This is a genomic window from Acinetobacter sp. CIP 102637 (assembly GCF_000368425.1).
In the GTDB taxonomy this organism is placed as follows: domain Bacteria; phylum Pseudomonadota; class Gammaproteobacteria; order Pseudomonadales; family Moraxellaceae; genus Acinetobacter; species Acinetobacter parvus.
The window spans coordinates 1,308,954-1,366,624 of record NZ_KB849435.1 but is presented as its reverse complement, the minus strand read 5'-3'; the positions used below and the strand labels follow the sequence as shown (position 1 = coordinate 1,366,624).

Sequence of the window (57,671 nt, the reverse complement as noted above, 5' to 3'; positions counted from 1 at the left end):
TATCGCCTTATCTAAAAAATATAAAAAGTCTATTCCTCAAATGAGGAATATTTTTTTAACAAAAAATAACATACTATCTAGCAGTTAGAATATTTGTTTTTTGAAATGGATTCATTCGGGGGAATGGTTAAATGAATATCAAGCTTTGGACAACGGGTCTGGCAATTGCGGTGATGGGAACAGGTTCAGTATTCGCAAAGGATATCTTTACTGCTGAAGTGCAGGTGGATGGTGTGACCCAGATGATTGGCTATAACAAGATCCTGAATGTTGCCGATCAGTATGAATCTGAAAATATGCGTAAAATCTTTCCAAACTATTCAGATACATCCGCCGTCAGTGCAAAACTGGATTTGCGCAATGTGCCTGTCAACCTCAGTTATGCCCAGAACTCATCTACCCTGGTATTTAAGATTCCGTCATTAGGCATTGAGCGTACCTATACAGGTGCGACCCGTGAGGAAAGTAAGGAAAAATTTGTTGATGCGCTGGAAGGCTTGGATAAAGACCTGTTAAAAGCCTTAACCAAAGAGTGGGTGAAAAACTCACCAATTGATCCTGTAGCTGGTAACCCAACCAGTTTGCTTTCAAGCATGGCTGTTTCAATGACAGACAGCTTATCTGATGTGGCAACCAATCAGGCATTTGGCTTAAAAGGGCAGTCCTCTTCCAGTTTTTCAATGATGCCACGTTTTGGTCGCTATACCCAATAGGGCTATGGTCTCAATGTTTATAACCTGCCATTGGCTTATTCACACTGGTTTGACTCCAAGAAAATGGGTCTGGTGATTGATGCACCAATTACCCTGGTGGATACAGAAGATGCACTTTCTGGCAGTTTGAATCTTGGTGTGGGGCTTAACTTTCAGGTCACTTCAAGTGATTCGATGACCTGGTATCTCATGCCACAGGTTCGTGTCGGTGCAACAGGGTCACAGGATTTTGGTACAGCAGCATTGATCTATGGTGGAGGACTAAGCAGCAACGCCCAATTCCCACTCAATGAGCGTTCTAATATCTCGATTATCAACATGATTTCTTACTATAAGACGGATGCGCTGCAAGTGGGTGATTTTGACAGTGGTTATGACCTGCAAAACACCATTTTCCGTAATGGGGTCGAGTATAGCCATGTCCTGCATAAAACAGTTGCAGGCAGTCCATTGATTGCCAAGTTACAGTATGCAAGAACAGATTTCTATGGCGATCAACTGTATTCTGACTTACAGCATGATCTTTCTGGCTCAATTGGCTTTAAAAACCTTAAACCAAAAGCATGGATTGATGAATACCGTGTTGGATTTACCTACACCTACGCGGACAATAACCTCAAAGGCTTTATGGTAAATGCGGGTTATACATTCTAATACGTCTGATCTAAAAATTACTCCCCAAATGAGGGATGGTTCTTAGACTGGTTTATCTATTAAGATAACAATAATAATAATCTGGTGATGGATTTTACATTTTAATGGAATCACATGACTGGGTAGCTTACCTTTACACTCCGCCATTCTCTATATAGGGAATGGCTTTTTTTTATCGTATTTTGTAGAGATGCATTTTAAATACTTGAAATAACAAATTAAATACAATATGGTGATACAGGAATGAAACCTGATACATAAATGTAATGGATTTACTTGAAAATTACTATAATGAATTATGTGAACTGATTTATCAGATTCCCCTAAATAAAGATGGATGGTTTAACTTTTCCAAAGAATTACTTAAAATCTTGAATGTGTCTTATGTGCATATTCAGGCTATCGACTTTTCCTATAATGTATTGTCTTTTAGCAATGGTGTTGGTTCCCTGCCATTAGAGGCGTATACCTTGGCTGAACTGGATTATCTGCGTTATCCAACTGAGGCAGACCCACGCTGGGGGAAATTTCTGGACCCTGAACGAAAGGGCTGGTATCAATGCCATAAGCATGTACCTGAAGAATTTGTGGAAAAATCTGATTTATATCAAAAGATTCTCTTACCTTGTGGTCTACGGTATGTGGCAACCCATGAGCTGATTTTGGATGAAAAACTGTGTGTGTTCTGGAGTGTGAGTACCTCACAGCAACGGCAACCGCTGAACCCGCAGGAGTTGGCATTTCTGGATCGCTTATTGCCACATTTAAAACGTATTGTCATGGCACAGCGGCATTTATATGAATTTTCCCTGGATAATATCGTTGGCTATAACCTGATTGATAAATTGGCGCAGCCGATTATGCTGCTGAATTTATCTGGGCAGGTTGTCCATAACAATCCAGTGATGCAACGTTTTTTGGCGGAAAATGAATGTGTACAGGTCACCAATCAGCGACTGACTTTACCAGAAAAAGATCAGATTCAGTTTTTAGAAAAGCTTTATCAAATTGAGGAGGTATTTCGATATAAACAAGCACAGTTGGAACAGTATAAAGACATAAAGTTTTTAATTAAAGAAACAGGGCATAGCTTATCCTGCACAATCAATTTACTGGTTTCTGAAAAGGAAATGTCATTTTTTGGTATTCGCCCTTTGGTGATGCTGAGTTTTGATGATGTGCAAATAACATCCATTAAAAATCAAGACATTCAGAAAAAATATCACTTAAATCATGACTATCTAAAACAAACCTATAACCTGACCAAAAGGGAACTGGAGCTTTGTGACCTGTTTGTGAATGGCATGAATCTGGAACAGGTTGCAGAAAAAATGGGGCTGACCAGAAGCTCAATACGTACCTATCTTAGAAATATCTTTGCAAAAACACCTTGCAGCTCTCAGGTGGAGTTGATGCAGTTACTGATGAGTATCCGTAGTTAATATTAAGCCAACGTGGTTTTATAGCGGTAAAGCTTAAATTTTGTTTAAAACATCCTTAAATGAGGATATGTGCAAATTGTGTGACTCAGTTAGCATGAACCTGTGTACGATTTAACTCGGGGGATACACGGATGTTGGCTGAACAAGAAAACAAAGTGATTGGCATGATCTACGAGGCTGCCTTAAACCCAGCCTTATGGCAGGATGTACTGACTGAAATTGTTGATTTTACTGGAAGTACCACCGCGATTTTTACCGCAACCGACCAATTAAGCCCGAATTATGATTTTGTCTTTACCCATAATATACCACCTGAAGGCATGTTGGCTTATCAGGATGAGCAGGTCAAAGTTATTGATATGCGGATTCATGCACCTTATTGGATGGAAAAAGCTTTAGGTGAGACGGTTCTGCAAACTTTTGCTTTTTATGCAGATATGCCCAAAGACACAGATCAATTTATCTTTTATGAAAAATGTGCCAAACCCACTAACATTACGCATGTGGCGGCAGTTTTGTTGGAACGGAGTGCCTATAGTTGGGCGGTATTTGCTGTACACCGTTCACCACAATTAGATGAATATAGCGAACAGGAAGAAAAAATATTAAAGCGTTTAGGGGTACATTTACGCCGTGCATTACAGATCTACCGTCAGATCACACTATTGCAGGAAGATAAGAGGAATATTTATCAAGTATTGGATCGTTTTAAAATAGGCGTGATCTTAATAAATCAGGATTACCGCTTATGCTATGCTAATGCAATTGTAAAGAAAGTATTTGAAAAGTCATCTATATTGGAACTGGATAAAAATAATAGTTTAAAGACCTTAAAAATTTTTCAGGAAAAATTAAATCAGCTTATACGTAGTGCCTTATTTGAAGACAATGATTTAAATAATGAAACAGGCGGGGTATTGGCACTTTATGATGATAATGACAGTTCATTAATGCTCAGCATTTTACCTTTTTCAGAAACGAAAACCCATTGCCATCAAAAACAGGCAATTATTTTTGTGACCCAAACCAATCAACCGCAACATCTGGCAAGAGATTATCTATTACAAAAATATAAACTGGCAAAACGTGAAATCGAGGTTTGCGACTTATTTATTAATGGCATGAATTTAGAACAGATTGCCGAAAAAATGAATATTACTTATGGATCTGTTCGTATTTATCTTAAAAATATTTTTGCTAAAACAGCATGTAATTCCCAGGCTGAACTGATGCAGTTGTTGATGGGCGTAACGCTTGAGTTTGAGCATATTTAATAGTTTCTCTATTTTAATCTCCGCAAAAAACTATTGTATTTAACTTTAGCTAAATTATTTACCCGAATATTTGAAACAGAGGAAATTCTTCATTTCATAGTGTTCTATTTGATTAACTCATTGGCTTTAGTGTGCTGCAATTTTTTATAAGGTGATATTCCCAATTGGGAATACCTGCAATCAGGATGGTTTAGTTAGCATGAATGCTAACATTTACGATAAAGGAAGATAGCCATGAAGCATTCACTTATGTATACAGCTTTGCTGAGTGCCACGTTGGTGATGGCAGGTTGTGGTAGTGATAATGATGATAGCCAGCCAGAAAATAATAACCCACCTGTAAATAATCCAGATTCAGGTTTAAGCGAAGCACAAAAGCAAAAGATTATAGCGGTGGCTGAACAAACAGGCACCATTAGCCTAAAAGAAAGCTTGCTGTCTGGTGTAGTTGATACTCTACTTTATGGGACTGATGAAGCGGATCAAGATGTAAATTGTACTTCAGGCAGTTATAGCAAAGCTGGTGATGTAATTACCTTTAACAACTGCAATGGATTATTTAAAGCCACCACAGGTCTTAACCAAGATCAGAATTTAACCGCAAGTGGTCAGGTCACCATTACAGAGGCTGGTTATGAATATCAAAATCTGGTTCTGGTGGCTGCTGATGGTGGATCTAAAACCGTAAACGGCCTATTGGAACTTTCTGATAGCGCAACTGTCAGTACAGTGTCTACTGACAGTCTAAAAGTAAAAACAATTGAGAAGAATGGAACTGCTTCTGCGGAGGTGAACTATACACTGACAGATTATAAATTGACCTATCGCTTAAACAGCGCGACCGAAGTTGCCTTAAATGCACAGGGTACACTTGCAGCCATCAATAGTTCCGTAGGCGACTATAGTGTCAAGTTTGAAACCACATCACCGCTTTTAATGCAACGTGATCCAGAAGAAGATGAAGTCATTGGCTATCCGTATGCAGGTGTGCTGAAAGTAACGAATACCAGCTATGGGTCAATCACGACATTGACTGCAAATACAGATAAGAGAACGGTTCGTTATGTAGTCAGTGTTGCAGAAAAAGAACTAGCAAGCGGAACAAAGAACTGGTCGGAAGTTCTAGGTTACAACTAAGGAAAATTATCCCATCAGGTCAGACTTGGTGGGATTTTTAGCTTAGATTTTCCTTGAACAGGAATATCGTAAAATTTTTAATGGATATACAAAAGTATATTTTAAAAGGAGATGGAAAATGAAACGTCAAGTTTTATCGGGTTTAAGTGCGTTGGTGATTGCTGGAACATTGATACCTGCTATAACAAATGCAGAAACAAGAGCAGAGTTAACTATTGATCCTGATGGTAGTATTATGAGAAGGGCGACACAAAGTGCAAATACAGAAGCTAAAACTTTAGCTCTAAAAAATAAAGAGGCTGTATTACGGCAGGAAGATGATAGTTGGACTGATTATGATCTGTGGAGTCATATTCCTAAAGATCAAAATGCAATTAATGCCCTAAGAAAAAATCCAATGCAGCAATATATGTGTGAGCGTTTAGAAAAGAAAGCCCAAGAGAAGTTTGCTAAAGGTAAATATTTTAGTTTATTAGATTCTGCTCAAGTTCAAGAAAAATATTTTGATAGAAATAGTGCAAGAGTAGGAAGTTGTAACTGTGAGTTTGTTATGGCTGATGTGACACATCAACATCCTAAGGTATATTGTAAAGTTCCTGTTTATTATAAGAGTTTAATTTATAAAGGTAAGTAATATGTAGATTATTAAATAAGCTATGCTTTTATTTAAAGTATGGCTTATTTGAAAAAATTATATTCAAGGATGAGTGAAATGAAAAAAATAATGGTTTTAACCTCTGCTTTATTTTTAACAGGATGCACTACTTTATCATTAATGGGTCAATCAGGGGATGTTTTCTGTGATAAAAAATATTTATTCAAATCTGAATTTACCCCAAAAAAGCCTGATGATTTTAAATCTCGAAAATTTTCTCATTATAAACTTGCAGATGATGGATACATTTATGTTTTAGCAGCGGCTTTAGCTTTACAATCAAAAGATGATCCTAAAAAAGAACCTCATTTTTTTCCCACTCCAAAATATTTAGAACAAGTAGGTGATAAACCTTCTTTTAAAGGCAAAGGTGGTTTTGAAGCAAGAACATATATTTACACTTCTGAAACAGGAAAAAAAGAAATTATTATTGCGTTTGCAGGTTCCCAAAGTGGGATGCAAATTTTTCCAGATTGGGTCTTGACGAATGGTTTTAGAGTTGACACTCAATACAATGAGGCGAAAGAATATATGTTAAGAATGAGAAAAGAACTTCATGAACAAGGAAAGTCTTATCCAATAGTAGTTACAGGTTTTTCATTGGGCGGCGGTTTAGCTTCTCATGTAGCACTTCACCCAGATACAAATAATCTAGTTAAAAAAGTATGGATATTCAATCCAAGCCCTATTATATATCCAGAATTTTTTTATGCTGAAAAAACTCCAAAAGAGTTAGATAACCGTTTTCACTTGGCAGCAACTAGAAAGGAATTTGTTCAACGTATGCCTTTTGCCAAAAATTTATAAAGCATTCCTTTGTACACGACAAAAAAAGATAACTCATTGAAATAATGGCATAATACTTGTTTTCTGACGACGAATATGATGACACATTTCAATGAGTTACATCTCATCTTAAACAAATATCTAAAGTGGAACAAGTCACATGTAAAATGTTTTACACTGATTATGATTGCATTAATTGTAAAACAGACATGTAATCTTTCTTCTGCATCTAAAGCCTTACCCATCAAGTGCTTACCACAATCATTTTATCGACGTATACAACGCTTCTTTGCAGATCAGTATTTTGATTATCGTCAAATTTCTCAGTTAATTTTCAATATATTTTCATTCGACAAAGTGCAACTGACTTTAGATAGAACCAATTGGAAATGGGGAAAACGAGATATCAATATCTTGATGTTAGCCATCGTCTATCGTGGAATAGCGATACCTATTGTTTGGACATTGCTCAATAAACGTGGAAATTCAGATACAAAAGAGCGTATTGCTTTGATTCAACGCTTTATCTCTATTTTTGGTAAAGACCGTATTGTGAATGTGTTCGCAGACAGAGAATTTATCGGTGAGAAATGGTTTACATGGTTAATTGAAAATGACATTAACTTCTGTATACGTGTTAAAAAAACTTTATTGTGACCAATCACTTAGCCAGGAATCATAAAATTAGTGATTTATTTCGTCATCTTCAAGTTGGTCAAACTGAATGTCGTAAACGACGTATTTGGGTTGGTCGAGTAAAACTGTATATTAGTGCGCTACGATTAGAAGATGGAGAACTTTTACTTGTTGTTTCTCCTATGTTTAATGCTTCTGCTATTCGTGATTATGCATTACGCTGGGAAATCGAAACCTTATTTAGTTGTCTCAAAGGACGTGGATTCAATCTTGAAAATACTCGTTTAACAGACCCTGGACGAGTCAAGAAATTGATAGCAGTGCTAGCTATCGGTTTCTGTTGGTGCTATTTAACAGGTGAATGGCAACATGATCGAAAAAAAGCGATAAAAATAAAGAAGCATGGACGACTTTCAGTAAGTTTATTTCGCTACGGTTTGGACTATGTTCAAATGGCTATTCTACGTTTGATTGGTTTTGGAAAAAAAGAAGAATTTAAGAAAGTGCTAGCAATTTTAAGAAAGAAAAAGCCTGATAGGACAAGGATCCTATGAAATTTGTCGTGTACAGAGAAAGCATTCATACCAGTGGCACAAAGATCTAATAAATTTGATCAAGTTGATGGAAATCTAATTTATAGCCACTTCAGATGGGTACTTGGTCGTAATGTAATACTCTATGCTGACCACTATGAAGAAGTAAATAATGGTATTGCAGATGGTAGACCAAGACAAATTATAAATAATAGTGAATTTGCATCCTGCAAGCTACAAAATGAACCGTGGTATAAACGATTAGTTGAAGCTATAAAATATTAATCTAATTTTATTAAGTGGAAAATAAAATCTTTATATATTATTTCTAATATTTGATATTTATAAAATTTTTATTGACAGCCTTGTTGTTTGTGATGAGCCATTTAGCTTATGCTGCATCTGATATTCAAAAAGGCGATATTTTGGCATTTGATCCGAATGTAGCATGTGGTATGTTAGAGACTAAATTGAAAAAGATGGAACAGACGCTTGCCGAAAAAAAGGACATCATAAAAGATTCTGAGAAAAGTTTAACAAGTGCTGCAACCCCTTCTATCAAGTATGGAAATATTCTTTTAGAATATCATAGAACGCTAGATCAATTTAATTCTATGAAAAAAGATTATGATAGACTGGTAGTAGCACAAGAAAAATATTGGGTGGTGTATCAAAAAGTATGCTAAAAAAAGCAGGTTGAATTTTGATAAAATAGAGAAATGCAAATAACTCTAGAAATCAAATGTCCAACCTGCCTCAGTGACAGTATAAAGAAAAATGGCATCAAAGTAGATGGGAAACAAAATTACCAATGCAAAGACTGCAAACGTCAGTTTATTGGTGACCATGCTCTGAGCTATCTAGGATGTAATTCTGGCATTACTCGTAAAATATTACAGTTAATGGTCAGAGGCAGCGGTATACGAGATATCGCTGAAGTTGAGCGCATTAGTATCGGTAAAGTCTTACGGACTTTAACTGAATCGGCCTATCAAATTCAGCCTAAACAAAGTCATTATGAATCTCTCGAAGTAGATGAATTCTGGACTTTTGTTGGAAATAAAAATAATAAACAATGGCTTATTTACGCCTACCATCGAGAAACAGGTGAGATTGTTGCTTATGTTTGGGGTAAGAGAGATTTAGCTACAGTCCAAAGGTTGAAGACAAAGCTTAAACAATTAGGTATTCACTACACCCGAATTGCAAGTGATCATTGGGACAGTTTCATCACTGCTTTTAAAAACTGCAAGCAAAGTATTGGTAAGTTTTTTACTGTAGGAATTGAAGGTAATAATTGCAAAATAAGGCATCGAATAAGGCGTGGTTTTAGAAGAAGTTGTAATTTCTCCAAAAAGCTTGAAAACCATTTTAAAGCCTTCGACTTAACCTTCTTTTACATCAATAATGGCTTCATTTAATGTCAGCATACTTTTTAAAACACCACCAAATATTGTATATCTGACCAAGACAAGCAAAGTATAAATTAGATATGAAAAATGTATTTAAAAGAGTCTTACTTATTATTACCTTATTTTGTATAAATAGCTGGCTTCATGCCAATCCAGTATTGGATAAAAAGCCAAAACTCTATGCAATCGTGATTGGTATTGGTGACTATCCTAATGCTCATTTTTCTTTACAGTATGCAAAAAATGATGCAACTGCCATCTATCAAAGACTAAAAGCACAAGTTGGATATACCTATACAGGGGGAAGTATTCAACTTTTGAATCAACCTTCACAAACCACACAGGTCGCTATTCAGCAGGCTTTTGAGAATATAAAATCCCAGATTAAACCAGAAGATATATTTATCTTATATATTGCAGGTGAAGCTTATCTTTTAGATGAAAAATATTATTTACTTAGCTCAAAAGCACAAGATTTTTCAGAAAAACAATTACACGATACAGGCTTAAGTACGACACAACTAAAAAACTTGATCGCAAATATTCCTGCTATAAACAAACTTATTTTAATTGATACGCCTATGAGTGATTCAGTTATAAAAATAACTGACTTATTTGCTACCAATAATATTAAAGCGTGTAAATCAGGCATGATATTAACCGCAGGGCATTATGCAATTGAAGACGGATTTAGGGGACATAGCCTATTCACTTATGCAGTGCTTGATGCCTTATCTGGAATAGCTGATACCAATAAAAATGGTTTTATTGAAAGTAATGAACTTGCACAATATGTTCGGGCAATCGTACCAGCCGTTGCAAAACATGAATTTGATCATCATCAAATGCCCTATATAGATCAATGTGGTGGCAATCTACAGTTAAAGAAGATTTAAGAAGCGTGATTGCTAATATAGTCCCTTGACTGGATCTGTATAGCAGATTATATTGCTTGTATTACGTATTGTAATACAAGGTGGAAGAAGAACATGATTACAGTCCGTTTACCACAGGAACTCGAACAAAAACTCATCCTGTTTGCACAGCATAAGCACAAATCCAAGTCCGAAGTCATAAAGGAAGCACTAGAAAAACTGCTGGCTCAGGAACAAGCCCAGCAAGACTCCTATAGCTTGGGAGAAGCTTATTTTGGTCGCCATCAAAGTGGTGATGGAACATTATCAACCACATACAAAGCAAAATTAAAGAGTAAGTTACATGCTAAATATGATTCTCATTGATGCAGGACCTTTAATTGCGTTATTTGATCGCAGTGATCGTTATCATGTGCAGATCAAGGATTTTTTACAACAAGGTCGATATAAGTTAATTACGACAACGGCTGTAATGACCGAAGTCCTGCATATGATTGATTTTAATGTAGAGGTGCAACTTGATTTTTTACAATGGGTTGCTCTGCAAGGTGTATTACTACAAGAAATCTCACAACAGGATATTAGTCGAATTATAGAACTGACCCGTAAATACAGTGACCGACCAATGGACTTTGCCGATGCAACATTAGTGATTGCAGCAGAAAAAACAGGCATTCGAAAAATTATCAGTATTGATACCGATTTTGATATTTATCGACTACCAAATAAGGTACAGATTGAAAATGTATTTCGTATCTAAACTATTAAAAATATGTATTTATTTGATGTTATTGGTATTTAGTTCTCCAATTTACGCCAAAAACCCAACATTTCAGGATTATCCTGCACAAACTTATACACGCAAAAATCAGCAACTGAAACTTAATCCACAAACTCGAAAATATAAAACTTTATTCAAACAAATGTCACAGCAACCTCCTAACTTTGCAGGGCATTATGTTATGGAAACAGTAGGCTGTGGTGGAGGATGTAGCTTTGCTTTAGCCTATAATGTCAAAACAGGGCAGAGCTTTGTATTGCCTGATACTTTTGCTGATTGTTATATTAAAGAGAAAGGCTTTAAACAAAACGATATTTTTTACCAAAAAGATAGCCGTTTAGTCATGGCAGTCGGTAGTCGTCATGGTGATCAGGCACAATGTGAAACGGTATATTATCTTGTTGAAAATAATCACTTTAAAGAAATTTCCAGACAATAGAGATAACAACATCATATGTTTATACAAAAAGGAAAAATTCGATTTTCTCAAAAAGAAGTTTGGAATTTAGATACCCATTTAGCCAAAATTATTTTTATAGGCTTGGTGCAGTTTAAACAATCAAAACGACATGGTACACCATCCGCATTTTTAACAGAAAGTACCATAGAACATCCATTTGGAACGGCAACAGAAGAAACCAGACAAGCATGGGAAGAGACTTTAGATCAAATGATCTATGCTTTTTCACCACAACAGGAATATGATGAAATTGAACCAAGTATTTATGATTTAAAAATAATTGAGGATGTGGAGCGGCAAAGCAACTCTGATGACAGTATTCCAATCAAGATGCTCACTATTCCGAAAGCGGGTATTACTGAAAGAGATATAGAAACTTACAAACAACGTAAACAACAATGGGAACAGGCGGATATTCTGAAAAGAGAGCAGGGACGAATATTATTTGCAAAATATTTTCATTGTCTTTGGGATTAAAACAAGCAAAAAAATGGCTACCCTAAAGTAGCCATTTTATTTACTAACACATTTTAAGCCTGTTGAATTCCAGCAACAACCCAATCCTGTTGTGAACCAGCAGGTTTAACAAAATGCCAGATCTCAGTAAATGGTTGTGGCAGGCTGTTTAAGTCTTCACTTACAGTTCCTGTAAAACGCACGCTGACAACATATTGACCATTTTCAGTTACAGTGTCTGCCACCATTGCATTCAGGTTACTAAATTCAGCAACATCCTGATCCTGATTTGCCATGATGTCCTGATACATTGAATTAAAAAGCTCAGGTGTTAAATAACGACGAATTTCTTCAACATTACTTGCACTATTGACAGATTGAATGTGGTTGAAACGCTGACGTGCAACACGCAGGAATGTAGCAGGTTCAGTACCATCAGGAAGCTGATTGCCATTACTCATTGAAGCGCCACCAAAAGGTGCTTGAGTTGCTGCACCACCAGCGACGGATTGACCAAAAATATTGGTATTGTGGCCTGTTTGGTGGGCATTGGCCTGAGGTGGCGTTTGGCGGCCAAAATTATTCTGACCACCATTGTTTGGTGCATAAGGATTATTCGCCGCTAATTTTTTTTTTGCGCCCAATTTACGGAACACAAAGAAAGCGATAGCAGCTGCAAGAAGAACCCAAAGCCAGCTAGGAATGCCACCTTTTTCTTCTTGTTGAGCTTGTTCAGCAGTTTGTTGTTCTGTTGCAGTTGGATTCTTATCATCAGCAAGCGCATTTGCAGCAACAGCACCTACAGCAGCACCTGCCACACCAGCAGCAACCATTGAACCTACACCAGGACCTGATTTTTGCGGAGCAGTTGTTTGTTGTTGAGTCGGAGTCGCTTGACGAGGTTGTTGGTACGACTGGCTAGTTGAGCTAGAACGGCTCATACCATGACTTTTACCGCCACCTGCACGTTTTGCCTCCGCAATCGGTGCTGCAACCAAAGTCGCCATTAATAAAGCTGCCATCAAGCCACGCTGGTGTACTTGCATCGAAAATTCCTATCTAAATCCAATTTGTAAATGTATTTATGCAGGTATTTATGCGTAATTTCAACCAGAAAAGTATGTTTTTTTATGTCAAAGCCTGTTTTAACCTAGCCTAATTCATCGCTCAGCTGCATGGCCTCAGTCAAGGCCTCATGTAAACGTGCTACAGCAATGATCTGAACACCGTCAACTGATTTCTGTGGTGCATTGGCCCTTGGTAAAATCACATATTTAAAACCATGCTTGGCGGCTTCCTTTAAACGTTCCTGACCATTTGGAACAGGACGGATTTCGCCAGACAAACCCACTTCACCAAAAACGGCCAATTGTTGTGGCAAGGCCTTACCACGTAGGCTGGAGGCACAGGCTAGTAACACGGCAAGGTCTGAACCTGTTTCGGTAATTTTTAAACCACCGACCACATTGACATAGACATCCTGACCAGACGTTTGCACACCGCCATGACGATGCATTACGGCAAGTAGCATATTTAAACGGTTTTGCTCAAGACCCAGTGCCACACGTCTTGGCTGTCCATGTGCATCATCCACCAGTGCCTGTACTTCAACCAGCAGGGGACGAGTACCTTCGCGGCTAATCATCACAATTGAACCAGGAATGGCTTCATCATAACGACTCAGGAAGATGGCGGATGGATTGGCGACTTCACGCAGGCCTTTATCGGTCATGCCAAACACACCCAGCTCATTGACTGCACCAAAACGGTTCTTTACTGCCCGAATCATGCGGTAACGCGAGTCAGATTGTCCCTCAAAGTACAAGACACAATCGACCATATGTTCCAGAACACGTGGCCCCGCAAGTGAACCCTCTTTGGTGACATGGCCTACAATAAACAATGCTGTACCACTATTTTTAGCAAAACGGGTCAGTAGGGCGGCAGATTCACGAATTTGTGACACGCCACCAGGCGCCGACTGTAGGGTTTCGGTATAGAGTGTCTGAATTGAATCCAGAATTGCCACGACAGGCTTTTCCTGTGCCAAAACCTCACAAATACGTTCCACACAGGTTTCTGCCATTACCCTAAGCTGATCTGTGGGAAGATCAAGGCGTTGTGCGCGTAGTGCGACTTGAGAAAGGGATTCTTCGCCTGTGACATATAAGGCATTGCTTTTCTTGCTTGCCATGTGTGTTGCGGTCTGGAGCAGAATGGTCGATTTACCAATACCAGGATCCCCGCCAATCAGCACCACAGAACCTGTGACCAGCCCACCGCCGAGCACACGGTCAAATTCACTAATTCCTGTCGGAAGACGGGTTTCACGTGAGACTGAAATCTGATTCAATGTGGTGATATTGGCAACCTGTCCTGCATACCCCCCCATTTTGGGGCGGGCACGATGGGAAATTGTTGATTCTAAACGTACCTCGGTCAAGCTGTTCCATTCACCACATTCTGAACATTGTCCTGCCCACTTGGGGTGATCAGCGCCACACTGTTCACAACGATAAACTGTTTTAACTTTGCTCATATTTAAGATACGTGATGGATCAATCAAAATTATTGAAAATGTAGCAATAGCGTATCCGAAATACAAATTTTATCTACAGACAGTCGCCAAAGTTGAGTTTGGCACGTAAACTGCTAGGCACAAGGAATGCCAGTTTAAATATAAAGGAGAGGAAAATTGATTGAAAAAGCAACTAAAAAACCTGAAATTTTAAAAATCTGAAGAAAATCTGCAAAAACTTTTTCTATTGTTAAAGTTTTTAAGCTAATTTTGTGACATAAAAACTGAGAGTTGAATATAACAATGTCAAATGAGTTTCTTGAGCCATCCAGTGAAAATGGAGGGCTGCACCGTAGTTTGTCCAACCGACACTTACAGTTGATTGCAATTGGTGGAGCAATTGGAACAGGATTGTTTATGGGATCGGGCAAAACCATTAGTTTGGCTGGTCCATCCATTCTGTTCATTTATGGCCTAATTGGTGTGATGGTGTTTTTCGTCATGCGAGCATTGGGCGAACTGTTGTTATCCAACCTGAATTATAAATCTTTTATTGACTTATCCACTGATTTAATTGGTCCCTGGGCGGGTTATTTTGTGGGCTGGACCTATTGGTTGTGTTGGGTCACCATTGGTATCGCCGATCTGTCTGCCATTATCTACTATCTGGAATTTTTCAATGGGGGGGAATCCTTTACACCAATGGGTGGATTGCTGATCAGTACGGTTGCAATTCTATTTGTACTTGGACTGAATCTGGTCACTGTGAAGCTGTTTGGTGAAATGGAATTCTGGTTTGCAATGGTCAAGATCACGGCGATTATTGTGTTGATCGCCGTTGGTTTATGGATGATCTTTACGGGATTCACTAATGCTGCGGGTACAACGGCAAGTGTTAGTAACTTGTGGACACATGGTGGTATGTTCCCTAAAGGGTTAGATGGCTTCCTCGCAGGCTTCCAAATTGCAATTTTCGCCTTTGTGGGTGTGGAGCTGGTCGGTACAACCGCTGCTGAAACACAAGATCCAAAACGTAACTTGCCGAAAGCGATTAACTCAATTCCAATTCGTATCATTATTTTCTATGTATTGGCATTGTTTGTGGTGATGTGTGTAACACCTTGGGATCAAATCAACCCTAAAGTCAGCCCATTCGTAAACATCTTCTCACAAGCAGGTATTGCCTCTGCTGCAATTATCATGAATCTGGTGGTGCTGTCTTCGGTCATGTCATCGATGAATAGCGGGGTGTTTTCGACCAGTCGAATGCTTTTTGGTTTGTCTGGCGAAAAACAAGCACCAAAATTCTTTGCTAAGCTATCCAAAGTTGCTGTGCCTGCCAATGCCTTATTGTTTTCTGCATTATGTATTTTCTTAGGTGCTGTGGTGCAGTTTGTCTATAAGGTGCAAACGGGCAGTAATGATGAGGTGACGGCATTTACCTTGGCAACGACATTATCGACAATATTGTTTATTTGTGTGTGGATGATGATTATGTGGAGTTATATTAATTACCGTAAGCGCTCACCTGAACTGCATGCACAGTCAAACTTTAAGCTGCCAGGAGGCGTGTTTACTTGCTGGGTTGTGATTGCTTTTTTCTCAGCAACGATTTATTTTCTTGCCCTAGATGAAACAACGTTTGAGTCTCTAAAGGTCAGTCCACTTTGGCTGCTTATTTTGGCAATAGGATATTATTTGTTTTATCGTCCTAAGCATGTACAAAAATAGTTATCTTTTATGGTTAAAGCGCTAGTGAATCACTGGCGCTTTTTTTGTTGTTGAAGTATTGAAAAATCAGTAAAAGTTTTGGTACGAGTTAAAATCAGGCTATACTTTAACAATATTTTTTTAGCATTATTGATTATGCAACGTATATTTTTATTTGGATTACAAGGTGTACTGTTATTGCTTTTGACAGCATGCGGGCAGTCTGGCGCACTCATCAAGGCAAATGATGTAGAGCAAGATAAACGAGCAAAGTATTTGCTCTATAAGCATCCAAAAGCACCGAGCGTAAACGCAGAACACAGCGATTCAACCACATCAACTACAGAATTGGGTCAGCAACCATGAGTTTTAATCGTCAAAATGGGGCGTTATACGCCGAAAATTATGCTCTTGAAGAGTTAGCTACGCTATACGGAACACCGTTATATGTATACTCGCGTAAAGCTTTGACTCAGCATTATCAAGATATGGATCGTGCTTTTTCTTATATCGATCATCAGATTTGCTTTTCAGTTAAGTCGAATTCTAATATTGCTGTACTCAATGTACTGGCACGTTTAGGTGCTGGTTTTGATATTGTGACGGGTGGGGAGTTGGCGCGGGTGCTTGCTGCGGGTGGTGAACCAAGTAAAATAGTATTTTCTGGCTTAGGAAAATCCGAGGCAGATATTAAAAAAGCACTCGAGGTTGGGATTGCTTGTTTTAATGTGGAGTCTTATGCCGAACTTGACCGAATTCAAAAAGTGGCTGCGCAATTAGGTAAACAAGCCCCTATTTCTTTACGCGTCAATCCTGATGTCGATGCAAAAACGCATCCTTATATTTCTACAGGATTGAAAGAAAATAAGTTTGGTATTCCTAGTGATAGTGTCTTTGATACCTATAAGTATGCTGCAAGTTTGGCAAACTTAGATATCGTCGGCATTGATTGTCATATTGGTTCGCAGCTCACTGAAACACAACCATTTGTTGATGCGCTTGCACGTATTGAGCTCATGATCACAGAGCTTAAAAATATGGGGATTAATTTGCGCCACATCGATATTGGTGGCGGTTTAGGTGTGGTTTATAAAGATGAAACACCACCTACTATGGCTGAGTATGCCAATGCGCTGCGCCCAGCATTAGAAAAATTAGGGCTTAAAGTATATATGGAGCCAGGGCGCTGTATCAGTGCCAACGCAGGTGTACTTTTGACTAAAGTCGATTTGTTGAAGCCAACCACACACCGTAATTTTGCTATCGTGGATGCAGCGATGAATGATTTAATTCGTCCTTCTTTATATAGTGCTTGGCATGATGTTGTCGCAGTTACGCCACATCAAAATAGTGCAACAAAAACATGGGATATTGTTGGTGCAATCTGTGAAACTGGCGATTTTCTCGGTAAAGAGCGTGATTTGGCATTGCAGGAAAATGATGTTCTCGCTGTATTGGGCGCAGGTGCCTACGGTTTTGTCATGAGTTCAAACTACAATACCCGTGGTCGCGCTGCCGAAGTCATGGTCAATGGTGATCAAGCCTATTTAATTCGTGAACGTGAAAGCATAGAATCACTTTGGGAAAAAGAGCGTTTGTTGCCTGAGGAGTAAATTGAGATGTATTTAGAATTTACCAAAATGCATGGTCTGGGCAATGATTTTATGGTTGTTGACCTGATCACGCAGCGAGCTTATTTAGATACTTTAACCATTCAACGTTTAGCCGATCGTCATTTTGGTGTGGGTTTTGATCAACTTTTGATTGTTGAACCACCTGATTTTCCAGATGTTGATTTTAAATATCGAATTTTTAATGCTGATGGTTCAGAAGTAGAACAATGTGGTAATGGTGTACGTTGCTTCGCCCGTTTTGTGCATGAGCGTCAATTGACCACCAAAACCAAAATTCGTGTGCAGACCAAGGCTGGGATTGTTGAACCTGAATTAGGTGCAAATGGTTGGGTTCGGGTCAATATGGGGCCGCCAAAATTTCTTCCTGAAGAAATTCCATTTATTACTCAGGAACATGAAGATGCTGAGGGCTTATATCAACTGGAACTTGCAGATAATAAAAGCATCAATATTGATGTGGTGAACATGGGCAACCCTCATGCTGTGACTATTGTACCTGATGTATTAACTGCTGATGTTGAGCGTATCGGCCCCCAAGTAGAATCACACGCACGTTTTCCTGCACGTGTAAATGCGGGTTTTATGCAAATCATTGATGAAAAGCATATCCGTTTGCGTGTATATGAACGTGGTGTGGGTGAGACCTTGGCCTGTGGTACAGGGGCTTGCGCGGCTGCGGTCAGTGGTATGCGCCGTGGTTTACTTGCCAATGAGGTTGAAGTCCAGCTTGCTGGCGGTAAGCTACATATTGCCTGGCGTGAGGGTGATGTGGTCTGGATGACAGGTCCAACCACGCATGTGTATGATGCGCGTCTGGATTTAAGATATTTCCAAGGTTAATCTTGGAATAAGTAGACATTCCTAAATGGGGGTGTCTACATGAAGAGAAAATTATAATTTCAAAGGATAACAATGAATAACTTGGTTTTCTTTCCAGGCGCATCAGGTAATACCCAATTCTGGAATCCTTTGATCGCACAATTGCCTAAGAGCTATACCAAACAGGTCATTGCCTATCCAGGTTTTCATGGTGTGGCTGCACATCCAGATATAAATAGTTTTGATGATTTAACCGATTATGTGGTTGCACAAATTCAACAACCCTCGATTTTAATTGCTCAATCAATGGGTGGTATTTTTGCCATCGCAGCCACATTACAAAAGACTGATCTGATCAAAGGCTTGGTTCTGATGGCAACTTCGGGAGGTATCAATTTAGACCCGTTTCAAGTTCGGGATTGGCGACAGGCGTATCAGCAAGAATATTTGCAATATCCTGATTGGTTTATCACAGCAAAGGTAGACTATGAAGCCGAATTGGCACATATTCAACAACAGGTTTTATTATTGTGGGGAGATCAGGACCTGATTAGCCCTGTTACTGTGGGACAACATTTACAGCATATCTTTAAGAAATCTGAGCTTTATGTGATTCAATGCGGAGAACATGATTTTGCTGAACAGTATGCAGATGAAGTTGCTATTTATATCAATGCTTTTATAAAGCAATTTTAGGGAGTTGAGTGTGCAGACAGCTTTACAACTACTTTCCATGTGGTTAAAAGAGCGGACAATTCAAAATCAGTCTGAACATACCATTACGGCCTATCAACGTGATCTTACTGATTTTTTTAAATTTTGTGAAAATAAACAATTACAACTACATGATGTTGAAGCTTCGGACTTGCGAGAATATTTAGCCGAGCGTGTTGAATGCGACCAACTCAGTTCCAGTAGCCTGCAACGTCACCTGACCTCCATTCGCCAATTTATGAAATGGGCTGAGCAAGGACAATATTTACAGCAGAATCCCTCAGAAGATTTTAAGTTAAAACGTCAACCCCGTCCCTTGCCAGGCATGATTGACATTGAAACCATCAACCAGATTCTGGATCAGCCTGCACCTGAAAAACCAATTGAGCAGCAATTATGGTCAAGGGACAGGGCGATGCTGGAGCTATTATATTCGAGTGGTCTACGTTTAGCCGAGTTACAGGGTTTAACTGTCAAGGATATTGATTTTAATCGACAGTTATTACGCATTACAGGTAAGGGCAATAAAACCCGAATTGTGCCTTTTGGAACCAAAGCTAAACAAAGTCTGGTTGAGTGGTTAAAAATCTATCGGATATGGCAGGGTGGTTTTGTAGCAGATTCAGCCGTGTTTATTTCACAGAAAGGTAACGCACTGACTTCACGACAGATTGAAAATCGGGTTAAGTTACAGGCCCAACGGGCAGGAATCAGTGTCGATTTGCATCCACATTTATTACGACATTGTTTTGCCAGTCATCTGCTTTCTGCCAGTGGCGATCTACGTGCAATTCAGGAAATGTTGGGTCATAGTAACCTATCCACCACCCAAATCTATACCCATCTCGACTTTGAGCAATTGATGAATGTATATGACAAAAGCCATCCTCGGGCACAAAAAAGCTGAATCCTGATATATTATGTTGCAAAATTGGACGTTAAATAGGCAACTCATTTTACAGAGCACACTTAAACAATGTTCTTACTTTATTGACCATTTTTTGCAAAAAGTGCTGAGTATTTGGATTTGCCCGAAATGATCAGTTACAGAACATCTGCTTTTTGTCTGCAAGATCTATTTTAGGTTGTTGAATTTTATAAAATATTAATAAAATCAAAATGTAATATTGATAAGAGCGGATAGCTCAATTGAGTTGATTTCTCAGTGCTCTAAATTAGTGAACTGAGCATTTCATCTTTTTTACAGCCACATGGGAAATTGTGACTTGACCGAAATGCCAAATACATTGCAAGATAGGGCACCTAAAAAGTTTCGATCGAAGAGTTAGAATGCTCTTCACTACATTTACTTGCTTAGAACAGCCGAGGATTACATGAAGGCTCTTGTCGCTGTAAAACGTGTGGTTGATGCCAACGTTAAAGTTCGTGTTAAGCCGGACAATAGTGGGGTTGACCTTACCAACGTTAAGATGTCAATCAACCCATTCTGTGAAATCGCAGTGGAAGAAGCGGTTCGCTTAAAAGAAAAAGGAACGATTTCAGAAATCGTTGTTGTTTCAGTGGGTTCTAAAGACGCGCAAGAACAAATTCGTTCTGCAATGGCTTTAGGTGCTGACCGTGGTATTTTAGTTGAAACTGCTGACGAAGTTGGCGCTTTAGAAGTTGCTAAAATTCTAAAAGGCGTTGTTGATGCTGAAAAACCAGAACTTATTCTTCTTGGTAAACAAGCAATTGATGATGACTCTAACCAGGTAGGTCAAATGCTTGGCGCTTTACTTGGTGCTGGTCAAGGTACTTTTGCATCTGAAGTTAAAGTTGACGGTGGTAAAGTACAAGTTACTCGTGAAATCGACGGCGGTTTACAAACTGTTGAGCTTGCACTTCCTGCAATCATCACAACTGACTTACGTCTGAATGAGCCACGTTATGCTGCTCTTCCAAACATTATGAAAGCGCGTAAAAAACCGCTTGATATTAAGTCTCCTGCTGATTATGGCGTTGCAACTGGTACTAAACTTAAAACAATTAAAGTTGAAGCACCTGCTGAACGTAAAGCTGGCGTACAAGTGAAGTCTGTAGACGAGCTTGTAGAAAAATTGAAAAACGAAGCGAAAGTGATCTAATACAGAAGGATACAATCATGAGTATTTTAGTTATCGCTGATCACAACAACCAGTCACTTAACGGTGCAACTTTAAACGTTGTTGCGGCAGCTCAAAAAATCGGTGGTGATATTACTGTATTAGTTGCTGGTTCTGGCGCTCAAGCAGTTGCTGATGCTGCTGCTAAAATTGCTGGTGTGAGCAAAGTATTACTTGCTGACAATGCTGCTTATGCGAACCAATTGGCTGAAAACGTTGCTAGCTTGGTTGCTGACATCGCAAAAGGCGGTTACAAATACGTATTAGCTGCTTCTACAACAACTGGTAAGAACATTCTTCCACGTGTTGCTGCACTTCTTGACGTAAGCATGATTTCAGACATCATTGCTGTTGAATCTGCAAATACTTTCAAGCGTCCTATCTATGCTGGTAACGCGATTGCAACTGTTCAATCAGATGAAGCGATTATCGTAGGTACAGTTCGTGGTACAGCATTTGATGCTGTAGCTGCTGAAGGCGGTTCTGCTGTAGTCGAAGCTGTTGCTGAGGTGAAAGATGCTGGTGTTTCTAAGTTTGTAAGCGAAGAAATCGTGAAACTTGATCGTCCAGAATTAACTGCTGCGCGTATCGTTGTTTCTGGTGGTCGTGGTGTAGGTTCTGGTGAAAACTATCACAAAGTACTTGACCCATTAGCTGACAAGCTTGGTGCTGCTCAAGGTGCTTCACGTGCTGCTGTAGATGCTGGCTTTGTACCAAACGACTTCCAAGTAGGTCAAACAGGTAAAATTGTTGCACCTGACTTGTATATTGCTGTTGGTATCTCTGGTGCGATTCAGCACTTGGCAGGTATGAAAGATTCTAAAGTTATTGTTGCAATCAACAAAGACGAAGAAGCACCAATCAACAGCGTTGCTGACTACTGGTTAGTGGGCGACTTGAACACTGTTGTACCTGAATTGGTATCTAAACTTTAATTCGCTCTGAATAAAGTTGAAGAACGCCCCGAAAGGGGTGTTTTTTTATGTTAAAAATAAGAATAAATAAATGAGAGCATTACCGATGAATTATACTTTTAAGACCTATTTTCTGATGCTGGCTCATTATAATCAGTGGGCAAATAACAAGTTGTTTGCAGTTTTAGAGGCTTTGCCTGAAACACAGTTGAATCAGGACTGTGGCGCTTATTTTAACTCACTGATTCAGACTGCAAATCATGTGTTGGTTGGGGATTTCCTCTGGTTTGAACGTATCTGTGGACTACAACCCTCGCGTTATGCACTGGATGATGTTTTATATCCAGACATAAAGGAATTAATTCAAGTTCGTAAAAACCATGATCAATCTTTAATTGATTATGTCCAGGTTCATGATCAATCAGCTTTTCATCAAGCATTGACCTATATTCGCCGTAACCAGACCTATACAGAGCCATTGATTGAAGTGTTGGCTCATATGTTTAATCATCAAACCCATCATCGTGGGCAAATGCATAATATGGTTTTCCAGTTGACAGGTATATCACTTGAGCTGGACTTGATTTATTTCCAAAGGGAAAATGCTTGCCTATATCATTAAATCGCGAGTACCAGACGCTGGAAAAATGAGTGATGTTACCTATCTTTAGTTGCTTATTTTTTAAGGAAAATATAAGTGAAATGGTCGAATTTTCGAGGATGCTGTGAGGTGAATCAAACAACTGGCCATTATAGGATGATCAAGAATCATCATCTAATTTTAACTATATAATTTATATAATATTTTTATTGTAAAAAAATGCTATTTTTCATGCTGAAAACTCCCAGTTAACCCGTCCTTTATGCTATAATTTTTCGCTGTATTTTTTATTTTAGTTCAAGTTTTTGAACTGAATTTTTGCAAGATTGAAGACATAAAAACAGGTGGAACCATCGACCTGTAAACAAGGAGTATGCATGAGCGTATCGGAAATTAGACCGATTGCCATTGAGGACGAACTCAAGCATTCATATCTAGATTACGCCATGAGCGTAATTGTATCTCGTGCATTACCAGATGTGAGAGACGGTCTAAAACCTGTTCACCGTCGTGTATTGTTTGCGATGCACGAATTGGGCAATGATTATAACAAAGCATACAAAAAGTCTGCTCGTGTTGTCGGGGACGTGATCGGTAAATATCACCCTCATGGTGACAGTGCAGTATATGAAACAATCGTTCGTATGGCGCAAAATTTTAGCTTGCGTTACATGTTGGTTGATGGTCAAGGTAACTTCGGTTCTGTCGATGGGGATAGCGCAGCAGCAATGCGTTATACCGAAGTTCGTATGCAAAAGTTGACCCATGAAATCTTAGCAGACTTAGAAAAAGATACTGTTGATTGGGAAGATAACTACGACGGTTCTGAGCGTATTCCTCAAGTGATGCCGACACGTATTCCAAATCTTTTGATTAATGGTGCGACGGGTATTGCAGTCGGTATGGCGACCAATATGGCGCCGCATAACATGACAGAAGTGGTGAATGCATGTTTAGCCTATGCCAATAACCCGAATATTTCTATCGAAGGCTTGATGGAGCATATCACGGGTCCAGATTTCCCTACGGGCGGTATTATTTACGGTAAATCAGGCATTGTTGATGCCTATCGGACTGGTAAAGGCCGTTTGCATATTCGTGGTAAATATCACTTTGAGGAAGACCCAAAAACAGGCCGTACCACCATCGTCTTTACTGAGATTCCTTATCAGGTCAACAAGGCAAAAACCATTGAGCGTATTGCCGAGTTAGTGAAAGAAAAGAAGCTGGAAGGTATTTCTGAGCTTCGTGACGAGTCTGATAAAGAAGGTATGCGTATCGCGATCGACCTGAAGCGTGGCGAAAATGCAGAAGTGGTGGTGAATAACCTGTTCCTGCATACGCAACTGCAAAACTCGTTCAGCATTAACATGGTCTGTCTGGATAATGGTCAGCCTAAGTTGATGAACCTGAAAGACATCATTGCGGCGTTTATCCGTCACCGTCAGGAAGTGGTGACCCGCCGTACCATGTTCGAATTGCGTAAAGCACGCGAGCGTGGACATATCTTGGAAGGCTTAACCGTTGCCTTGGCCAATATTGATGCCATCATTGAAACCATTAAAACCTCTGCAAACCCAGCCGAAGCGCGTGAACGTTTACAGGTAGGTGAGTGGGCTGGCGGTGGCGTGGTGGCATTGCTGGAAAAAGCAGGTGCGATCTCTGTTCGTCCAGATGAAATTGAAGGCGAAGACCCAACTCGCCCATTTGGTTTGTCAGGTGAGATTTATCGCTTGTCACCTACGCAAGTTGCAGCAATCTTAGAATTACGTTTGCACCGTTTAACGGGTCTCGAACAAGACAAGTTACATGCAGAATATTCTGAAATCTTAGGTCAAATCGCTGAATTAACAGCAATTCTCAATGATTTTAATTTATTGATGAATGTGATCCGTGAAGAGCTTGCTTTAATCTTGCAACAATATGGTGATGGGCGTCGTACTGAAATTGTTGAATCAGGTGTTGATTTCTGCCGTGAAGATTTGATCCCAGAAGAACAAGTGGTATTGACTGTTTCTCAAACAGGTTATGCGAAAACTCAACCACTTTCTGACTATCAAGCACAACGTCGTGGTGGTCGTGGTAAGTCTGCAACTTCGATGAAAGATGATGATATTATTCAACATTTAATTGTGGCATCAAACCATGCAACAGTTTTATGTTTTACCAATGTCGGTAAAGTCTATCGTTTAAGAGTGTTTGAGGTTCCGCAAGCTTCACGTGGTGCAAAAGGTCGTCCAATTATTAATTTGCTCCCATTGGATGCAAATGAAACCGTGACTGCAATCTTACCGTTGACTGAATTCCCTGAAAATCACTATGTATTCATGGCAACAGCATCAGGTACGGTTAAACGTGTTGAATTAGCACAATTTAGTAATGTTCGTTCTAACGGTTTACGTGCGATTGAGTTGAACGAAGAAGATACTTTAATTGGTGTTGCAATTACCGATGGTAATCAGCAGATCATGTTGTTCTCGAACGAAGGGAAGGCAATTCGTTTTGCTGAAACAGATGTTCGTGCGATGGGACGTACTGCAAAAGGCGTGCGTGGTATGCGTGTGAGTTTTGCAAGCAATACCATTGAAGCCGAAGATGCTGACGTTGAAAATGATGATAGTGATGACAATGATGATTCATCAGATTCGCATGTTGTCAGTCGTATTGTTTCGCTCGTGGTTGTACCTGAAACTGGTGAAGTGTTGTGTGCATGCGCCAATGGCTATGGTAAGCGTACACCTGTTGATGACTTCCCGACCAAGAAACGTGGTGGTAAAGGTGTGATTGCCATTAAAACTAGCGAGCGTAATGGTGAACTTGTTGGTGCTGTGTCTATTGATGAAAGCAAAGAACTAATGCTGATTTCTGATGGTGGTACATTAGTGCGTACCCGTGCGGCTGAGGTTGCAACCACAGGTCGTAATGCACAAGGTGTTCGTTTAATTCGTTTAAGCGATGCTGAAACACTGGTGGGTGTGGTTTCAATTGAAGCTGTTGAAGTGGAAGATGAGGACGAATTAGAGCTGATCGAAGGCGTAGAAAATCCAGAGGCGCAAACAGCAACTTCAGAAGAAGTTGCAGTAGAACCGAAAGATGATACGCCTGAAGCGTAAATCTATTCATCCTAAAAAAGGAAGCTAAATAGCTTCCTTTTTTATTGGTTTCATCATCACCAAACGGTAATAAGATAGTGCTAATAAGACTGCGCCAACTGTGCTAAGATAAATAAGTTTAGGTACAACGATAGAGGTGGGTACACCCATTTGATTGAGTTGAACAAACATTTGGACACCGTGTGTAGATGGTAAAGCCCATGCAAACCACTGCATCCATTCGGGCATAGCTGCGTGTGGCCATGCAGCACCAGTCAATAAGAATAAAGGAACTGAAGTAACGACAACCAAATGTCCAACGCGTTCAGGCATATCCACCAGCGAACCAAGTAACATACCAAGACCAATGACACAACTCACATAAATCGGTACAGCAAGCAACATGCCCCAGAAATTGCCGCCATGTGGATATTCATATAGCCAAAATGTGAAACCATATAAATAAAGGCTACCTAAACCACTAATTGTAAGGATCGTTGCAAATATTGCCCAGAACTCCACGGGTTCAGCAGACCAGCCTTGCTCGCGATAACTCGCAATGAGCATGGCTAAACCAAGCAAAATAGTTTGATGAATGATTAGACTGGCAACAGCAGGGAAAATATAACTGCCATAACCTGATAAAGTATTAAATAACGGAATATCGTGGATTGGCAGCTCAATTTCAAATTGGGAGGCTTCGCCAAATTTTTCCAAATGCTCTTTCAGTGTATATTCGATCGAGGTCGCAAGACCTGTAGCAGCTTCTTTAGTTTGTAAAAAATATGCTGTACTGAGATAAAGCCCAATCCCTCCCATTTCCCCGCGTCTGAGGCTTTGACTCAGGTTTTCTGGAAGTAATAAGATCGCTTCAGCTTTTTGGTTTTTCACCATTTGTTCTGCTTCAAGGAAGTTCCCTGTGACAGCCTGTATCTGGATATGGGGGCTACTAGCAGTTTGACTAATAATTTTAGAGCTTAAAACACTTTGTTCTTCATCAACAATCACGATCGGAATATTTTCTGCAACTTGCGCTTTATAGGCAGTTGGATAGAAAAAGCTATACATGAGGATAGAGGCAATCAGTGTGGTAAACACTGAGTTATTTTTCACAATATTTTTGAAAGTTTGTTTGTAATAAAAGAAAAATGATTTCATGAGTGAATCTCCTGAACATTTTTCTTCAATAAACGAAGACTTAATAAGCTAAATATCACTGCAAAAACGAGCAGAATAATGAAAGGTATAACTGAAATAATGACATCGCTTCCAATCACCCATTGCTCAGTTTGTAATTTTGCGTAAGGGGTAAATGGAATAATCATTGACCATAATTGTGTAAATGCAGGAGCATTATTTAAGGGGAGTGTGACACCTGCGAAACTCATGGATGAACCACCATATAGTGCGATAAAACCAAAACTTTTAGGCAGGTCTTTGGTAGCTAAGATAACGCTACTGCTGATCATGGCATAGGCAAAATAAAACACAAACTGAGCGATCAAAAGAAAGCTAAGTGAGCCTGCGATAAAATAACCTTTGACTTGGGTGAGCCAGAACATCCAGCACCATGTCCAGAAACAAAAAATCAGCACATAAAGCAAAATTTTTCCAAAAAATCGAGAAACAATCTGTGTTGAACCTAACCATTCTGCAAAGGTATGACGCTTAAATTCTTGCCCGATTGCGAATGCAATACAACAACACAGCAATAAATGGAGTACTGCAGGAACAATGAACGGTCCTAAAAATAGCTCATAACTCATGCTGGGGTTATATAGCATCGAGACTTTGACATGTGGCGTAGGGAATTCAGCATAAGGGATTTTATTTGCTAAATAACTGTTACCTAAATAGTCGCCAATGGCATTGAGGGTGCTACTTTGCATTGCTGAAGCAATGGTATTGCCAATAGTAAAAAAAGATTGGTTATACGCCATACTAATTTGAGCATTTTTTGCCTGAACAAGTCGTTGCTCCGCACCTTCAGGAATGAAAACAAAACCCCAAACCTGAGTACTATTAATCATACGTTCAACTTCGTCTTGACTTGAACTGATAGTCTTTACACTTAGACTTGGGTTAATACTGAGGTTATGAATGATTTGTCGGCTTAATTGGCTTTGATCTTGGTCAACAATGGCAATCGGTAAGTGCTCAGCTTTTCCAGCCGAAAGCATGCTGGTAAAAAAGATGATGATCAATAAAGGCATAATGATTGCCATAAATGCATCTACTTTATGGCATTTTAAATAACGCAACTCTCGAAGCATTGCAGCAAACATTGGTTATTTTGCCTCTTTAATTTTAAAAAGTACGCTCATTCCAACTTTAAGATCTGGAATAGATTGCTCAGGTACTAAGTGGAATTTAAAGCTGCGAATATCATAACCACCCGTTTGACGTGTGGTTTTAATGGTTGCAAAGTCTCCTTCAACATCAATGTTCTTCACTTTAAATGTGACTTTTTGATTCAGCGCAGGTACGAAACCATCTAAAGTTTTGTTTTGATATACACTTTCATACATATCTTCACGGACATTTAAACTGACCCACATCTCATGGTCTTCAATAATACTGACGACAGGCACACCAGTTGCGACTAACTCTGTTGGTTTGCCATAGGTTTTCGATACAGTACCGTCGACCGGTGAATAGAGCTTGGTTTCTTCTGTCAATGCATTTGCTTCTTTGACAGCAGCTTGTGCCATGGCGACTTTTGCATCGGCAGTTGATTTCTGTTGTTCGGTACTGCCTCGTTTAGCGCGTGCGTACTGTTGATAAGCTGCTTCCGCCATTTCACGGGCAGAGGTCTGTGCCGCCAGCATTTCATCACGGCGCTGACGGGAAATCACCCCTTGCTGGTAAAGGTTTTCACCCCGTTTATAGGTGGTTGCCGCCAATTCAGCCTGAGTTTTCATGGCTTGCCAGTTGGCATAGAGGGTATCAATATTTTCCTGCTGGCTACCTCGGTAGACGGTTGAATGGAATGCCATTGCACTTTGCAGGGCTGCCTGTGCCTGCTCCTTTTTAGCCTCCAGTTCAGGACTGACAAAACGCACCACAGCCTGACCCTTTTTAACAGTTTGCCCCTCAGTGACATAAAATTCCTCAATACGGCTAGGTACCTTGGTGCTGATATGTACCGTTTCCGACTCAACCCGACCTTGCAACTCAATTGTTTTCGGAAGATAGGCTTTCCATAAACCATAGGCAATCAGACCAAGTAAAAGGACGACTATAATAAACATGATCAGTTTCAGTTTATTGCCTTTGCCTGATCCAGTTGAGTCAGCTTTGCTATTCGGAGTGGTTGTGTTGGCTGAAACATCCTCATGCTGTTTTTCTGGTTGAATAACAGGTTCAACAGAAGTTGCTCCCTGATGTTCAGTCGAAATCGTCTCTTGACCTATATCACGTTCTGAATTGGATGATGATGGATTCTGGCTCATAAATTTCTCCAATTAGCGGATATAGTCAGTACGTGGTTGATTAACGTAAAGCTTAAATTCATCAATAGAACCATAGCTTTGCAGTAAGGTTGCCAGTGACAGGATGTATTTATAGGCATTAACTGCCATTTCAGTTTTTAAACCGTTTAGGGCATTCTGGGCATCAATAACCTGGGTGGCTGTACCCATGCCTTCCTTAAAGGACAGTTGCTGGATGCGCAGGTTTTCCTGAGCTGCCTTGATATTTTGGGTGAGAAGTTGATGGCTGGTTTGAGCAGAATTTAACTCACTGAAAGATTTATACAGCACATTTTCAACTTCCTGCTTGGTACGCTCAGTCATCAACTCTGCGGCATATTTTTTTAACTCAGCTGCACGAATATTCTTGTTGTTATCAATTCCAGAGAATAGATTATATTTTGCCATTACTCCCACAATCCAGTTCTCTTTACTGTCCAGTTCATATTCCCCAAAAGCAAAAACACTGGGTTTCTTGGCTGATTGCTGCACCTTGACATTTTCGTTGGCAAGCTGGGTATCCATCTGCAATTTCCTGATCAGGCTTGAATTTTGATCATAGTTTGCAAGTAGTGTATCCAGGGAATGATTTTGGGTTAAATTCACAAAAAGCGGGGTGGAGAGCTGAACACTTTGCTTGGTTTGCAATAGGTTTTGCAGACTAAACTGGCTTGCCCTTAAGTTTGCCTGTGCATTTTGGTAGCTGCGTTCCGCATTGTTGCGGGCAACTTCAAACTGCATCCGTTGGCCTTTGTTAATAAAACCCTGCTGCTCAAGCTTGGCTGCGTTGCCGTAGTGTTCCTGCATGGCATTTAAATTAAACAGGGCAGAATTGACCAATTGTTGCTGCAACTGCACATTAAAATAGGCCTGAATCATTTCAAAGCGCTGTGTGTCCTGTTGCTGCTTTTCACTGATGTTGGAACGCTGTGCCTGAATATTGGCGATTTGCTTGGCGCTGTTGATTTTCCCGCCCATATACAGGGGCATCACCATAGAAACTGAGGTGCGGACATCGTGGTCCTGAATAGTGACATCCAGATCGTTTGGCACCTTATTCAGTCCGTCACTGACCACTTGATCAAAGCCCTGGCTAACCTGGTCAATCACTTCTGGCGGAAGTACATTTTGCCATTGCGATAATTTGTCATCAAAACCACGGGTCAGTGAGTTTTCCAGTCTACGTTTACTGGATTCCAGAGGTACACTGGTTTCACTGTGAAATGCATAGGCACGGGCATTTAAATCAATACGGGGCAGGCCAAGATTCTTTACCGCCTGCATTTCAAGTTGAGAGGCTTGCTGTAGCGCCTGCTGCGCTTGTGTGGCATAGGCATGCTCCACAACATATTGTTCAGCTTCACCATAGCTCAGGGTTTGGGCAAATACAGGCATGGAGAACAGGGCACAGCTAATTAAACTGATACTCAAACTCAACTGCCTTGGAAACCGTTTGACCTTAAAATTCGGTCGATGATGCCATTTCAACATGATCTGATGTCGCAATTTAATAATATTCTGCGTTAGTCTAAATTATTTTTATAAAATTAAAATATTATGTTTTTAATTAAATAGTTATATGACCAAGAATGGTGTAGTCAATTTGTAAAAAATAGAGTTTTTAGTCTAGTTTAAACATGGATTATCCAGTTTTTTGATGATAAAAAAATCCACTTAAAAATGGGTAAATGAACGAAATAGGGTACAAAAACACGATTGAAAAATTACCGATTATTTTCAGTTAAATCGAAATATTTACGCGATAAGCTGCTGCAAGCTTTAGCAATCTATGGTTAAATGCCCATTTCAATTTGTTTCACTTTGACAAGGGAAAACTCATGCGTGCTTATAATTTCTGCGCTGGTCCTGCTGCACTGCCTACTGCTGTTTTAGAAAAAGCTCAACAGGAAATGTTGGATTGGCAGGGTAAAGGCTTGTCGATCATGGAAATGAGTCATCGTAGTAATGACTATGTTGCTGTGGCAGAAAAGGCGGAAGCTGATCTACGCAAGCTCATGAATATCCCTGAGAACTATAAAGTATTGTTCCTGCAAGGTGGTGCATCCTTACAATTCTCAGCAATTCCTTTAAATCTGCTTGGAAAAAATAACAAGGCAGATTATATCCATACAGGAATCTGGTCTGAAAAGGCACTAAAAGAAGCGAAACGTTATGGCGATATTAATATCATTGAGGCAAGCACTTTAATTGATGGCAAACATGCGATCACTGAACAAAGCACTTGGAACCTTTCTGATCATGCGGCTTATGTGCATTATGCAGATAATGAAACCATTGGTGGTTTACAGTTCGCCGATGTTCCAGAGGTAAATGCGCCGTTGGTGTGTGACTTTTCTTCAAGTATTTTGTCTGCGCCATTGGATGTGAGCAAATTTGGCCTCATCTACGCGGGTGCGCAAAAGAATATTGGTCCTGCGGGATTAACCATTGTCATTATTCGTGATGATTTGCTGGATCAGGCAAAACCTGAAATTCCAAGCATCCTAAAATATGGCGACCAAGCCAAGAATGGTTCAATGGTCAATACGCCAGCGACCTATGCATGGTATTTGTCTGGTCTAGTATTTGAGTGGCTGCTTGAGCAGGGTGGTGTAGATGCAATCTACAAAATCAACCAGGACAAGGCAAAACTCCTCTATAGTTATATTGATTCTAGCGACTTCTATAACAATCCAATCGCCATTGCAAACCGTTCAATGATGAATGTGCCATTTACCCTGGCTGATGAAGCACTTGAGAAAACATTCCTGAAAGAAGCTGAACAGAAGCATTTACTTAATCTGGCAGGTCACCGTTCAGTAGGTGGTATGCGTGCAAGTATTTACAACGCAGTTCCTTTAGAGGGTGTCCAGGCACTTGTGAACTTTATGGATGATTTTGCGAAACGTCACGGTTAAGCAATAACTGATCTCAAACAAAAGCCCTCAACATTGAGGGCTTTTGTTTATATGTATAAGTTGAAAATGGTCAAAAATTAGAACAAGCCAATTTGATGAAAAATAAGTGCTGCTAAAAAAATACCAAGTAAAAAAAAGCAAAAAGCACCAACATCAAGTTTCAGACCTTGATCACTCGATGGAATAAGACTGGTGGTCGTTTGTTCTGGTATAATTTTCATTAGAACGCCTAAAAATGCCATTTATGCGATTTTTTGTCACTTTAGTGCAGTTTTAGCATAAATATTCGCCTGAATCCAGATGTTGCCGCGAATATATTCACCAATGTTAAAGTTTTTATACAAAAAATTTTTAGTGGCAATACGTATTAAAATTGCAGGTAAATCATCTTCCAATACCAGTGTTACATCATACAGGGTATATTCATCCTGCATAAACTGCATGGTGGTTTTACCCACGATATTTCCCTGAAACCATGCTTCATCTTCCTGACCTAATGTCTCACCATATAAATAGGCGACCATTTTAGAAAAGTCGACAGTGACAGGTTCTTGATCTTCTGGGGTTTTGGGTTGCCACTCATTAATCAGTTCCTGTAGGTTATCGGGGGCAATGCCGTTATGTTCCGCCAGAATTGCATTTAATGCGCGGTGGTGCTTAATTGAGGCTGGATCATCAACAATGATTTTCTCATCTTTAGAAACGGTTTCCAGTTCGTATGCCCAGGCATTAAGTTGAACCTGATAACTCTGGTTTTTGTCATATTGACAGCGATTTACACTAAATAAACTATCAAAGGCATAAATAACCGTATTTTTATTTACGCTTAATCTTAATACCGCCTGAGTTGCGGAATCACAGGTAATTACTCGTTCAATTTTTGCATCGTATTTATATGGGCTTTCAAAACTCGGAAACGCAGTTTTTAATGCGCGTGGCTTTTGGTCCTCAACCGCAATAATTTGATTAATTGAGATCGCCTCACCGCTTGGTCCCTGAATCAGCCAGAATGACTGGTCCATCTCCTGTTCATCTTCACATAGACCCATGGGCATCACAGGTGCATCCAGCGCCAGTCCCAACCATTGTGGTACATCTGTTTCGGGTGTTTCTGTCAACAGGTTCCAATGCTCGACATGATGACCGAAATTTTGATCTTGAATTTTAATGGTTTCTGGACTGTTCTGATTTTTCATAAAAACATAATACAAAGAGATTGAACTTATTCTATTAAATCGAGGGTCACAGCGTTTTTTCAAGTCTGGATATGTAATTCTATGGAATTTAATTCATTTTTAGATGAAAAAAATACCTGTCTCAACATTGGCAGTATTGTTCACTCCACTGTCATGGCAATCTGCTACACTATATTTTTTCCTTGTTGAGCCTATCCAACGTGCTGCCATTTAAATTGTGGGTGGATGCTGATGCGCTGCCTAAAATTTTGCGTGAGGTGATTTTACGTGCCTCTGATCGTTACCAACTGGAAGTGACTTTTGTAGCCAACCAAAATGTGGGGATTACCCCATCGGTGCGGATTAAATCAATTCAGGTGATGAGTGGGGCAGACCGAGCCGATCAGGAAATTGTAGAACGGATGCAGGAAAATGACATTGTTATTACGCAGGATATTCCGCTTGCCGCCCAGGTAATTGAAAAGGGGGGTATTGCCATTCATCCTCGTGGTGAGATTTATACTACTGCGAATGTTAAAGCCCGTCTGCATTTGCGCGATTTCATGGACACACTGCGTGGCGCAGGTGTGCAGACAGGCGGTCCACCGCCAATCTCGGAACGGGATAAACGTGAGTTTTCAAGCTCGTTGGACCAGACCATTTTAAAGCAAAAACGGAAAACAGCTTCTTCTTGAGCCTGCCATTATGCCATCACGTATGAATCTCATGCTTAGCTATGCATTGCTGGTGTTTATCTGGGCAACCACACCGTTGGCAATTGTCTGGAGTGTTGCTGATTTACATCCCATGTGGGCTTTGGTGTTACGCTTTTTTATTGCCTTGCCTCTGGCTGTAACCATTTTAATGCTGTTAAGGATTCAGTTTCCCACGCATAAAATTGCATTATTCAGCTATATCGCAGGTTCATTGAGCCTGATTGGTTCACAGATCTTTACCTATGCCGCCACCGCCTATCTAAGCTCAGGTTTAATCGCACTGATGTTTGGGTTGGCACCGATTATGGCGGGACTTATAGGACGCTTTGGCTTCCAGCAAAAACTGGCAGGATTGCAGTGGCTGGGCATGGGTACATCAATTGCTGGGTTAGCCTTGATCTGTCTCAGCGGTAGTCAGAAGCATGTACAGCCGATAGGCATTATACTGATGCTGATCAGTGTATTTGCCTATTCACTCTCGATTTTTCTGGTGAAAAAGATTAATGCGGATGTGCAGCCTATGGCGCAGGCGACAGGTTCAATCCTCGTCTCAACTGTGTTGGCAGCTTTGCTTTTGCCGTGGATTTGGCAGTATGCACCCACTCATTTGCCCTCAGTCAAATCGCTATTGGCACTTGCTTATACTGTGGTTATGGCCTCACTGATTGCCATGTTCTGCTATTTTAAACTGGTGCAGAACCTAAAGGCGACCACACTGTCATTAACAACGGTGATGACGCCAATGCTGGCGATATTGATCGGGGCTTACCTGAACCATGAGCAATTGTCAGCTCAGGTATTTGTAGGTGCTGTGGTAATTTTGTTTGGCCTATTCCTTTATTTCTATAAAGATTTAGGCCTGTATCGCCGTTTAAAGATATAAGTTATATCTCACATTGTGACTAATTCGGCTCATCCTGTTGCGACTGTTGAATACTGGCAGCCAGCTTGGCACGGTCCTGCGGATGTAGGGTGATGAAATAGGCACCTATACGAAATTTATGTGGCTCTTCTGTTTCATTGCAATAAGCCACTTGGGCAATTGCTGCAATATGAAAGAAATTTTCAGGATGGCTCAGAGTAATATGGATATAGGCATCTTGGGCAAGCGGCTGCGAGCTAAAAAAGCTTAGACCTTGTTCAGAAACATTAACCTGCTCAGGTACAGGCAATAGCGACTGCACGATATTGTCATAAAAAGAGCCTGTAATCAGGTTCAGTTTTTGATTAAAAAGGGATAAGATACGGGCAATTTGTTGATCTTTTTCATTTAATTGTTCTAATTCGTAGCCAAGCGCATGATCAAATTGATCTAATTCAGCAAGTAGTAGAAAATAGCGAGGCAATACAAAATGAGAATCATAGGGATCATTCAAGGCAGCATCTATTGGAATGATTTGATAATTGATTCTTAACACCGCATCAATACGGGACATCGTGCGACGTTCAGTTTTGTCGTCAGTAACATGATGCAGTGTATTTTCCATAATAAATCACCTCGGACTAGATGGTATGTTTAAACCAATTTCGCTGTATATAGGGTTGAGATACACTCGTGCTCGGCGGAGTAATCATTTTATTTCTTTCATCGCTCTGGTTTCCATGATTGGTTTAACCTTGGGCGTTGCTGTCCTCATTACAGTGTTATCTGTCATGAATGGTTTTGACCGCGAATTAAAAAATCGTGTTCTGGGAATGGTTCCACAAGCCACTGTTTCTTCTACTCAAATTCTAACAGATTGGCCTGAGCTTGTAAAAAGAGTTGAACGCCATCCGCATGTCACTGGAGTCGCGCCATTTACCCAGTTACAGGGCATGTTGACTGCCCAGGGACAAGTGGCTGGCATTATGGTAACAGGGATTGAGCCTGAATATGAAAAAAAGGTTTCGATCATCCAAAACCACATGGTTTCTGGTGATTTAAATGCATTGAAAAAAGGTGAGTTCGGTATTGTCCTTGGTAAGGATATGACTGATGCACTGGGCTTGGGCCTAAATGACAACGTGACTTTGGTTCTGCCAGAGGCGACGCCATCCCCAGCAGGTGTGGTGCCGCGTTTTAAGCGTTTTAAGGTCGTGGGTATTTTTAGTGTGGGGGCAGAGGTGGATTCAATGGTCGGCTATATCGCCCTGAATGATGCCTCAACCTTGTTGCGTCTGCCAGATGGTGCGCAGGGCGTGCGCTTAAAACTGGATGATATTTTTGCTGCCCCTAAAGTGGCCAATGATATTGTGAGCCAGTTGCCAAGCAACTTCTATGCATCCAACTGGACCTATACGCATGGCAATTTGTTCAATGCGATCCAGATGGAAAAGACTCTAGTCGGTTTATTATTGGTGCTGATTATTGTAGTGGCCGCATTTAACATCGTTTCATCGTTAGTCATGGTCGTGACCGATAAAAAATCTGACATTGCAATCCTGCGTACCCTGGGTGCCTCACCTTCCATGATTACCAAAATCTTTATGGTGCAGGGGACAGTGATTGGGGTTATTGGAACGATTGCAGGGACAATTTTAGGTGTGACCTTGGCCTTGACCATCAGTGATATTATTTCATGGTTCAATACTGCTTTAGGCTTGAACCTGTTTGATGCCTATTTTGTGCATTACCTACCATCCTATCTCAGATGGCAGGATGTGGTGGTGATTGTCACAGTTTCATTATTGTTAAGCTTCCTTGCCACTATTTACCCTGCATTGCGTGCAGCCAAAGTTCAACCAGCCGAGGCGTTGCGTTATGAGTAAGATTGTTTTAGAAGCCAAAGATATTTATAAACATTTTGATGATGGCAAAAGCAAGGTTGAAGTGATTAAAGGTTTATCACTTCAAGTAAAAGCAGGCGAGTTTGTTTCCATTGTTGGCTCAAGTGGTTCAGGTAAAAGTACACTGCTGCATGTGTTGGGTGGTTTGGAACAACCCTCACAGGGACAGGTATTTTTACAAGGGCAACGTTTTGATAATTTAGGTGAAGCGGAGCGTGGTTATAAGCGTAATCAATATCTGGGTTTCGTTTATCAGTTCCATCATTTACTGCCTGAGTTTTCGGCTCTGGAAAATGTGGCAATGCCGTTAATGTTGCGTCGTGAAAGCAACTTTAAGGATGTCAGGAAACAGGCTGAATACCTGCTTGATCGTGTTGGCCTGTCACACCGCATGGAGCATAAACCAGGTGAGCTTTCGGGTGGTGAACGCCAGCGTGTAGCTTTGGCCCGTGCTTTGGTGACCAAGCCTGCTGTAGTGCTTGCAGATGAACCAACAGGTAACCTTGACCGTAAGACAGCCCTGAGTATTTTTGAGTTGCTGACTGACTTGAAAAAAGAGCTGAATATGGCGATGTTGATTGTGACGCATGATGAGCAATTGGCTCAATCAGCAGATTCGATTTTGCATATGCAAGATGGTTTATGGATTGATCCAAAATAATTTATTTTGTTTAATCTCTTGTTAAAGCCCTGAAAACGGGCTTTAATTTTGCGTTCAGAAAAATCAAAAACTTAATTAAAAAATTACATGTTAAAAATTATTTTATTGGGCTGGATTGCTGGTATTGCAATCATGGGATTTCATCTTGATTTTATCGAGCTGACATGGTGGATTTGGTTGGCTATTGCAATCCTGATCTTTAGCTTTGGCATATACAAGAAAGAATTCTATTTTTATCGACCTTTTTATAAAGCACTTATTTTAATCAGTGCAAGCTGGGGATTGTTTACAACAGGATATCATTTTGCAGATTCCGCATTAGAACAACGACTGCAATTAAAAGAGTTTGAATCACAATCCTATGAAGCAATTGTTTATATTAAAAATATAGATGAATTGAGTCATGATGGTCATAAACAAATTGCTGAAGTGCTTAATCGACATAAGCAATCTGTCAACTGGTTACTTTATTTAAAACAAGACAAATATCAGTTAAATCAGAAGCAAAGTTTACAGTTGGGTCATTATTATCGAGTTTATGGTCAGATTAAACCAGTGCATAGTTATGCTGTTGCGGGTGCATTTGATCAGGAAAAATGGTTTTTGCAGCAAAATATAATGTCTGCATTTTCAGTGCAGTCTATTCAACCTTTAAGCTTTGATGAAATTTACCATTTGGGTTATCAAGGTCACTTAAAGCAACAGCAAAGCTTTTCTGCTAAGTTTTTATTAAGCGTTGAGATGAAACGCTCAGAATTTCGGCAGATGCTACAAAATTCAAATCTACAGCACAAAGGTCTGCTTTTAGCCTTGCTGACAGGTGATGAAAGTCTATTATCCAAGACTTTAAAACAACAATTTCAACAGCTTGGAATTTCTCATTTACTGGCAATTTCTGGCCCTCATGTTTTAATCTTTGCCTTGATGTTGACATGGTTTTTACAAAGGCTGATACAGCGTTACGTTCCAAAAATCTATTTATGGCAGCCACGGCAGATTTTTCTGTTATTGCCTTTTGTACTCGGTGTTTTGCTGTATGTGGCATTTGTTGGCTTTGAGATTCCAGCAATTAGAACCTTGTTAACAGTCATCATTGCCAGTGTTTTTCTGGTATTTCGGCAAGCGATCCAGCCTTTTGCATTGCTGGTGTATAGCGCAAGTTTGTTATTAATTTATGATCCATTTAGCATTTTATCGGCAGCCTTTTGGCTGTCTTATGGCGCGTGTTTTATTCTGCTCAGGATTTATCAAACCATTCATGATTTACCCCAAAATCAGATGGCAACAAAAACGCAAAAAGTCATTGTTGCGGTTAAAGTTTTAATTGAGTCCCAGTGGAAAATATTCGTTGCCTTATTGCCCTTGGTCTTGATTTTCTTTCAACAGGTTTCATGGCTTGCACCACTCACTAATCTGATCGCTATTCCGATATTAAGTGGCTTGGTTGTGCCTTTGGATATTATTGCCGCTTGTGTCTGGCTGATTATTCCAGCATTGGGGCAATTATTGTTTCAGCTCAATGATATTTTATTATCTTTGTTAATGTGGGTTTTGAATGCATTGCAGCAGATTTCTCCTGACTTGTATGGTGTCAGTTGCACACCATTAATGATAGTCAGTTTGATTTTGGGTTTAATCATTTTATTTATGCCTAAAGGAACGCTGCCAAAAGCTTGGGCTTTGTTTTGCTTTTTACCTATTATATGGGGAGTAAAATCACAACCCACGATCTTAAATATTTTGGATGTGGGGCAAGGGCAATCAGTTCTTTTACAGCATCCTCAGCAGATATTAATGATTGATACAGGTGGGTCATATGATGAGAGCAAGTTCAGTTTAGGTGAGCGGGTGGTGATTCCATTCTTACGGCAACAGGGTGTTCGACAGCTGGATCATGTGATTCTATCTCATCTTGATCAAGACCACAGTGGTGCATTTCCTGCCATTCAAAAAACCTTTGTAATTACACAGGTTCAGTCCAATGAACGCAGTGACAAAATGCCGTTTAAGGATAATTTTTCATTTTGTCAGCAAGGTCAGAACTGGTCATATCCCAATGTAAAAATTGAGATTTTATCTCCACATCCTGAAGCATTGGCTTATGCCAAAGATCAGCAAAATGAACAGTCCTGTGTGGTGTATCTTCAGTTTTTTAATGCTCAACCCTATCAAAACTTTCTGATTATGGGCGATGCAGGCTGGGAAACTGAATATAAATTGTTGCAAGAATATCCTGATTTGAAAGTGGATGTGTTGGTACTTGGGCATCATGGCAGTAAACACAGTTCGGCCTATGATTTTCTGGCAACATTAAAACCGAAACTTGCGATTGCTTCGGCTGGTTTTAATAACCGTTATGGGCATCCGACTCAAGAACTACAAAACCGTTTGCAGGCGTTAAACATTCCTTTGCTTACCACTGTACAGGCAGGAACCATCAGTTTTATATTTGAAAATGGTAAAGTTGAGGTAAAGCAACAACGTCAACAGGTGAAATGGCTGGAAAGAAAATAGCCTAAGTATTTTCCTGAGATTGGTTTTGCTGACGAACTTCTGCAACCTTTAGCAAAGCCTCATTTTCATCAATATCATAAATTTTCTTGAGGGCGGGGTTGGCACTAAAACGTTTATAACTCCAGTGGTAATGTGCAGGGTAGCGTTGAATTAGCTGCTCCAGAGTCTGGTGAATGATCAGCGTGCCATCTTCGGCACTTCCCTCATAAATCTGGGGATTGATCGGTTCAATATGCATGTCAAAGCCATCTTGTTCATTTCTCATGGTATAGAGTAGGAGTGCTTTGGCCTTGGTTTTTTGAATGAGTTTCGCGCTCAGACTGCTTGAGGCGAGTGGAATACCAAAATAGTTGATCATTTCACCACCATGATCAGGGGTATGATCAGGCAGGATTGCGGTTGTTCCACCTTGTTTCAGGGTCTTAAAAATCTGCCGAACACCGCTTTCATCGGTAGGGACCAGATGAGCCTGTTCACGACAGCGTGCATCACGGACAAATTGGTCAGCATCAGGATTTTTGACAGGTTTATACAAAATAGTCATCTGTGTATATTTTGAGAGCCATGCATTCATTACTTCCCATGTTCCAAAGTGCGGAATAATCAAAACCAGACCTTTTTGTTCTGCCAATGCTGCATGAAAATAATGCTCACCATGAATCTTCTGAATTTGTTGAATATTCTTTTGATTGGAAGCTCCCCAAATACTGACAAACTCAAAATAAGAGGTCAATTCATTGCGAATTGCCTGTTTTATCAGTTGTTCTCTCTCTGGTTTAGCCAAGTCGGGAAACACAATCTGGATGTTGAGTCGAATGATTTTTGAAAGTTTGGAAAGCTGAAATGTGGTAAGTAAGGCTGCAACCAAACGTGCAAAAAAACGTCCTAACTGAATCGGCTGACGACTAATGAGCTTAAGTAGACGATAACCTGAACGGTTTGAATTTGGCTGAGTCATTTATTTATTGCAGATTGGAAAATTACAAGAGAGCAGTATAATGCAAAAAATAATTATAAGTTCAAACAAGTTATTTAAACAGTTTTGTGCCCATCAACGTATATAATAAAGCCACTTTTAAAATACATTGGATTGGAATCTTATGTCCGATTGGCCACCAAAACCACAAAATGAATCAACAAATCCGAATAATGTGACAGGCAAAGAATGGCAGATTTTAGAAAAAGCCGTTTTGGCTTCTGTTGAAGAACAACGCCGTAGCCGCCGTTGGGGTATCTTTTTTAAATGTTTGGGTTTTGCATATTTACTGATTGTATTGATTGCAATGAGTAAAGGGTGTTCGACCAACACAGAAAAATCAACCACCAGCATTGGCAGCAGTCATTTGGCAATTGTTGATATTGTTGGCACCATTGATTCCTCTGCGGGTCAGTCCACAGTCAATAGTGAAGATACCAACAAGGCTTTAAAACGGGCATTTGAAGCAAGTGGTAGTAAGGCAATTGTCCTCAATATTAACTCACCTGGTGGATCACCTGTGCAGTCGGATGAAATCTGGCAGGAAATTCGTTATCAGAAAAAACAGCATCCAAATAAAAAGGTCTATGCTGTCATTGGCGATATGGGGGCATCGGGTGCCTACTACATTGCCTCGGCTGCGGATGAAATTATTGTAAATCCATCAAGTTTGGTTGGTTCAATCGGTGTGATTATGCCGAACTATGGCTTAAGTGGATTGGCTCAAAAACTTGGGATTGAAGACCGTACCTTAACAGCGGGTAATAACAAAGATATCCTGAGCATGACCAAGCCAATTAATCCTGCACAGCAGGCACATGTGCAAGCTATTTTAGATAATGTTCATACCCACTTTATCAATGCGGTTAAAGAGGGACGTGGCAAACGTTTAAAATCAAATGATCCAGCGGTTTTCTCTGGTTTATTCTGGACAGGTGAACAGGCAATTGCACTTGGTGTTGCAGATCGTAGTGGTAGCATTAGCACCCTGATGCGTGAGTTAAAGGTTGATCAAAAAGTTGATTATACCGTTCAACGTAATCCTTTGGAGTCTATTTTGGGACGTATGGGTGCAAAGATTGGTGAGGGGATTAGTAGCTCTCTTGCAGCACAACTGGAAACTCAACAAAATGTGAGAATACAATAACATATCTGATGCAGTGCTTTGATCAAAGCACTGCGTTGATTTTAATCAGGCTGTGTATATCACAGCCTTTTTATTGTAAAAATAACTGTACAGTTCTCCCTTTTATTTGCAATACAGGTGTAGAACGAGATAATTGACCAATCAGTGAAATTAAAAGACAAGCTTATGAAACCCTTGATTCATTTTGCCCATGCCAATGGTGTGCCATCAAAAGTCTATCAAAAACTGTTTGATCAACTCAAAGATCAGTATGACATTATTTATGTGGCAGAGATTGGTACAGATAAGCGCTATCCAATTACGCATGGCTGGACATATTTGGTTGACCAAATCATTGATAGCATTGTACAGCAGGCTCAGGGGCGAAAAGTGATTGGTTTGGGACACTCGTTAGGTTCTGTATTAACACTAATGGCATCTTATCGCCGTCCAGAATTATTTTCACAAGTGATTATGCTGGACCCACCATTGATTATTGGCAAAGCCTCGTTTGTCTTTCATCTCGCCAAAATTTTTAAACCTAAATTGGTCGATAAAATCACGCCAGCAGGTTTGTCAGTGCGTCGACGTGATCACTGGGAGTCTCGTGAGCAGGCGGCGGAACTATTAGGCTCAAGAGGATTTTATCAGCATTTTGATGCTGATTGCTTTCAGGCCTATATTGACCATGCCCTGACTCATGATCCACAACGTGGAGGTGTGACTTTAACCATTCCAAAAGATGAGGAAGTGGCGATGTTTAGAACCACGCCATCCATGTGGTGGTTACCAATGCCAAAACCGCCTGTTCCTGTACATCTGGTGGTTGGCAGTGATAGTGTATTTTTAAAAGAAAAATTTCCGCAAGTGGCAAAAAGAAAACTAGGCATTCCATTTTCAATTGAGCAGGGAGGGCATATGTTTCCTCTTGAGCATCCTGTGGAAACTGCCGAAAAAATTAAAAGTCTGGTTATTTAATTCAAATAAAAAACGCATCCGAAGATGCGTTTCATTTTTAAAACTGGGCAAACTGAATTGGTCGTTCTAATGGTTTTTTGTTGAAATAGGCTTGACCATTTTCCCAGGTGAGCTGACCATTACATAACCATTGTGCTACTTGAGGGTAGATGAAGTGTTCAAGCTCATGCACACGTTGTGCTAGGCTTTCTACATTATCATGCAAACTCACCTGAATCACAGACTGGGCAATACTTTGTCCCGCATCCAGTTCAGCTGTTACAAAATGAACGGTACAACCATGCAAGCGATCTCCAGTATTTAATACACGTTGATGGGTATTCATCCCTTTATAAAAAGGAAGCAGGGATGGATGGATATTTAACATCTTGCCTTGCCATTTACTGACAAATTCTGGTGTTAAAATCCGCATAAAACCCGCAAGAATCACAAGATCAACTTGCCATGCCAACAGTTGCTGATGCATGGCTACATCAAAACTTTCCCGATTGGGAAAGTTTTGATGGGAAATCACAGCGGTGGCAATATTGGCGTCCTCGGCACGTCGTAATGCATAGGCATCAGCTTTGTTGGAGAGAACACCAACGATTTGCCCTGACAACTGTTTACCATGTTGGGCGTCGATCAGGGCCTGTAAGTTGCTACCATTACCAGAAACAAGTACCGCAATTCTCATTATGCAAAGATCACACGAATTTTTTCGTCTGCACCCTCAACTGATTCAGCATTTTCCTGAATGTGACCAATTTTCCAGGCTTTTTCACCTTGAGTATTTAATACATCAATGGCTTTATCCGCTTCGCTTGCATCAACCGCAATCACCATACCTACGCCACAGTTAAAGGTACGGTACATTTCAAAACGTTCTACATTGCCTTCACGCTGTAACAGTTGGAATAACTCTGACCATTCCCAGCTAGATTCATTGATAACTGCTTGAGCGCCATTCGGAAGTACACGCGGTAAATTGCCAGGTAAACCACCACCAGTAATATGTGCCATTGCATGAACATCGACTTGTTTGCAAAGCTCTAACACTGGTTTTACATAAATACGGGTTGGCTCCATAGCAACATCTGCAAGTGGACGACCATCAATAATTTGAGTTAAATCAACGTTCTTAACGTCTAAAATTTTGCGTAGCAATGAGTAACCATTAGAGTGAGCACCACTTGAAGCAACGCCAATCAACACGTCACCAGATTTTACTTTGGAACCATCAATAATTTTGCTCTGTTCAACCACACCCACTGCAAAACCAGCGAGATCGTAATCTTCGCCCTCATACATGCCTGGCATTTCGGCAGTTTCACCACCGACCAATGCACAGCCAGCAAGCTCACAACCTTTACCAATACCTGTCACTACATTTGCAGCCACATCAACATTCAAATGACCCGTTGCATAATAGTCCAGGAAGAACAATGGTTCAGCACCACACACCAGTAGGTCATTGACACACATTGCCACCAAATCTTGACCAATGGTATCGTGACGATTGAGATTCAGTGCCAAACGTAATTTAGTCCCTACGCCATCTGTTCCTGAAACCAATACAGGTTCTTCATAGCTTTTTGGAATTTTGCATAGGGCACCAAAGCCACCTAAACCGCCCATGACTTCAGGACGAGTGGTACGCTTAGCGACAGATTTGATACGATCGACCAGTGCGTCGCCCGCTTCAATGTCGACCCCCGCATCTTTATAGCTTAAACCAGTATTTGGGGTAGAAGTTGAGTTGCTCATAGTGAAGTCTCCGCATTGGCGGCAGATTATAACCCGAATATACGAAACTCTTCTGTTATTTATGCCCGAAAATGCTATCTTTATTAAAAATTTTTTCCATTTATAACGATTACACCAAGAAAGGCTAGATTTTATGCAAGATCAGGTATTGCGTCGTATCTTTATTCTCGCGGGACTCGCATTACTACTCTGGGTATTATATCTGTTGAAGCCAGTGGTATTGCCATTTGTAGGGGCATTCTTTATTGCCTATCTGTTTAGTCCGCTTGTTGACACACTTGTAAAGTTTAGACTGCCACGTTGGTTGGCAATTAGTGTTGTATTTGTTGGCATTGGTGTTACTTTAACCGTAGTTTTATGGTTTCTTGTGCCACTGGTATGGGAACAATTAATTTACGCCCGTGACAGTATTCCCGCAGGGATTCATTGGATTAACTCAACGTTTCTGCCGTGGGTATCCAAAACATTTAATGTGATTCCAATGGAACTGGATACCGAACAAATTTCCAAAACGATCATGGAATATGTCCAGACCAATTATAGTGCGGATAGTATTCAAACCATGTTGCTAAGTCTAGCTCAATCAGGTCTGAATTTTATTCAACTGGGCGGGGTGGTGATTTTAATTCCAATAATTTCATTCTATTTCCTTCTTGACTGGGAAAGAATGTTGCAAAGCTTTAGACGCTTGATTCCTCGGCCTTACGAAGCATCGACCTTGAGAATTGTGGGTGAATGTCACAGTGTATTGGGTGCATTTGTGAAAGGGCAGTTTCTGGTGATGTTATTACTGGGAATTGTATATGCTGTTGGATTGCAGTTGATTGGGCTGGAGGTTGGCCTGATTATTGGGATGATCGCTGGTTTGGCGAGTATCATTCCTTATCTAGGTTTTGCGGTTGGTATTATTGCAGCGGTTATTGCCACCTTGTTCCAATTTGGACTGGACTGGACACAGCTTCTCTTGGTCGGTGTTGTGTTCATGATTGGACAAATGGTTGAAGGATATATTCTGCAACCTTTCTTGTTGGGCGATAAAATTGGCTTATCTCCAGTTGCGGTGGTGTTTGCAGTATTAGCTGGCGCACAACTGGGTGGTTTCCTTGGGATGTTGATTGCATTACCTGTCGCAGCAGTGATTGTGGTGTTGTTAAAGCATGCGCGTGACAATTACGAAAAAAGCCGTCTTTATGGGTTACCGATTGAGGTGAGTGTTCCCCAGGGTGAAATTCAGCACATCAATGTTGATGCGGGTGATGTAGAACTTGATATTGAAATGAAAAACTCTCAAGATACAGGCACTTCAAATTCAAATGACTTTAAGTAATTGGGGAATATATTAACGATATGCGTCAACTGCAACTGGATATAGAACCACAACTGGATGCTCGAATCAGCGATTTTTCAGGTCCAGGTTGGGGAAATGTGGTTGATGCGGTCCGACAGTTACATGCAGGCTTGGTCAGCCGATTTTATGTCTATGGCGGAGCTGGAACAGGCAAGAGCCATTTGCTGTCTGCAATTTGTGATTCATATCTGGAATTAGGCCGCCGAGCAATAAAAGTATCTTTGCTGGAACTATTGGATGCGCCTATAGAGGCCATTACCTCATTAGAGTTTTACGAATTGGTTGCTTTAGATGACATTGATGCAATCAGTGGGGTCCCTCATTGGCAGAAAGCAGTTTTCCATTTAATCAATAATCATGAAGGGCAACTGGTATTTTCTTCCCGTGTGGCACCTATTGAGTTAAAACTTGAACTACCTGATTTGCAGTCCAGATTAACGCAGGCGGTAAGCGTAAAAGTTCCAAATGGAAGTTCATATGCAGACCGACAAGCCTTACTTCAGTCTGTTATGATAAGACGGGGTATTCATTTTGATCAGCAAATCGTTGACTATTTATTGAATAATGGCCCTCATCAAGCGTCAGTATTGTTACAAACGCTGGCCCAACTTGAAAAAATGCTAAAAGGCGAAAAAACCAGGCTTTCCAATATGACACTCAAGCAAATCTATGCATTGATTGATGAATATCGTCAATAATATAAAATTTCTTGAGAAATTGTGAGAGCTATGACAAAGTACGCACAAAGGATGTGGTTGCAAATTTAAATTTTGCAATATCAAGAAAAATGAAAAATAGAAGGAGATCGGTATGCTCAAACGGACGCTTGCCTGCGCTTTATTTGCGGTTACTGGGCATGTTTATTCTGCGGATATTCAAGTCACAACGTTGGTTGATGAAGACAAGGATGATACCGTTTGTTCATTACGAGAAGCCGTAGAATTTTTAAATAAACGTAGCCAGACAGCTTTTGAGAATGGTTACCATGGTTGTGGTAACAAGGAAGCTTCCTCTACTATTTTATTGGGGCGTGATAAAGAATATATATTAAATAAGGCTCTACAAATTAAAACATCTATGACCATTAGTACTGCTGCCAGTGGGGATTTTAATAATGATAAGAAAGGATTAAATAATGCAACTATTAAAATGGTTGGTACAGAACGCTTATTTACGGTTGATGATGAAAGTGTCGAAAATAGTTTGCTAGCGGTTGGTCTTATTGAGTTAAATTTACAAGGTTCATCCACCAAAGTAAATAATGGTGGTTTAATTCTAAACCGTGAAGCATTAACAATTCAATATTCTCGTCTGACTGGCGGTAATGCTAATAATGGTGGTGCAATTTATAATGCAGGTGTTTTATCTGATACACAGAAAACTGTAGGAACCGTAGCAATTAGCAATAGTATTCTTCAGAATAATAAAGCTGATCAAGGTGCTGCACTTTATACAGATATGCCATATTACCGTATCACTCAATCTGTAATTAGAGATAATACCATTACGACAAAAAATGGTTCATTGTTGTATACAAATATAGGTTTTAAAGATCCAACCATTGGAGTAAATATTTTATACAATGGCGCTTCTGGTTTGCGTAATTCAACTATATTTAATAATACAGGTGGATATGTTGCCAATATTCGTGAGGGGATGGTTTTAAATAATGTGACCATGATCAGAAACGATGCTGGTCTATATCTGCAAGCACCTAAATGGATCGTTAAAACCACAACAACAGATGAAAATGATGAGAAAAAAGAAACAAATACTGATTTAGTGAGTGCTTCTATTTCAAATAGCATTATTGTTGGAAATGGTGAGAACACATGTGGTTTGAAAACAGATCCAGAAGACTCAACAATTGTACAGAGTAATTTAATAGACTCAACTTGCGATTTTAGCAAATTTGATAAGTTACTTGATCGTAGAAACTTTAGTGTGGGAGACAATAAACTGATTGCAGGGAATAATATTGTAGATCAGAAATGTGACGCCCCACCTGCAAGTGGTCTGTTATGTCCTTATTATACACCTAAAGATCAAATGCTTGGATTCTTTAAACCACGTTTATTAATGGCTTATAATCAATTGTCAGACTCTTTAATTGTTAATAAAGGCCGAATTTATAGTGATGGTGGTGCTGTTGGTTTAGCAAGTTGCGAAGGAAGTGATCAGCGTGGAAAGAATCGTAGTGGTTATGATGAATTATGCGATTTAGGGGCAATTGAATTGGTCATTAACCGAGGGGATATCTCAATTGTTGGTCAAGATATTCTGTACGGTGAGATTGCGAAGTTTAGTATTGCAGACAGTTTATTGGATGGTGAATTATTAGATCCAGCGTCGTGTGAACAAGTCTTGGGTAAACGTTCTGATGGGCAAGCATGGCAGTGGGGATGTTTAGAAATAAAACAAACTGCCACTCCATCTAAAGGTAAACTGACTTTGGATCAAGATGGCAACATTACTTATGTGCCAGACAGTAATTGGCATGGGGCGGATAAGTTTAATTTACGTGTAATGACTACAACAACACGTTTAAATGATGTTTCTAATTATTATATTGAAATCCCAACAACGATTGTACAAGATCCACCAAATAACTTTAAAAGTAAAACCGTGAATGTTTCTGGGGGAAGTATGGGTTTTGCTGCAATATTTATGTTGTTAGGTTTAGTTGGAATACGCCGTTTTAAATCATAATCAAGGATGATGAGATGAAAAATTATAAAAAAGCTCTATTAGCAACTATGGTAATTGCTGCTATGCCTCTTTTGGCTGCAACAAGTAATACCCCAATTAATGTTACAACTTTCGATGATGAGGATGGTGATAACCTAAATGCTTGTTCTTTAAGGGAAGCATTGAAAACTGCAGAAACACGTAAGTCGTTTGGTGGATGTGAAGTTACTGATATACTTTCAACTACTCAGAAAGTGATTCAGCTTAAGGCTGGAACCTATGTGTTAAATACAGAGCTGACTCCAAAAGTTGATGTGTCAATATGGGGGGAAAGTCCTGTAGATTGGCAGAAAAAGAGTGTTCTTACCAATGATTATCCAGCTCAAACAGATCTGAAAACCACTATTGAGGTAAAAAATAATAGTCGTATTTTCAATACGACTTTAGCTAATAAAGCTTTAGCCTTAAGCAATATTATCTTAATAAATGGTAAAACTCCAGATCGGGGAGGGGTAATCTATGCAGGTGCCAATGTTACATTGCAAAATACTAAAATCTTAAATTCACAGGCTGGTCTGGGCGGAGGAGCCATATTTTTGGCGGGACCTACAGCCTCACTTTCTATAACAAATAGCTTAATTCAAGATAACCAGTCACCAATCGGAAGTGTACTGGCGATGAGCTGTTTTAATGATAATGTTTATTCAAAGCGTGATATCAGTATTACTGGAAGTAGTTTGGTTGGTAATGGTTCTAGCAGTTCAAAGAGCATGTTGGATTTCTGTGGGGAGCCCAAAGTTACTTTATCAACCAATACAATTGCTAAAAATATTGCAGATATAGCAATCGGTAATTTAATTCAATTTTCAGGAAATACCAAAGCAAGTGATACGCCAAATAATAACTCTAGTGTATTAAGTAATAGCAGTAGTTTGGAATTATTGAATAATACGATTGTCGAGAATACGGTAAATACCACATTATTATATGATAAATTGGGTACTAAGCTACTTAGTTTTAATGTGTTGGCTTATAATAATGGAAGTTATGCTTGTCGTTATTTACTAGGTGATGCAGCTAAAGAGGAAAAGGTTGGTTTTAATGTTGTTTATAATGCCTTATCTCTTAAAGGTGATAATAAATGTGATGTTCCAGACCAGTCCTTGAAAGAAAATAAAACTAATATTGATGTTAGTGCCATAAATGATATTAAGACACTCCTTAGTCCACTAAAAAGTGCCTCTGAATATACTGCTTTCCTACCTTTATATTATCCTAGAAATAATAGTACTGAGACAGACCTAGTCAATATAGGAGCGACAGGTTGTAGTTCAACAGACCAACGTAATATTGCACGTATTACGGATGGAACATTATATTATGATCCTAATGCTCAAAATAGTTGTGATATTGGTTCAGTTGAGTTGATGAAACTTACTGCTGGAGATTTGGTGGATTTATCTAATGGTTCATTATTAGGTCTTGTGGCTGGTTATCAACAAGAGTATGATTTTTTTAAAAATTTAGTTGAAAAGCCTAATAATCCAGACTTTTTGACTTATTATAAACTTCGTTTGCAAGAATATAAAAATTTACTGGAGAATACTAAGGCAAATTTGAAATATCGTGGAATTTATGTAGATTTAAAAAAATATAAGCTCCCATTGCCACAAGAAGTTGAGTTGGCAGATGGCAATCATCAACTCAATTTCTTTAGTCCAGAAAATTATAAAGTAACTGTTGAAGCATTGGGGATTGGACAAATCAATGATACTGGTGAAACAGTAAAACCTGATCCAAACCTACATTGTGAATGGAATGAGGACCTAGAGCAAATTCTTGTTTATAGAACTGATGATGCAATTACTCAAGCTGGTGATAAAGCTTTTTGTAAATATACGATTCAATCTAAAAATGACGAAAGCGTAAAGTCTTCTGGTTTGATTCAAGCTGCATTTGTTAATATGGCTCCTTTGGCTAAAGATACATCAGTAACTTTAAAGTACAGACAGCATGAAAAAGCGACTTTAAATTTATTAAGTTTTGCCAATGATGACGGTGATACAGGTGAGGGGGGCAAAGGACCTGACAGCAATCCAAATAAACCTGCTTTCTGGAAAAATGCAGATGGAGTTGAGTTACCAATTCGTTTAACTAATATACCAAACAGAGATTTGACCATAACAGCAGATCGTCAAGGGGCTTGTCCTGAACCAGATGATAAAGAAATCTGTTATGGCGGTAATGTTTATGTTCAGGAAGTAAATACATTTAACCCATTTAATTTCTCATTCAATTATCAAGTGTATGATGCAGATGGTACTGCTTCAAATACTGCAACAGTGAGTGTCATTAGTACAGCCACAACAACTGATGATACTCGTCCTGCGGGTAGCGGTGGTGGCAGCACGGGTATTTTCTCAATATTTGGGTTATTAAGTTTGCTGGCTTATCGCCGATTCAGAAAATAGAAACAGTGAATTAAAAAACAGCGCTATTTATAGCGCTATTTTTTTATATTCTGAGTAATCCTCTAGGGATAAGCTTAAATTATAGTCAGTGCTCAGAATATTTACTTAGATATTCATCTCTAATTGTTACACGTTCTTCCAAACTTGCATTTTGCATACGTTTACGTAGGTTATTTCGCTCCTGAGTGCTCATTTTCTGCCAGATGTCACGCATTTTTTGTTTTTCATCATCTGGTAATTGCGTAAACCATTCCATTCTTTGCTGGAGTTGTGAACCTTGGTCTGTTGGAATTTCTTTCAATGTTTGGTAGCGTTTAATTAAGATACGCTGTTCTTCAGGGGATAAATCATCCCATGCTTCTTCAGTTGTCGGTTTGCTGAGTTTAGAGAAAACCCAAAACCGTTCTGAACCAGCAAAACTGGTTTGTAATAAACCCAATGTACACACAACAAGTGCTAACTTTCTAGCTGCCATGTGGAACTTTACCCTCACCCAAGACCATTAACATTTCCATATCTTCAACCATTTGTGGCGAAAGCTTTGGATTTACGATGACCTGATTTTGTGGTTTATCTGTAAGTTGCAAAGAACTTGGAAGAACCACAATACCCATAATTGCAGCGGCAAATGCAAAACCAGTCATTTTCCAGATACTGTAAAAAGACGTATGTTTCTTTTGAACAGAATCGAGAACATGATTCATCACCAACATTTTATTGTGATGTTGTTCTCTTGCGAGTTGATCAAGCTTGGAAGTCACTTGTTTGGTGAATTCATCTTTTTTCATTTGATGATCCTCCCGTATGTGGGTTTAAATGCTCTAAAGCGATTCTGAGTCCCTGAATTGCACGGTGATAATGTGTTTTCACACTGCCTTCACTGCAATCCATGATTTGAGCTGTGGTCATGGTATCAAAACCCTCCCACGCTCTTAGCATAAATGCCTGTTGTTGACGTACTGGTAATTGATTGATTGCAGCCTGAATTTCTTCCATTGTGACTTCCTGATCTAGAAAATCGAATGGATTAGGGGTGGATTCATCTACAACATCAATAATTTCTTCGTCATCATCCAAATTAATTTTTTTAAATAATGAAAATGGGTTTGCACGGCGTGCTTCTTTGCGCCGCCAGTCCTGAAGTTTGTTATTTAAAATGGTATAGAAAAGCGGATACCATTCTTCGGTACTTTTATCTGAATATGACTTGTGCAATGAGATAAAGGCTTCCTGAACCAGATCCATTGCAATGCCTTGTTGTCCCTGGGTTGCACTTTCCATCATCACAAGCGCACGACCTGTCACGTCTTGCATAAAAAAACGCAGACGTTGTTCAACAGTACTGCGGTCAGTACCATTATCGGTTCGGGCCTGTTTCGGTGCTAAATCCATAGAGATGGAAAATCCTGTCATGGATACCCACCATTATTTCAATTCATTAATTCTATAACGTTGAAAAGGGTGGATGCGTTGACAACTCAAGCAATTATTTTTAGTAGTGTAATGGATTTTCTCAGCAGAGAAAGTGTATTTAAAATAATTTAACCTTTTACTGGCGTTGGCGAACCATTTCAAACAGACAGATTGATCCCGCAATTGCAACGTTCAAGGACTCCTGACCACCAGGTTGGGGAATGGTGACAGCCTGGGCATGTTCAAGGGCATAGTCACTTGCACCTTGGCCTTCGTTACCTAGAATCCAGACACAGGGCTGGGTTAAATCCTTGCCATATAAACTGGTGGAACGGTGGGAGCTGGTGACAAACACGGGAATATTAAATTTTGGTAAAATATCTGTAAGTTGATAATTCTCAAAACAATGTAAACTAAAATGTGCGCCCATGCCTGCACGTAGTACTCGAGGAGACCAAAGTAATGCTGAACCTTGGGTACAAATGACTTGTTTAACATTGGCCGCTGCTGCTGAGCGTAATAATGTACCCACATTACCTGGGTCCTGAACATTTTCAAGAATCAGGGTGTCTTTGCTAAAATCAATAGTTTGAATATTTGAGGGTAAGTCAATAATGGCCAAACAGGGTAGGGTTGTACCCAGTGTACTAAGGTCTTTATATAAAACCTCACTGATCACAAAGATATGCCCTTTGTGCAATTCAATTATCTTTTGCAAATCTGGATGGGCTAAGGCCTGTTCAGTGGTAAATAAGGAAAAGATTTTCTTTTGTTGTTGTAACCATGTTAGGCACAAATGTGTTCCTTCGAGTACCGTTTGTTGATGTTTTTTTCGGGCACTGTTGAGTTCGATGAGTCCACGCAAATGTTTGATTTTTGCATTGTCTTTTGATTCTAAAAAAATAACCGCCATAGGGTAAATATCCAAAAGGGCATTACAATTTATAATGCCCTGATTATTAAAAATAATTAATGATAACTTGTTACGCGTTCCACTTCATTTTTAGAACCGATAATTACAGGCACACGTTGGTGTAACTCAGTTGGCTGGATGTCCATAATGCGAACACGGCCTGTTGTACATGCACCACCAGCCTGTTCAATCAGCATGCTCATCGGGTTTGCTTCATACATCAGACGTAAACGTCCAGCTTTTTTCGGATCTTTTAAATCGTAAGGGTAAAGGAAGATACCACCACGGCACAGGATACGATGAATATCACCCACCATACAGGCTACCCAACGCATATTGAAATCTTTTTCACGGACTGAGGTTTTTCCAGCAAGTAGTTCATCAATATAACGTTTTACAGGATTTTCCCAGTGGCGTTGATTGGATGAGTTGATAGCGAATTCCTGAGTATCTACTGAAACCTGAACTTGTTCAGTCGTAAGCAGGAAAGTTTGTGTCGTTGGATCAAATGTGAAGAAAGTAACACCTGCACCTACAGTAAGAACCAGCATGGTGGATGGCCCATACAGTACATAACCCGCAGCGACCTGTGCTGTGCCTGCCTGCATAAAGTCAGTAGATTGGGTTACGGCATTTTTAGCAGGTAAAATTGAGAAAATCGTACCCACACACATATTGATGTCAATATTGCTCGAACCATCAAGTGGGTCAAACAAAACCAGATATTTACCATTTTCCTGTGCAGGCGTAAAGTCATCCAGCTCTTCAGAAGCCAAGCCACCCACCTGTGGATGAACTTTGAGGGCATCAATCAGGTAATCATTTGAAATGACATCCAGTTTCTTTTGTGTTTCGCCCTGAATATTTTCATTACCCGCACTGCCTAAAATACCTGCCAAAGCACCTTTTTGCAGAGCCTGATCAATGGTCTTGCATGTGTCTGCAATTGTTTCAATGACCTGAGCCAACTCTGGTGTCAAATTCCCATTTTGTTGTTGTAAATATTGGGACAAAGTAAGGTTTGACGACATATTGAATAGCTCCGATTTTGCTGCATCAAAATTGATAAAAGAATGCCGCTATTCTAGATGAGAATGCCAAAAAATAAAAATTATCTTACTTTATTTATGTTGCTTTTATGATTACAAGTCTTCATTTACATGCTATGTTGGATGCATATTAGACAGGATGTTTGGAGAATAAAATGTCAATCAAGAATTTTGAAGCAACCCCAACCCCAAGTGAACCAATTAGTTTGGATGAAATTTCCAAGGAAAATGTGAAAGATGCCTGGAAAGATTATGAAGCCAAGCCTGAGTATAAGAATTTTAATAAGCACGATATGATTGAGTCGATGCAGTCATCTAAACAGGATGATAATATCCAACAACAGCTATAAAAAATGCTCACATCATGTGAGCATTTTTTCTTAAAGTATTATCTTAATAATGGCGGAACGGCTTCATAGTTGATTTCCACACGGCGGTTTTCTTTCCATGCAGCTTCATTATGGCCCTGATTGACAGGAGCCTCCTTACCATAGCTTACAGCTTCAAGCTGCTGTGGGTTTACACCATTGGTGATTAAAAAGCTTTCTACCGCTTTAGCACGGCGTTCGCCAAGTGCCATATTATATTCACGTGTACCGCGTTCATCGGTATGGCCTGTTAAAGCAACTTTTGAATTGGCATTTGCAACAAGAAATTGAGCATGTGCCTGTAATGTTAGATAATCTTCTTGGGATAAGTCGCTGCTGTCATAGTCAAAATGTACAACACGTTTTGCTAAAAATGCTTTATTCGCTGCGGTTACGCCTTTTGAGGACGCACCTGCCAAGTTTTGTGCATTTAATGCAGCATCTTCACTGAGACCATCGGTACTTACCGTTGTTGCACTGTTTGGTGTATTGCCTGCGGTAATTTCAGCAGCAGGTTTACGGCTGGCACAGCCTGTAAAAACCAAGGTCGCTGCGAGTAGGGGGAGTGTCAGATATTTAATATTCATATGTTTCTCCAATCAATCAAATTTATTTGGGTGCCCAAGCTGGTTCGCGAACTTCACCTTGCTCACTTGGTAAGTTCATACGGAAACGACCATCTGTTGACATGATAGAGAGTAAGCCGCGCTCTCCCTCACGTGTCGCATAAACCACCATTTGCCCATTGGGTGAGAAGCTCGGTGATTCGTCCAGACTGGTTGGTGTCAGGATATTGGTAATGCCTGTATTAATATCCTGAATGGCAACTTTATAATTGCTTCCACTTGGACGATGAACTAATGCAATTTTTTTACCATCCGCACTTAAGGTGCCACGGGCATTGAACGCACCCTTGAATGTTAGGCGTTTAACCGAGCCATCATCAAAACGATAGCTATAAATTTGTGGAGAACCACCACGGTCAGAAGTGAAGATAAATGACTTGCCATCTGGTGCATAACGTGCTTCGGTATCAATCGCTGAATCGTTGGTCATCCGCTTGACTTGGCGGCTAGCTAAGTCCATTTGATAGATTTCAGGGTTACCATGCATTGAAGCGGTAAAGAGCATGGACTTGCCATCTGGTGAAAAGCTTGGTGCGCCATTCAAGCCCCTGAAGCTTGCTAAAACTTCACGCTGTCCTGAAGCCAAGTCCTGAAGATAGATTGCAGGACGTTTGGTTTCAAAAGAAACGTAAGCGATTTTCTTTGCGTCTGGGGTCCAGGCAGGAGAAAGGATTGGATCACGTGACGAAAGGACGGTTTTAGGTTGTTCGCCATCGGTATCAGCAACCTGTAGGGTATAACGTTGAGCTGGGGTTGCCTGATTTCGCAGTACATAGGCAATACGCCCACTAAAGTCACCTGCAATACCTGTCAGTGCCTGATAAATCGCATCACTGATCATATGTCCCGCCTGACGGATGCGTGAACTTGGTACAGTCAGGACCTCATTGAGTAGGTATTGCTGTTTTTGTACATCATACAACTGGTATTGAATTTCAAATGTATTGGCATCAACAGCTTTCATTTGTCCGACAACGACATAGGGAACGCCAGCATTTTGCCAGTCGCCAGCCTGAATCTGATCAATACTTGCAGTGGCAGGTAAATTTTGTGATGCACTGGTAAAACGACCTGAACGGTTTAAATCGCTTTCAACAATTGGATAAATCGCCTTGTCATTGGTAAATGGCACAATCGCAATTTTAGGCGCCTGTTCAGGGGCTTTGGCAATTTCAAGATGGAGTTGTGCAAAAGTTGTTGCTGGAACAACGGTGCTAATGGCAGTAAAAACTGCTAAGGAGATGAGATGTTTACGAGTCTTGTCCATAATTACAATAATTTGCATAGTATTGTTGTGGCTGTTGATTATTTAACATAGTTACATGCTTTGTGCTATGACAGGCATGTAACTATTCACGATAAATTACTATTGTGCAATAAATGTGATGGAAATTCGGCGAAGTTGACTCACAATATCAGGGTCATCAGGCATTGGTAAAGGTGACGCTCGTTTAACAGCATCCTCTACGCTTGCTTTCAAATCAGAATCACTACTATTGGCAACCACAGATTTTACGTTCCCATTAGCATCAAGTGTAATATTAACATTAATAGATTTTCCTCGAGAGGCTAAAGGGACTTCCCAAGCTCTGGTAATCTTATTTTTAAAAGCTGCTTTAGTTGAATCAGCGATTTTTTTACTTTCCGCTTTTTTCTGAGCAGCTTCTTGTTCAGCTTTTTTAGCGGCAGCAGCTTTGGCTTCTTCTGCATCCGCTTTTGCTTTAGCGTCGGCATCGGCTTTACGTTTTGCGTCTGCCTCTGCTTTTGCCTTAGCATCAGTATCTGCTTTTTTCTTGGCATCAGCGTCCGCTTTACGTTTTGCGTCTGCCTC

Annotated in this window: 59 protein-coding genes; 39 read left to right on the top strand and 20 right to left on the bottom strand. The window is 40.0% G+C overall.

Annotated elements, in window-relative coordinates; genetic code table 11:
- Window positions 1-131: 131 nt before the first annotated feature.
- From F967_RS14545 to F967_RS09535, 16 genes are all read left to right on the top strand, one after another.
- A complete protein-coding gene (locus F967_RS14545) occupies window positions 132-713 on the top strand; it encodes a hypothetical protein (protein ID WP_004799591.1) in 582 nt (193 codons plus the stop codon).
- Between the two features lie 30 nt (window positions 714-743).
- Window positions 744-1,367, top strand: a complete 624-nt coding sequence (locus tag F967_RS14540; protein ID WP_228127276.1) for a hypothetical protein — start codon at window positions 744-746, stop codon at window positions 1,365-1,367.
- A 266-nt stretch (window positions 1,368-1,633) separates the two neighbouring features.
- Window positions 1,634-2,809, top strand: a complete 1,176-nt coding sequence (locus F967_RS09605; RefSeq protein WP_004799588.1) for a helix-turn-helix transcriptional regulator — start codon at window positions 1,634-1,636, stop codon at window positions 2,807-2,809.
- 131 nt (window positions 2,810-2,940) lie between these two features.
- The gene (locus F967_RS09600; RefSeq protein WP_004799585.1) at window positions 2,941-4,083 is read left to right on the top strand and encodes a helix-turn-helix transcriptional regulator; all 1,143 of its coding nucleotides are present in this window, start codon (window positions 2,941-2,943) and stop codon (window positions 4,081-4,083) included.
- Between the two features lie 234 nt (window positions 4,084-4,317).
- Entirely contained in the window at window positions 4,318-5,220 is a 903-nt protein-coding gene (locus F967_RS09595) for a hypothetical protein (RefSeq protein WP_004799583.1), read from the top strand.
- 118 nt (window positions 5,221-5,338) lie between these two features.
- Window positions 5,339-5,854 (top strand): hypothetical protein, encoded by a 516-nt coding sequence (locus tag F967_RS09590; protein WP_004799581.1) that lies wholly within the window; start codon window positions 5,339-5,341, stop codon window positions 5,852-5,854.
- A 78-nt stretch (window positions 5,855-5,932) separates the two neighbouring features.
- Complete coding sequence (locus F967_RS09585) at window positions 5,933-6,682, top strand: Tle-like phospholipase domain-containing protein (protein ID WP_004799578.1); 750 nt, start codon at window positions 5,933-5,935, stop codon at window positions 6,680-6,682.
- A 78-nt stretch (window positions 6,683-6,760) separates the two neighbouring features.
- A protein-coding gene (locus F967_RS14215; protein ID WP_155756395.1) for an IS4-like element ISAba33 family transposase occupies window positions 6,761-7,851 on the top strand; the annotation gives its coding sequence in 2 pieces (ribosomal slippage) (window positions 6,761-7,301 and window positions 7,301-7,851; 1,092 coding nt in all).
- A 33-nt stretch (window positions 7,852-7,884) separates the two neighbouring features.
- Window positions 7,885-8,115, top strand: a complete 231-nt coding sequence (locus tag F967_RS09570; RefSeq protein WP_155756408.1) for a hypothetical protein — start codon at window positions 7,885-7,887, stop codon at window positions 8,113-8,115.
- A gap of 92 nt (window positions 8,116-8,207) precedes the next feature.
- Complete coding sequence (locus F967_RS09565) at window positions 8,208-8,516, top strand: hypothetical protein (RefSeq protein ID WP_004799576.1); 309 nt, start codon at window positions 8,208-8,210, stop codon at window positions 8,514-8,516.
- A 33-nt stretch (window positions 8,517-8,549) separates the two neighbouring features.
- Window positions 8,550-9,251, top strand: a complete 702-nt coding sequence (locus F967_RS09560) for an IS1 family transposase (RefSeq protein ID WP_004282344.1) — start codon at window positions 8,550-8,552, stop codon at window positions 9,249-9,251.
- 71 nt (window positions 9,252-9,322) lie between these two features.
- Window positions 9,323-10,138, top strand: coding sequence for a caspase family protein (locus F967_RS09555; RefSeq protein WP_004799575.1), 816 nt, complete (start codon window positions 9,323-9,325; stop codon window positions 10,136-10,138).
- A gap of 93 nt (window positions 10,139-10,231) precedes the next feature.
- The gene (locus F967_RS09550) at window positions 10,232-10,483 is read left to right on the top strand and encodes a ribbon-helix-helix domain-containing protein (protein WP_004799573.1); all 252 of its coding nucleotides are present in this window, start codon (window positions 10,232-10,234) and stop codon (window positions 10,481-10,483) included.
- A complete protein-coding gene (locus tag F967_RS09545) occupies window positions 10,461-10,877 on the top strand; it encodes a type II toxin-antitoxin system VapC family toxin (protein ID WP_004799571.1) in 417 nt (138 codons plus the stop codon). The genes F967_RS09550 and F967_RS09545 overlap by 23 nt, the downstream gene beginning before the upstream one ends.
- A 25-nt stretch (window positions 10,878-10,902) precedes the next feature.
- On the top strand, window positions 10,903-11,337 hold the full coding sequence (locus F967_RS09540; RefSeq protein ID WP_228127275.1) for a hypothetical protein: 435 nt from the start codon (window positions 10,903-10,905) through the stop codon (window positions 11,335-11,337).
- 15 nt (window positions 11,338-11,352) lie between these two features.
- A complete protein-coding gene (locus F967_RS09535; RefSeq protein ID WP_004799567.1) occupies window positions 11,353-11,835 on the top strand; it encodes a hypothetical protein in 483 nt (160 codons plus the stop codon).
- 53 nt (window positions 11,836-11,888) lie between these two features.
- Here F967_RS09535 and F967_RS09530 read toward each other — a convergent pair whose 3' ends face one another.
- Together F967_RS09530 and radA are read right to left on the bottom strand one after the other, a co-directional pair.
- On the bottom strand, window positions 11,889-12,860 hold the full coding sequence (locus tag F967_RS09530) for a Tim44 domain-containing protein (RefSeq protein WP_004799564.1): 972 nt from the start codon (window positions 12,858-12,860) through the stop codon (window positions 11,889-11,891).
- A gap of 104 nt (window positions 12,861-12,964) precedes the next feature.
- The gene (gene radA, locus F967_RS09525) at window positions 12,965-14,353 is read right to left on the bottom strand and encodes a DNA repair protein RadA (protein WP_004799562.1); all 1,389 of its coding nucleotides are present in this window, start codon (window positions 14,351-14,353) and stop codon (window positions 12,965-12,967) included.
- Window positions 14,354-14,635: 282 nt separating this feature from the next.
- Between radA and F967_RS09520 the strand changes: the two genes are divergently transcribed.
- The 10 genes from F967_RS09520 (at window position 14,636) to gyrA (ending at window position 25,939) form a co-directional block, all read left to right on the top strand.
- Complete coding sequence (locus F967_RS09520; RefSeq protein WP_004799560.1) at window positions 14,636-16,063, top strand: amino acid permease; 1,428 nt, start codon at window positions 14,636-14,638, stop codon at window positions 16,061-16,063.
- A 135-nt stretch (window positions 16,064-16,198) separates the two neighbouring features.
- Window positions 16,199-16,408, top strand: coding sequence for a hypothetical protein (locus F967_RS09515; RefSeq protein WP_004799558.1), 210 nt, complete (start codon window positions 16,199-16,201; stop codon window positions 16,406-16,408).
- Window positions 16,405-17,655, top strand: coding sequence for a diaminopimelate decarboxylase (gene lysA, locus F967_RS09510; RefSeq protein WP_004799556.1), 1,251 nt, complete (start codon window positions 16,405-16,407; stop codon window positions 17,653-17,655). Before F967_RS09515 ends, lysA begins: the two co-directional genes overlap by 4 nt.
- A gap of 6 nt (window positions 17,656-17,661) precedes the next feature.
- Window positions 17,662-18,516 carry a diaminopimelate epimerase gene (gene dapF, locus F967_RS09505; protein WP_004799555.1) on the top strand — a complete coding sequence of 285 codons (855 nt, stop codon included), beginning with the start codon at window positions 17,662-17,664 and terminating at the stop codon, window positions 18,514-18,516.
- A gap of 72 nt (window positions 18,517-18,588) precedes the next feature.
- Window positions 18,589-19,191, top strand: coding sequence for an alpha/beta fold hydrolase (locus F967_RS09500; protein ID WP_004799553.1), 603 nt, complete (start codon window positions 18,589-18,591; stop codon window positions 19,189-19,191).
- A 37-nt stretch (window positions 19,192-19,228) separates the two neighbouring features.
- Window positions 19,229-20,116 (top strand): site-specific tyrosine recombinase/integron integrase, encoded by an 888-nt coding sequence (xerA, locus tag F967_RS09495; RefSeq protein WP_171063102.1) that lies wholly within the window; start codon window positions 19,229-19,231, stop codon window positions 20,114-20,116.
- Window positions 20,117-20,543: 427 nt separating this feature from the next.
- Window positions 20,544-21,293, top strand: coding sequence for an electron transfer flavoprotein subunit beta/FixA family protein (locus F967_RS09490; RefSeq protein WP_004682710.1), 750 nt, complete (start codon window positions 20,544-20,546; stop codon window positions 21,291-21,293).
- A 17-nt stretch (window positions 21,294-21,310) separates the two neighbouring features.
- On the top strand, window positions 21,311-22,246 hold the full coding sequence (locus F967_RS09485) for an electron transfer flavoprotein subunit alpha/FixB family protein (protein ID WP_004799549.1): 936 nt from the start codon (window positions 21,311-21,313) through the stop codon (window positions 22,244-22,246).
- 85 nt (window positions 22,247-22,331) lie between these two features.
- Entirely contained in the window at window positions 22,332-22,847 is a 516-nt protein-coding gene (locus tag F967_RS09480) for a DinB family protein (RefSeq protein WP_004761658.1), read from the top strand.
- A gap of 356 nt (window positions 22,848-23,203) precedes the next feature.
- A complete protein-coding gene (gene gyrA, locus F967_RS09475) occupies window positions 23,204-25,939 on the top strand; it encodes a DNA gyrase subunit A (RefSeq protein WP_004799547.1) in 2,736 nt (911 codons plus the stop codon).
- Window positions 25,940-25,963: 24 nt separating this feature from the next.
- Here the strand turns inward: gyrA and F967_RS09470 are convergent, their stop codons facing one another.
- Genes F967_RS09470 through F967_RS09455 form a run of 4 tightly spaced genes read right to left on the bottom strand, consistent with a single transcriptional unit; the run spans window position 25,964 to window position 30,879 of the window.
- Window positions 25,964-27,076, bottom strand: a complete 1,113-nt coding sequence (locus F967_RS09470) for an ABC transporter permease (RefSeq protein ID WP_004799545.1) — start codon at window positions 27,074-27,076, stop codon at window positions 25,964-25,966.
- On the bottom strand, window positions 27,073-28,203 hold the full coding sequence (locus F967_RS09465) for an ABC transporter permease (protein WP_004757624.1): 1,131 nt from the start codon (window positions 28,201-28,203) through the stop codon (window positions 27,073-27,075). Before F967_RS09465 ends, F967_RS09470 begins: the two co-directional genes overlap by 4 nt.
- Window positions 28,204-28,206: 3 nt before the next feature.
- Window positions 28,207-29,370, bottom strand: a complete 1,164-nt coding sequence (locus F967_RS09460) for an HlyD family secretion protein (RefSeq protein WP_004799543.1) — start codon at window positions 29,368-29,370, stop codon at window positions 28,207-28,209.
- A gap of 12 nt (window positions 29,371-29,382) precedes the next feature.
- On the bottom strand, window positions 29,383-30,879 hold the full coding sequence (locus F967_RS09455; protein WP_004799540.1) for a TolC family protein: 1,497 nt from the start codon (window positions 30,877-30,879) through the stop codon (window positions 29,383-29,385).
- A 347-nt stretch (window positions 30,880-31,226) separates the two neighbouring features.
- On the opposite strand from F967_RS09455, the gene serC reads away from it, so the two are divergent.
- Window positions 31,227-32,306 (top strand): 3-phosphoserine/phosphohydroxythreonine transaminase, encoded by a 1,080-nt coding sequence (serC, locus tag F967_RS09450; RefSeq protein ID WP_004799538.1) that lies wholly within the window; start codon window positions 31,227-31,229, stop codon window positions 32,304-32,306.
- A 77-nt stretch (window positions 32,307-32,383) separates the two neighbouring features.
- Here the strand turns inward: serC and F967_RS14345 are convergent, their stop codons facing one another.
- Both F967_RS14345 and F967_RS09445 read right to left on the bottom strand, forming a co-directional pair.
- The gene (locus tag F967_RS14345) at window positions 32,384-32,527 is read right to left on the bottom strand and encodes a hypothetical protein (protein WP_004799537.1); all 144 of its coding nucleotides are present in this window, start codon (window positions 32,525-32,527) and stop codon (window positions 32,384-32,386) included.
- 36 nt (window positions 32,528-32,563) lie between these two features.
- Entirely contained in the window at window positions 32,564-33,502 is a 939-nt protein-coding gene (locus F967_RS09445; protein ID WP_004799534.1) for a hypothetical protein, read from the bottom strand.
- 200 nt (window positions 33,503-33,702) lie between these two features.
- On the opposite strand from F967_RS09445, the gene F967_RS09440 reads away from it, so the two are divergent.
- The gene (locus F967_RS09440; RefSeq protein ID WP_004676796.1) at window positions 33,703-34,176 is read left to right on the top strand and encodes a YaiI/YqxD family protein; all 474 of its coding nucleotides are present in this window, start codon (window positions 33,703-33,705) and stop codon (window positions 34,174-34,176) included.
- 10 nt (window positions 34,177-34,186) lie between these two features.
- Window positions 34,187-35,080: a DMT family transporter gene (locus F967_RS09435; protein WP_004676799.1), complete on the top strand. Its 894-nt coding sequence runs from the start codon at window positions 34,187-34,189 to the stop codon at window positions 35,078-35,080.
- 19 nt (window positions 35,081-35,099) lie between these two features.
- Here F967_RS09435 and F967_RS09430 read toward each other — a convergent pair whose 3' ends face one another.
- Window positions 35,100-35,684, bottom strand: coding sequence for a PilZ domain-containing protein (locus tag F967_RS09430; protein ID WP_004676801.1), 585 nt, complete (start codon window positions 35,682-35,684; stop codon window positions 35,100-35,102).
- Between the two features lie 25 nt (window positions 35,685-35,709).
- Between F967_RS09430 and F967_RS09425 the strand changes: the two genes are divergently transcribed.
- From F967_RS09425 to F967_RS09415, 3 genes are all read left to right on the top strand, one after another.
- Complete coding sequence (locus tag F967_RS09425; protein ID WP_004676803.1) at window positions 35,710-36,945, top strand: lipoprotein-releasing ABC transporter permease subunit; 1,236 nt, start codon at window positions 35,710-35,712, stop codon at window positions 36,943-36,945.
- A complete protein-coding gene (gene lolD / locus F967_RS09420; RefSeq protein ID WP_004799531.1) occupies window positions 36,938-37,624 on the top strand; it encodes a lipoprotein-releasing ABC transporter ATP-binding protein LolD in 687 nt (228 codons plus the stop codon). The genes F967_RS09425 and lolD overlap by 8 nt, the downstream gene beginning before the upstream one ends.
- A gap of 87 nt (window positions 37,625-37,711) precedes the next feature.
- Window positions 37,712-40,138 (top strand): DNA internalization-related competence protein ComEC/Rec2, encoded by a 2,427-nt coding sequence (locus tag F967_RS09415; protein ID WP_004799530.1) that lies wholly within the window; start codon window positions 37,712-37,714, stop codon window positions 40,136-40,138.
- A gap of 1 nt (window position 40,139) precedes the next feature.
- Here the strand turns inward: F967_RS09415 and F967_RS09410 are convergent, their stop codons facing one another.
- A complete protein-coding gene (locus tag F967_RS09410) occupies window positions 40,140-41,096 on the bottom strand; it encodes a lysophospholipid acyltransferase family protein (RefSeq protein ID WP_004799528.1) in 957 nt (318 codons plus the stop codon).
- 142 nt (window positions 41,097-41,238) lie between these two features.
- Here F967_RS09410 and sppA point away from each other — a divergent pair, with 142 nt between their 5' ends.
- Both sppA and F967_RS09400 read left to right on the top strand, forming a co-directional pair.
- Complete coding sequence (gene sppA / locus F967_RS09405) at window positions 41,239-42,261, top strand: signal peptide peptidase SppA (protein ID WP_004799526.1); 1,023 nt, start codon at window positions 41,239-41,241, stop codon at window positions 42,259-42,261.
- A gap of 165 nt (window positions 42,262-42,426) precedes the next feature.
- Window positions 42,427-43,218 (top strand): alpha/beta fold hydrolase, encoded by a 792-nt coding sequence (locus F967_RS09400; RefSeq protein WP_004799525.1) that lies wholly within the window; start codon window positions 42,427-42,429, stop codon window positions 43,216-43,218.
- Window positions 43,219-43,255: 37 nt separating this feature from the next.
- Here the strand turns inward: F967_RS09400 and purN are convergent, their stop codons facing one another.
- Both purN and purM read right to left on the bottom strand, forming a co-directional pair.
- Window positions 43,256-43,897 carry a phosphoribosylglycinamide formyltransferase gene (gene purN, locus F967_RS09395; RefSeq protein ID WP_171063101.1) on the bottom strand — a complete coding sequence of 214 codons (642 nt, stop codon included), beginning with the start codon at window positions 43,895-43,897 and terminating at the stop codon, window positions 43,256-43,258.
- Window positions 43,894-44,964 carry a phosphoribosylformylglycinamidine cyclo-ligase gene (purM, locus tag F967_RS09390; RefSeq protein WP_004799520.1) on the bottom strand — a complete coding sequence of 357 codons (1,071 nt, stop codon included), beginning with the start codon at window positions 44,962-44,964 and terminating at the stop codon, window positions 43,894-43,896. Before purM ends, purN begins: the two co-directional genes overlap by 4 nt.
- A gap of 133 nt (window positions 44,965-45,097) precedes the next feature.
- On the opposite strand from purM, the gene cxpE reads away from it, so the two are divergent.
- The 4 genes from cxpE (at window position 45,098) to F967_RS09370 (ending at window position 51,471) form a co-directional block, all read left to right on the top strand.
- Window positions 45,098-46,291, top strand: coding sequence for a chloramphenicol efflux transporter CxpE (gene cxpE / locus F967_RS09385; protein ID WP_004761629.1), 1,194 nt, complete (start codon window positions 45,098-45,100; stop codon window positions 46,289-46,291).
- A 20-nt stretch (window positions 46,292-46,311) separates the two neighbouring features.
- A complete protein-coding gene (hda, locus tag F967_RS09380; RefSeq protein WP_004676821.1) occupies window positions 46,312-47,010 on the top strand; it encodes a DnaA regulatory inactivator Hda in 699 nt (232 codons plus the stop codon).
- A 112-nt stretch (window positions 47,011-47,122) separates the two neighbouring features.
- On the top strand, window positions 47,123-49,021 hold the full coding sequence (rbtA, locus tag F967_RS09375) for a rhombotarget A (RefSeq protein WP_004761627.1): 1,899 nt from the start codon (window positions 47,123-47,125) through the stop codon (window positions 49,019-49,021).
- Window positions 49,022-49,035: 14 nt separating this feature from the next.
- A complete protein-coding gene (locus F967_RS09370; protein WP_004799518.1) occupies window positions 49,036-51,471 on the top strand; it encodes a CSLREA domain-containing protein in 2,436 nt (811 codons plus the stop codon).
- Between the two features lie 85 nt (window positions 51,472-51,556).
- Here F967_RS09370 and F967_RS09365 read toward each other — a convergent pair whose 3' ends face one another.
- The 5 genes from F967_RS09365 to F967_RS09345 all read right to left on the bottom strand — a co-directional run bounded on the left by F967_RS09365 (window position 51,557) and on the right by F967_RS09345 (window position 54,828).
- A complete protein-coding gene (locus F967_RS09365; RefSeq protein WP_004682687.1) occupies window positions 51,557-51,946 on the bottom strand; it encodes a DUF3106 domain-containing protein in 390 nt (129 codons plus the stop codon).
- Entirely contained in the window at window positions 51,936-52,259 is a 324-nt protein-coding gene (locus tag F967_RS09360; RefSeq protein ID WP_004682686.1) for a hypothetical protein, read from the bottom strand. The genes F967_RS09365 and F967_RS09360 overlap by 11 nt, the downstream gene beginning before the upstream one ends.
- Complete coding sequence (locus tag F967_RS09355; protein ID WP_004676830.1) at window positions 52,246-52,863, bottom strand: RNA polymerase sigma factor; 618 nt, start codon at window positions 52,861-52,863, stop codon at window positions 52,246-52,248. The genes F967_RS09360 and F967_RS09355 overlap by 14 nt, the downstream gene beginning before the upstream one ends.
- A 157-nt stretch (window positions 52,864-53,020) precedes the next feature.
- Entirely contained in the window at window positions 53,021-53,797 is a 777-nt protein-coding gene (locus F967_RS09350) for a TrmH family RNA methyltransferase (protein ID WP_004682685.1), read from the bottom strand.
- 56 nt (window positions 53,798-53,853) lie between these two features.
- Complete coding sequence (locus F967_RS09345; RefSeq protein WP_004682684.1) at window positions 53,854-54,828, bottom strand: class 1 fructose-bisphosphatase; 975 nt, start codon at window positions 54,826-54,828, stop codon at window positions 53,854-53,856.
- A gap of 173 nt (window positions 54,829-55,001) precedes the next feature.
- Here F967_RS09345 and F967_RS09340 point away from each other — a divergent pair, with 173 nt between their 5' ends.
- On the top strand, window positions 55,002-55,196 hold the full coding sequence (locus F967_RS09340) for an NF038105 family protein (protein ID WP_004682682.1): 195 nt from the start codon (window positions 55,002-55,004) through the stop codon (window positions 55,194-55,196).
- 38 nt (window positions 55,197-55,234) lie between these two features.
- Here F967_RS09340 and pal read toward each other — a convergent pair whose 3' ends face one another.
- The 3 genes from pal to tolA form a co-directional block, all read right to left on the bottom strand.
- Complete coding sequence (gene pal / locus F967_RS09335) at window positions 55,235-55,801, bottom strand: peptidoglycan-associated lipoprotein Pal (RefSeq protein ID WP_004676838.1); 567 nt, start codon at window positions 55,799-55,801, stop codon at window positions 55,235-55,237.
- 22 nt (window positions 55,802-55,823) lie between these two features.
- On the bottom strand, window positions 55,824-57,107 hold the full coding sequence (gene tolB / locus F967_RS09330) for a Tol-Pal system beta propeller repeat protein TolB (RefSeq protein WP_010589505.1): 1,284 nt from the start codon (window positions 57,105-57,107) through the stop codon (window positions 55,824-55,826).
- A 99-nt stretch (window positions 57,108-57,206) separates the two neighbouring features.
- Window positions 57,207-57,671: cell envelope integrity protein TolA (tolA, locus tag F967_RS09325; RefSeq protein WP_004757661.1), on the bottom strand; the 465-nt coding region annotated here is incomplete at its 5' end.

Excerpts from the sequence above, each read along its gene's own strand:
- F967_RS14545 (WP_004799591.1), top strand. The coding sequence starts at position 132 with ATGAATATCAAGCTTTGGACAACGGGTCTGGCAATTGCGGTGATGGGA.
- F967_RS09605 (WP_004799588.1), top strand. The coding sequence starts at position 1,634 with ATGGATTTACTTGAAAATTACTATAATGAATTATGTGAACTGATTTAT.
- F967_RS09600 (WP_004799585.1), top strand. The coding sequence starts at position 2,941 with ATGTTGGCTGAACAAGAAAACAAAGTGATTGGCATGATCTACGAGGCT.
- F967_RS09595 (WP_004799583.1), top strand. The coding sequence starts at position 4,318 with ATGAAGCATTCACTTATGTATACAGCTTTGCTGAGTGCCACGTTGGTG.
- F967_RS09590 (WP_004799581.1), top strand. The coding sequence starts at position 5,339 with ATGAAACGTCAAGTTTTATCGGGTTTAAGTGCGTTGGTGATTGCTGGA.
- F967_RS09585 (WP_004799578.1), top strand. The coding sequence starts at position 5,933 with ATGAAAAAAATAATGGTTTTAACCTCTGCTTTATTTTTAACAGGATGC.
- F967_RS09565 (WP_004799576.1), top strand. The coding sequence starts at position 8,208 with ATGAGCCATTTAGCTTATGCTGCATCTGATATTCAAAAAGGCGATATT.
- F967_RS09560 (WP_004282344.1), top strand. The coding sequence starts at position 8,550 with ATGCAAATAACTCTAGAAATCAAATGTCCAACCTGCCTCAGTGACAGT.
- F967_RS09555 (WP_004799575.1), top strand. The coding sequence starts at position 9,323 with ATGAAAAATGTATTTAAAAGAGTCTTACTTATTATTACCTTATTTTGT.
- F967_RS09550 (WP_004799573.1), top strand. The coding sequence starts at position 10,232 with ATGATTACAGTCCGTTTACCACAGGAACTCGAACAAAAACTCATCCTG.
- F967_RS09545 (WP_004799571.1), top strand. The coding sequence starts at position 10,461 with ATGCTAAATATGATTCTCATTGATGCAGGACCTTTAATTGCGTTATTT.
- F967_RS09540 (WP_228127275.1), top strand. The coding sequence starts at position 10,903 with ATGTTATTGGTATTTAGTTCTCCAATTTACGCCAAAAACCCAACATTT.
- F967_RS09535 (WP_004799567.1), top strand. The coding sequence starts at position 11,353 with ATGTTTATACAAAAAGGAAAAATTCGATTTTCTCAAAAAGAAGTTTGG.
- F967_RS09530 (WP_004799564.1), bottom strand. The coding sequence starts at position 12,860 with ATGCAAGTACACCAGCGTGGCTTGATGGCAGCTTTATTAATGGCGACT.
- radA (WP_004799562.1), bottom strand. The coding sequence starts at position 14,353 with ATGAGCAAAGTTAAAACAGTTTATCGTTGTGAACAGTGTGGCGCTGAT.
- F967_RS09520 (WP_004799560.1), top strand. The coding sequence starts at position 14,636 with ATGTCAAATGAGTTTCTTGAGCCATCCAGTGAAAATGGAGGGCTGCAC.
- F967_RS09515 (WP_004799558.1), top strand. The coding sequence starts at position 16,199 with ATGCAACGTATATTTTTATTTGGATTACAAGGTGTACTGTTATTGCTT.
- lysA (WP_004799556.1), top strand. The coding sequence starts at position 16,405 with ATGAGTTTTAATCGTCAAAATGGGGCGTTATACGCCGAAAATTATGCT.
- dapF (WP_004799555.1), top strand. The coding sequence starts at position 17,662 with ATGTATTTAGAATTTACCAAAATGCATGGTCTGGGCAATGATTTTATG.
- F967_RS09500 (WP_004799553.1), top strand. The coding sequence starts at position 18,589 with ATGAATAACTTGGTTTTCTTTCCAGGCGCATCAGGTAATACCCAATTC.
- xerA (WP_171063102.1), top strand. The coding sequence starts at position 19,229 with ATGTGGTTAAAAGAGCGGACAATTCAAAATCAGTCTGAACATACCATT.
- F967_RS09490 (WP_004682710.1), top strand. The coding sequence starts at position 20,544 with ATGAAGGCTCTTGTCGCTGTAAAACGTGTGGTTGATGCCAACGTTAAA.
- F967_RS09485 (WP_004799549.1), top strand. The coding sequence starts at position 21,311 with ATGAGTATTTTAGTTATCGCTGATCACAACAACCAGTCACTTAACGGT.
- F967_RS09480 (WP_004761658.1), top strand. The coding sequence starts at position 22,332 with ATGAATTATACTTTTAAGACCTATTTTCTGATGCTGGCTCATTATAAT.
- gyrA (WP_004799547.1), top strand. The coding sequence starts at position 23,204 with ATGAGCGTATCGGAAATTAGACCGATTGCCATTGAGGACGAACTCAAG.
- F967_RS09470 (WP_004799545.1), bottom strand. The coding sequence starts at position 27,076 with ATGAAATCATTTTTCTTTTATTACAAACAAACTTTCAAAAATATTGTG.
- F967_RS09465 (WP_004757624.1), bottom strand. The coding sequence starts at position 28,203 with ATGTTTGCTGCAATGCTTCGAGAGTTGCGTTATTTAAAATGCCATAAA.
- F967_RS09460 (WP_004799543.1), bottom strand. The coding sequence starts at position 29,370 with ATGAGCCAGAATCCATCATCATCCAATTCAGAACGTGATATAGGTCAA.
- F967_RS09455 (WP_004799540.1), bottom strand. The coding sequence starts at position 30,879 with ATGTTGAAATGGCATCATCGACCGAATTTTAAGGTCAAACGGTTTCCA.
- serC (WP_004799538.1), top strand. The coding sequence starts at position 31,227 with ATGCGTGCTTATAATTTCTGCGCTGGTCCTGCTGCACTGCCTACTGCT.
- F967_RS14345 (WP_004799537.1), bottom strand. The coding sequence starts at position 32,527 with ATGAAAATTATACCAGAACAAACGACCACCAGTCTTATTCCATCGAGT.
- F967_RS09445 (WP_004799534.1), bottom strand. The coding sequence starts at position 33,502 with ATGAAAAATCAGAACAGTCCAGAAACCATTAAAATTCAAGATCAAAAT.
- F967_RS09435 (WP_004676799.1), top strand. The coding sequence starts at position 34,187 with ATGCCATCACGTATGAATCTCATGCTTAGCTATGCATTGCTGGTGTTT.
- F967_RS09430 (WP_004676801.1), bottom strand. The coding sequence starts at position 35,684 with ATGGAAAATACACTGCATCATGTTACTGACGACAAAACTGAACGTCGC.
- F967_RS09425 (WP_004676803.1), top strand. The coding sequence starts at position 35,710 with ATGTTTAAACCAATTTCGCTGTATATAGGGTTGAGATACACTCGTGCT.
- lolD (WP_004799531.1), top strand. The coding sequence starts at position 36,938 with ATGAGTAAGATTGTTTTAGAAGCCAAAGATATTTATAAACATTTTGAT.
- F967_RS09415 (WP_004799530.1), top strand. The coding sequence starts at position 37,712 with ATGTTAAAAATTATTTTATTGGGCTGGATTGCTGGTATTGCAATCATG.
- F967_RS09410 (WP_004799528.1), bottom strand. The coding sequence starts at position 41,096 with ATGACTCAGCCAAATTCAAACCGTTCAGGTTATCGTCTACTTAAGCTC.
- sppA (WP_004799526.1), top strand. The coding sequence starts at position 41,239 with ATGTCCGATTGGCCACCAAAACCACAAAATGAATCAACAAATCCGAAT.
- F967_RS09400 (WP_004799525.1), top strand. The coding sequence starts at position 42,427 with ATGAAACCCTTGATTCATTTTGCCCATGCCAATGGTGTGCCATCAAAA.
- purM (WP_004799520.1), bottom strand. The coding sequence starts at position 44,964 with ATGAGCAACTCAACTTCTACCCCAAATACTGGTTTAAGCTATAAAGAT.
- cxpE (WP_004761629.1), top strand. The coding sequence starts at position 45,098 with ATGCAAGATCAGGTATTGCGTCGTATCTTTATTCTCGCGGGACTCGCA.
- hda (WP_004676821.1), top strand. The coding sequence starts at position 46,312 with ATGCGTCAACTGCAACTGGATATAGAACCACAACTGGATGCTCGAATC.
- rbtA (WP_004761627.1), top strand. The coding sequence starts at position 47,123 with ATGCTCAAACGGACGCTTGCCTGCGCTTTATTTGCGGTTACTGGGCAT.
- F967_RS09370 (WP_004799518.1), top strand. The coding sequence starts at position 49,036 with ATGAAAAATTATAAAAAAGCTCTATTAGCAACTATGGTAATTGCTGCT.
- F967_RS09365 (WP_004682687.1), bottom strand. The coding sequence starts at position 51,946 with ATGGCAGCTAGAAAGTTAGCACTTGTTGTGTGTACATTGGGTTTATTA.
- F967_RS09360 (WP_004682686.1), bottom strand. The coding sequence starts at position 52,259 with ATGAAAAAAGATGAATTCACCAAACAAGTGACTTCCAAGCTTGATCAA.
- F967_RS09355 (WP_004676830.1), bottom strand. The coding sequence starts at position 52,863 with ATGGATTTAGCACCGAAACAGGCCCGAACCGATAATGGTACTGACCGC.
- F967_RS09350 (WP_004682685.1), bottom strand. The coding sequence starts at position 53,797 with ATGGCGGTTATTTTTTTAGAATCAAAAGACAATGCAAAAATCAAACAT.
- F967_RS09345 (WP_004682684.1), bottom strand. The coding sequence starts at position 54,828 with ATGTCGTCAAACCTTACTTTGTCCCAATATTTACAACAACAAAATGGG.
- F967_RS09340 (WP_004682682.1), top strand. The coding sequence starts at position 55,002 with ATGTCAATCAAGAATTTTGAAGCAACCCCAACCCCAAGTGAACCAATT.
- pal (WP_004676838.1), bottom strand. The coding sequence starts at position 55,801 with ATGAATATTAAATATCTGACACTCCCCCTACTCGCAGCGACCTTGGTT.
- tolB (WP_010589505.1), bottom strand. The coding sequence starts at position 57,107 with ATGGACAAGACTCGTAAACATCTCATCTCCTTAGCAGTTTTTACTGCC.